Consider the following 57171-nt stretch of genomic DNA (forward strand, 5'->3'; position numbering starts at 1 on the left):
AAAGTAAGCTCTTCGTCTGTTTTTATGTATAAAAGTGAATTTGCAAAATTATCTTGAATATCTTCTACAATACCCAAAATTTCACCATTTTCTATAACTTTTAAGCCAATAATATCAAACTGAAAAAATTCATTTTTTTTTAATTTACAGTTTTTTCTAGTGAGCTCTTTTGTTATATATATAGTTCTATTTACAAGCGCTTTAGCAAGATCTAAGTCATTAAAATTTTCAAACAAAACCAGTTCTTTTTGTCTATTGTAGTCTTTTATGATCAGCTGATAATTGTTTTTGTCAAAAAAGGTTGCACCTTTTTTAAACTGTTCTGGGAAGTCGCTCTTATTGTGAAGCTTTAAGTAGCCCTTTAAACCAACACATCTTCCGATGGTAGCGACTTCAACAATATCACTATTCAATAGCTTTTACCGTTACTCTATAGCTTGTATTATCTTTGGCTTTACAACCAATAATAACGGTCTTTATAGTGTTTATCATTTTGCCATCTTTGCCGATAAGTTTTCCCGTATCAACCTTATCAGCACTTATAATTATCTCAGCAAAATTTTCACCAAGTTCCTGACGATCAACACTTACTTTATCAGGAAAATCAGCAATTAACTTAGCGTATTCGTATAAAAAATTTTTAACCATTATTTTGTAATTTGTGCAACTCTATCGCTAAGTTTAGCACCAACGCTTTTCCAGTAATCTAATCTCTCTTTGTTGAAATTTATAACATTTGGCTCAACCATAGGGTTGTAATAGCCAATACTTTCTATCCAGCCACTATCACGTCTTTTTCTACTATCTGTAACAACTATACGATAAAAAGGTCTTTTCTTACGTCCCATTCTTGTTAGTCTTACTACTGTTGCCATATTATATTTCTCCTCTTGTTTTTAAATAAAGCTTAAATTTGGATAACAAATATCCAAATTTAAACTCTTTTATCAAACAGGTCTTTTAAGATTTGCTTGAGAAAGCATATTTACAAGTCCTTTTGCTCCACCTTTTCCTGAAAATTTCTTAGCAAGTTTTGAGGCATTTTCAAACTGCTTTAAAAATCGATTTACCTCTATCTGAGAAAGTCCAGAACCAGCCGCTAAACGTCTTTTTCTACTATTATTCAAAAGTTCAGGATTTTCACGCTCTTTTTGCGTCATAGAGTTTATCATAGCCTTAATATGTAAAATTTCTTTTGAATTATCAAGATCTATATCTTTTATCTGATTTGCAATATTTGAAAGACCAGGTATCATCCCCATCAAAGACTTCATGCTACCAAGCTTTTTAACGCTTTCCATTTGATCTAAAAAGTCATTAAAGTTAAACTGACCTTTTTTTATCTTTTGATTTAGGCGTTTTGCCTCTTTTTCATCGATAATAGTCGATGTTTTCTCCACCAAAGTAGCTAAGTCACCCTCACCCATTATACGGCTTACAATGCGGTCTGGTATAAAACTCTCGATATCAGCTACTTTCTCGCCGGTACCGACAAATCTAAGTGGAATATTTAGCTGTTTTGCAATACTAATAGCTACGCCACCTTTTGAGTCAGAGTCAAATTTAGAAAGGATAACTCCAGAAATTCCTAAAATTTCATTAAAACTTGTAGCTGTTTTTACTGCGTCTTGACCACTCATAGCGTCAGCCACGTAGAAAATTTCATGTGGATTTATCGCATTTTTTATATCTTTTATCTCTTGCATCAACTTCTCATCAATTGCAAGACGACCAGCAGTATCCACTAAAAGCACATCATAAAGACCACTTCTTGCTTTTTCTAGTGCTTCTTTTGCTACTTTTATAGGATTATTTTCATTTTCTATAAAGAAAAGATCAATCTCATTTGCAACGCAGAGCTGTCTTAGCTGCTCAACTGCCGCTAATCTTTGCAAGTCACAAGCCGCAACTAAAACTTTTTTCTTTCTTAGTTTTAGATAGTTTGCAAGCTTGATAGTTGTCGTTGTTTTACCACTACCTTGCAAACCAGCCATCAAAACAATGGTCGGTGCAACTGGCGCATAGACAAAGCCTTGGTTGCCAGGAGCTGTTAAGATAGTCGTTAAATTTGACTTGATCGCATCCAAGAAATTCTTTTGACCAACGCCAGTTTGCTTTAATTCGCTTTCGATAGACGCGAGTAGATCTTTTGTGACTTTATGATGAACATCAGCTTTTAAAAGAGCCTTTTTGAGCACGTCAAGTGCGTTTTTTAGAGCTTTTTCGTCATCTACAAAACGTATCTTGCTAACGGCTAATCTAAAAGACTCGCTAATTTGTTCGAACACTAATCACCTTTCCAAGTTGTTATTAAAGGGCGTATATTACTAAATAATTTCTTTATTGCTCTTTAAATTTCAAATTTATTAGATAGCTCAAATCCAAGAGTATTAAATTCTTTTGGGATCAGCGCTTTAAATTTATAGTTTAAAAGAGCGATAGAATAGGCATGTAAAAACATTCTATTTGCCCTATTTTTGCCGTATTTTTCATCGCCAACGATAGGTAAATTTAAGCTAGCCAGATGCACTCTTATCTGATGTGTCCTGCCTGTTTTTATAGCCACTTTTACCAGTGTTTTTTTACCCACAACCATGAGCGGTGAAATTTCACTGATCGCCTCTTTACCATCTTTTGAGATCTTTGAAATGGCGCCATTTTTATTTTTTATCGTTAAGATCGGCTCATTTACGACCACTTCCTCGCTCATGATGCCCCTAACTGCGGCCACGTAAATTTTCTCAACCTTCATCTTTTTAAACTCATTTATAGCAAGGCTCGCAAAATCGTCATTTTTGACAAGAAGTAGCACGCCGCTTGTGTCCTTATCGAGTCTATGAAGGAGTGGAAATTTATAAATTTGACTGATTTTTTCGCTAGTCACGGCAGCTGGCTTACTAATGGCTATCAAATTTTCATCTTCAAAGATAACGCTTGGCTTTGGCATCTCTTCGACACCAAATTTAGTATTTTCACTCATTAAAGCACGAGCGATCATCACCTTTTGCCCCTTGGCATAGACTAGTCCACTGTCGATTAGTTCCTTTGCCTCGTTATTTGAGATGTTTTTTTGTTTGGCTAAAATTTTATATGCTTTTTCTTCACTCATAAAGTGCTCCTTATATCTTCTATGATCGCATCAGCGCTTGCTTGCACGGCTATCCTGCTCTTTTTGGCCTCACCATCCATTATGCCGACAATCTCGCTAGCTTTTGCAATATAGATGTTTTCAACTAGGCTAAATAACGCCTTTTGGTTAAATATAAACTCGCCGCTGATTATCACTGGGTTAAATTGTGCACACTCGATTGGATTATGGCCGCCGATATTTGGCACAAAACTGCCTCCAAGCACGACTATATCGCTAATAGCATAAACATTTACAAGTTCACCAAGAGTATCAAGTAAATTTATCTTTGCTTCAAATTTATGTGTTTGGCTAAATTTCGCAAAACAAAAGCCATACTTTTTAGTGTATTCGGCTGCTAACTTTTCCACTTCTGAAAATCTCTCAGGGTGGCGTGGTGCGATAATTAAAAGATCGTTTTCTTTTAAATTTAAATTTTCTAAAATCATCTCTTCTTCGCCAGCATGCGTGCTTGCTAGCACGATCACTCTAGCTTTTGGTTTTTCATAAATTTTACTCACACTTGGCAAAAATGCAGCTTTTATATTGCCAGTGACCTCTATTTTACCTGCTCCAAGTGACTTTAGGCGCTCTTTATCAAGCTTGCTTTGGGCGTAAATTTTATCTATAAATTTAAAAAGATATCTGTAAAAAAAACCAAATTTTAAGTAGCTTTTGTAGCTTCTATCTGAAATTCTAGCGTTTATCAGTATCACGCGGCTGCCTTTTAGCTTTGCCATGAAAACTAGCATAAGCCAAAGCTCAGCCTCAAAAATTACTAAAATTTTGCTCTTTTTTAGCCAAAATGGCAAGAAAATTTCAAACGGTAAAAATCTCGCGTTAGAGCAAATTTTACTTGCCGCTTCAAAGCCTGTATTTGTCACCACGCTTATAGCTTTACTATCAAATTTTTGCATCAAAGGCTTGAGTGCTTGCACCTCGCCAAATGAGCAAGCGTGAAAATGTACATCTGCGTCTTGAAATTTTGGATTATTAAATAGAAAAAAACGTGCCGGAATCGACTTATGATACTTTTTTTTAAAACTTAAAAAAAATAAAAAGATAGCCCCAAATAGATAGAGTATTGAGGCTAGAAAGTAATATATTATTATCACGAAATGTGTTATTGCTCTTGTTTGTATAAAATTCTGCCACAATGCGGACATGTAACGATATCTTCGCCCTTGAGAACAGCAGAGAAAGTTTTATCGTTTATCTGCATAAAGCAACCATAACAAGCTTGTTTTTTTACAGGAACAACAGCTGTATTGTGAGCCCATTTTCTAATTTTTTCATAAAATGCGAGAATTTTTTGATTCATAGTGGCGATAAGCTTGTCTTTTTTGGCATAAACTTCTTCACGTTCTTTCCCGATATTTTCAAGTTCAGATGAAGTTTTGCTTTTTATATTTTTTAAATTCTCTTCAAGTTCAGCTTTTTTTGCACCAAGCTCATCTTTTTGACTATTTTTACTATCTATTAGCTTCTCAAGTCTAGCGATCTCTTCATTTGCAGCCTCAAGTTGCTCTTTTGCAATATCTTCTTCAAGACTTAGAGCTTTTATCTCCTTTTCGCTTTTTGCGCCTGAGCTTTTTTTAGCCACATCTTTTATTTTTGCACTAAACTCGGCAATATGAGCATTCGTACCTGATTTTTGAGATTTTAAGTCATTTACCTCTTCATCTAGTCTTTCTATATTAACCGTTATAGTTTCGCACTCTTCTTCTATATTTTTATAAGCCTTTTCTATATCCTGAATGCGTGGTATAAAGCCATCTATTTGTTTATCAAGGTCAGATAATTCAACTAATTGTTGTAAGTATTTATTCATAATGTTTCCTTTTTTGTTAGCAATATGTAAATGGATTTTTAGAATTGCGTATTATAACTTCAATTTTCAGATTTTGCAAATATTTTGCTAAAAAATCACCAAAATAACGTTCACTTTCATAGTGATTTATATCGATTAAATTTAGCCCGTTTTCCTTTGCATAAAGAGCTTGGTGATACTTTAGATCGCCTGTCAAAAAGGTATCTGCTTTGACTTCTTGTATGAGATCTCCGCCACTTCCAGTGCAGATACAAATTTTAAAAATTTCATCTTTTGCATGAACTACTCTTAAATTTTCTAGCCCAAGTTTTTCTTTTACAAATTCACAAAGCTCGCTAAATTTCATCTTCACATCAGTATAGATCAAAAAGCCCTCTTTGCTTGAAATTTCAAACCCCAAAACCTGCATCACAAATTTTTCATTTAAAAATGCAAGGTCAGCATTTGTGTGAAGCGAGATGAGCGAGATATTTTTTATCATCATCTCTCTTATGAGTGAGCTTGGATAAAGGCTGTAGTCTAGGCTCTTTAGCCCCTTAAAAATGAGTGGATGGTGAGTGATGATGAGCGAATTTGGCAAGACATTTTGCAAAAGTTCGCTATCCAAATCAAGACTTAGATAAATTCGCTCAAATTCGCTATCAAATGAGCCAACTTGAAGGCCACTATTATCCCAAGACTCTTGGCTCGCAAATGGACAAATTTCATCTAAAATTTTATAAATTTCAGCTATTTTCATAAAATTTTACTTTTGTTCTAGGCTCTCTTTATAAGTTAGCGCACACTCCTTGGCCAGCTCGCGGATTTTTAGGATGTAGTCTTGCCTTTGCGTTACGCTGATCGCCCCACGCGCATCAAGGACGTTAAATGTGTGAGCCGCAAGCATGCAGTAGTCGTAAGCTGGCAGTGAAATTTTAGCCTCTAAGCAGCGTTTGCACTCGTTAAATGCGTTTTCAAACTGGTTAAAAAGCATATCTACGTTTGCTACTTCAAAGTTATATTTACTCCACTCATACTCACCTTGTTTGTGAACGTCGGCGTAGGTTACGATATTTCCATCCCTATCATCCCAAACGATGTCGTAGACGCTATTTACATCTTGTAGATACATGGCCAAACGTTCAAGGCCATATGTTATCTCACCAGAGATCAGCTCGCATGCGATGCCACCCACTTGTTGAAAATAGGTAAACTGAGTCACTTCCATGCCATCTAGCCAGACCTCCCAGCCCAGTCCCCAAGCACCCAGCGTCGGGCTCTCCCAGTTATCCTCGACGAAGCGGATGTCGTGATCTTTTAAATTTAACCCAAGCTTTTCAAGGCTTTTTAGATAAAGCTCTTGGATATTTTCTGGACTTGGCTTTATGAGTACTTGAAACTGATAATAAGCGCCTAGGCGGTTTGGGTTTTCGCCGTATCTGCCATCAGTAGGACGGCGGCTTGGAGCTACATATGCAGTCGCCCACGGCTTTGGTCCGAGGCTTCTTAAAAAAGTCGCCTGATGATAGGTGCCCGCACCAGCTGGCATGTCGTATGGTTGAAGTATCACGCAGCCTTGCTCTTGCCAATAGTTTTGAAGGGTTAATATTATTTGTGAAAATGTCATTGCTTTCCTTTTAAAATTTTACTTTACATAGTGTATAACTGCACCAGGTCCTAGCGGTAGATCAAAAATGTACCAAAACGACATTAGTGCTGTCCAAGAAATTAAAAATGCAACCGTATAAGGAAGCATAATAGAAACAACTGATCCGATTTTTAACTCTTTATTGTATTTTTGCATAAAAGCTACTATCAAAACAAAAAATGGCATCAAAGGCGTTATGATATTTGTAGTAGAGTCGCCTATTCTAAAAGCAGCCTGTGTAAGCTCTGGCGAGAGTCCAAGATTCATAAACATTGGTACAAAAATCGGAGCCATCATCGCCCACTTTGCAGAATCAACAGCTATAAATAAATTTATAAAAGCGATCAAAAAAATAAAAACTATAATAAGACTAAGTCCAGTTAATCCGACCTCTTTTAGAAAAATAGAACCTTTTATAGAAAGCACTAGCCCAATATTTGAGGTATTAAAAAGATATGTAAACTGGGCTGCAAAAAATATCAAAACCAAAAATCCTGATAGCTCAGAAATAGATTGTTCCATAAATTTTATGGCGTCATTACTGCTTTTTATACTCCTGGCGCCTACACCGTAAGCTACGCCTACTACTATAAAAAGCAACATCATAAAAACAACAATAGAATGCATAAAAGTAGATTTCATAAAGCTTTCATTGCCTTTTGCTCCAAATAAAGAGCCTGAAGGCAAAATAGCCACAAGCAATAAAATCACAAAAACGATCAATGCTATTAGCGAAAATTTTAAGCCACGTTTTTGCTCTGCACTTATCTCGCTATGCTCTTTTAGGCTAAAATCACCCAAAAAATCAAATTTGCCAAGCCTAGGCTCTACGATTTTATCCGTTACAAACCACCCAACAAATACGATCAAAAATGTCGAAACGATCATAAAATACCAATTTGCAGTTGCTAATACTACATAATCTGGATTTAACACGCTAGCTGCTTGCATAGAAAATGCCGCAAACATAGGGTCATTTGTACCGATTAATAAATTTGCCGACCAGCCACCGCTAACACCAGCAAAAGCAGCAGCTAGTCCAGCAATTGGATGGCGACCAAATCCAGCAAATAAAATAGCTCCGAGCGGGATTAGCACAACATAGCCAACCGAGGAAGCAACATTTGACATTACGCCAAGGAAAATAACGATTGGAGTTACCCATATTTTGGAAGATTTTAAGGCAATCTTTGTCATAAGTGCTGACAAAAGTCCGGACTTGTCTGCGATACCAATACCTAGAATAATCGCAAAGACTACTCCCAAAGGATAAAAATTAGTAAAATTTTTAAGCACAGACGAAACAAAAGATCTAAGACTATCAGCAGAAAGCAAATTTATAACATTTGCATTAAGTTGTGATATTTGTCCATCTTTGATAGCCTGATAGCTTACACCAACGCCCATCTTTTCTAATACAAACGATATTATTATCGTAATAATCGAAAGATAGATAAAAAGCATAGTTGGATTTGGCAATTTGTTACCAAAATTTTCGATAAAACTCAAAATTGAACTATTGTTTTTTTTATTCATTTTTTCTAACCTAAAATAGATATAAAAATTTTTATCTCGTCGCTGCTGTAAAGCTCAAAATCTGTTTCATAGGCTCTTTTTAGCTCGCTACTTTCAAAATATCTCCAAATTTCACCCCAAAATTTTGCAACATTTTGTGGCTCATTTGCAAAACTAAAAAGAGCGTATTTTCCACTTTGTATCTTTAAATTTTTATCACATTTTTGTCCTAATCTTTTGCCGATAAAGTTATCGTAATGTCCATTAAAATCGCTTTCGTAATTACAGTAAACGCTATAAATTTCACTCTTGCCATCATAGTACTCACTCATAAATTTAGACCATAAAGCCGGAATTTTACCCTTGCCGTCTATCTCATCTTCATTTTTAGTGCGAGTTTTTACTCCGTAAATTTTAAAACTATCCTCTAAATTTATAATCTTCATAAACTACTTTTGTCCGTTAAAATTTTCAACCGCTTTGTTCCACATTAGTTTGTATTTTCGTTTTAAAAATTCAACTTCATCTTGTGAAATTTTAAGCTGTTTTGTGAGCGTCTCAACTGTTTTTCTATCTTCGTCATAGAGCTCTTGCATCGAAATGAGCGCCTCTTTTAAAAATTTATTCTCATTTCTTAAGGTCTCAAGCGTCTCATCCTTTGCGTCAAGCACCTTTTCGTGTAAATTTAATATCGTTCCGATCGTCTTTTCAACAAAGCTGATACCATCTTGGCCTTGCGGTTGCATAGATAAATTTTGCGAAACACTAGGCACAACACTCATCGTTCCTTCGCTCGCTTCTATCAAAATTTCTCCATTTTCCTCTTTGGTTTTCAAAACGCCACGATTTATCATATCTTCGATAACTTCACGCTCCAAGTGTACAAGTTTGCAAAATTCATCAACTCCAAGATAGGTCTGCACCGCTTCTCCTTTTTACAGTATCACTTCAACCTTTGAAGAGTCTTCCTCTAAGGCCTTTATCTTCGCCTCTCTGTCAGCTTTTAGAGCACTTGCTAGACTATCATCTTCAAGCGCTAAAATTTGCACCGCCAAATAGGCTGCATTTATCGCTCCAGCTTTTCCGATAGCTAAGGTTGCCACTGGCATACCACTTGGCATTTGCACAGTTGAGTAAAGTGCGTCAACACCGCTAAGAGCCGAGCCAGCCATTGGTATGCCGATCACTGGTTTTGTTGTATTTGCAGCAATCGCACCAGCTAGGTGAGCCGCCATACCAGCAGCTGCGATGAAGACTTTTGCGCCCTTTTTCTCGGCATTTGCGACGTATTCGCTAGTTCTTTTTGGGCTTCTGTGGGCTGAACTGATTATCAGTTCATATTTTACGCCAAATTTCTCCAGAGTCTTTGCCGCCTCACTAACGATCTCATAGTCACTTTTACTTCCCATTATAATAGAAACAAATTTCATATTTTCTCCCTTAAAAAACTAAATTTTGGCAGCTTAACGCCGAGGTTTATCTCATTTTCATTGCCACTATGAATTTCACTCATAACCTTACCTTTTTTGGTGATGAGCTGCTTAAAATTGATAAATTTCTTGCCCTCTTGTGAATAAACCTTTGAGATTTCATTTTCACTATCTTCTATAACCGATCCAGTAGGAGCCACGATCTCATAGCTATTGCCTGGAAAAATTTTATATTTGCACTTAAAAAACTCGCCATCTTCGCTTATTGCATTTACCTGATGTGTGCCTTCTTCTAGACTGCTAACATGATTTTGTGTATCGGTTCGCTCATAAGGTCTATGCACCAAATAACCATCCGTAAAGCCGCGATTTTTCAGCGTATTTATCTCATTTTCATAAATTTGTGCGTTAAATTTATCATTTAACGCATCATCTATCGCCATTTTATAGGCTCTAGCCGTGCAAGCTGCGTAGTATTCGCTTTTTGTGCGGCCCTCTATCTTGAAGCTATCAATGACGCCACTATCAACGATCTCTTTGATGTGTGAGATGAGGCAAAGATCTTTTGAGTTCATAATATGAGTGCCGTTTTCATCCTCTTCTAAGCGGAAAAGCACGCCACTCTCTTCGTTTTTAGCGTAAAGTTCATACTTAAACCTGCAGTCGTTGGCACAGCTGCCGCGATTTGACATACGCCCACTTTGCACTGAGCTTACTAAGCACCTACCAGAATAAGCAAAGCACATTGAGCCATGTACAAAAATTTCGATATCAAGAGTTGGAATTTCTTCTTTTATCTTTATGACATCTTTTAAGTTCATCTCGCGTGCTACGACGATACGTTTTGCGCCCATGTCATGATAAATTTTTGCATCAAGCACATTCATGACATTTGCCTGAGTTGAGAGATGTATCTCGATATCAGGAGCGATGGCTTTTGCTAAACTCATAACGCCTGGAGTTGCGATAATAAAGGCATCTGGCTTCATAGCCGAGATAGTCTGCAAGTGCCTTTTTAATGGCTCGATCTGAGAGTTAAAAGGAAAAGCATTTATGGTCGCATAAAATTTCTTTCCCTTTGCATGTGTGTAGTCTATCGCCTCTTTGAATGTTTCAAGGTTAAACTCCCTAGCCGATCTAGTCCTTAGTGAAAAGCTAGCCACCGAGCCATAAACAGCGTCAGCTCCATACTCAAGGGCGATTTTAAGTTTTGTTAAATTTCCAGCTGGAGATAAAAGCTCAGGCCTTTTTAGCACTATTTTTTACCCAAGCTTTCTATCAAGGCTTCAATGTCATCGTTGCTCACAAGATTTTCAGTCGTTGTATCACCTGCGATATGAACAGCTGAGCCAACACGTTTTTCATCGTCTATTTTACCTTCAAACAAGGTATTCATATATTTACTTAGAGCTCTCATAACGTTGATAACACGCTCGATCTTTTGTCTATGAATGTCTTGATACTGCATCATATCCATAGCCATCATTATCTCATCTTGTCCCATTTGTAAATTTCCGATTATGTTATCGATCGTGTCAAGAAGTGCGTTGTTTTTATCCAAAGCTTCGCTAAATGCGGCAATATTTGGAAATTTCTGGCTTAATGTCGTAAATAGTTCGATGTTTGAGTTTATCGCATCCTTTAAGCTATTTGAGTCACTTTCAGCGTCCATAAAAAAGTTATTTATCGTCTCAAGCTTATCAAACATCTGAGTAGCTTTTTCTTCGCTATCTCTAGTCACATCATCAAGCTGATGAACCATTTTGTGGTCTTCTGTTGGTGGTGGTGGTGGCCAAACACCATCTGCACTCACTCTGTAGTTTTCCGCATTCTTTGAATTACTTTCTGATTTTGACTGTGGCTCATCTTTAGTATCGATTGCTTCTGCAACTTCTGTTACCTCGTCCGTATCCTCTTTGACGTCCGCAACCTCTTGGCCAGTATCTTCTTTAGTCTCATCCAACTCATCATCTAGCCCACCTGCCATAAGTGCGTCAAGTTCCTCTTGGGTCATAAAAGCTCCTAATAAAATTTGGCTTGATTATATAGGATTTAAATAAAAAGTAAGTTTAAAAGCAATGCCTTTATCTTTAAATTTATAAATTTTTAGATAGCATTTTTAAAAATAAATGACCTTAAAAGGCTAAAAATGACCGTCGATCTTCACAACCACACGCCACTTTGCAAGCACGCAGTTGGCGAGCCAAGAGAGTATGTACAAAACGCAATAAAAGCTGGCACAAAATACTTTGGCTTTAGCGATCATGCACCGATGAACTACGATGAAGCTTACAGAATGAGCTTTGATGAAATGCAGGGCTATGAAGATGAAATTTTACGTTTAAGAGATGAATTTAGCGGTGAGATAGAAATTTTACTTGGTTATGAGATGGACTTTTTAGATGGCTTTATGGATAAGAGAGTTTTTGCTAGAAAGGTTGATTATCTGATAGGCTCTGTGCATTTTTTTAATGACTGGGCATTTGACAATCCAGAATTTATCGGTGGCTACGAGGGCAAAGACTTGGATCAGATTTGGCAAGAGTATTTTGATCACGTAGAAAGATCGGCCAAGCTTGGTAAATTTGACATTATGGGGCATATCGATCTTTTAAAACTTTTTAAATTTTTGCCAAAAAAGGATATTAGGATTTTGGCTAAAAATGCAGTAAATGCGATAAAAGAAGCAGATTTAGTTGTTGAGATAAATGCCGCTGGCTTTAGAAAGCCTATCGGCGAGCAATATCCAAGCGTAAATTTACTTGAACTAATAGCCGAAAAAGATATAACCATCACCTTTGGCTCAGACGCTCACACAAAAGAAGATATCGGTAAAAATGGTGAAATTTGCGAGCAAATAGCCAGAGATTTAGGTTATTCAAAATGTGCTATTTTTAAAAATAGAGATAGAGAATTAGTAAAATTTTAGATTGGGTTCAAATAAAATATAAATTTAATCTTAAATATTAGGTTTTATGATAGAATACGAAAAATTTAAAAATTAAAAGGAGAAAAAAGTGGGAAAATTCGTCCAAAATATAGATCATTTTTTTGATTTTTGTAAAGAAAATGAAGTCAAATTTGTTGATTTTAGATTTACTGATTTAGGTGGTGCTTGGCATAGCATTAGCTACAATATAAAGGCTGTTACGAAAGAAAATTTCACAAATGGTATCCCGATGGACGCTAGCTCTATGCATGGCTGGCAACCAATCGATAAGAGCGATATGATAATGAAGCCAGAAGCTACAACTGCATTTTTAGACCCATTTACTTCTGATATTACAGTTGTTGTTTTTTGCGATATTTACGACATTTACAAGGGTCAAATTTATGAAAAATGCCCTCGCTCAATTGCCAAAAGAGCAATGCAGTACGTAAAAGATAGCGGTCTTGGTGATGAGGCGTATTTTGGCCCTGAGAATGAATTTTTTGTCTTTGACAACGTCAAAATCATCGATAGCCCAAACTGCGCGATGTATCAAGTAGACAGCGAGGAAGGCGAGTGGAACGATGCTACTGACTTCAAAGATGGCTACAACACAGGTCATCGCCCACGCAGAAAAGGCGGCTACTTGATGACTCAGCCGATAGATAGCATGGTAGATCTAAGAGCCGAGATGATGCAAGTTCTAGAGCAAGTTGGTCTTGAAGTCTTTTTAGGACACCACGAAGTCGCACAAGGTCAAGGCGAGATCGGCGTGAAATTTGGCAATCTAGTCGAAGCCGCCGATAATGTTCAAATTTATAAATATGTCGTTCGTATGGTCGCTCACCTAAATGGCAAGACAGTTACATTTATGCCAAAACCACTTTATGGCGACAACGGAAGCGGCATGCACGTGCATCAATCAGTCTGGAAAGATGGTAAAAATTTATTCTATAAAGAGGGCAACTACGCAAATTTAAGTGATTTCGCAAGATACTATATTGGTGGAGTTTTAAAACACGCAAGAAGCGTTGCAGCCTTTACTAACCCAAGCACAAATAGCTACAAACGCCTAATCCCTGGCTTTGAAGCACCATCTATCCTAACATACTCTAGTCAAAACCGCTCAGCAAGTATCCGCATACCTTATGGCTCAGGTGAAAAGTCAGTTAGGGCTGAGATGAGATTTCCAGATAGCACAGCAAACCCTTATCTAGCCTTTTCAGCGATGCTAATGGCAGGACTTGACGGCGTTAAGCACAAATATGAGCCAGTTGGTCCTATGGATGAAAATTTATTTAAACTTCACCTAGATGAGATTAGAGAGCGTGGCATAGAGCAGCTTCCACACACACTTCGTGGTAGCCTTGAAGCGCTAATTCGCGATAATGAATACTTAAAACCAATAATGACCGATCTTTTCATAGATACCTATCAACACTTTAAATTTGAAACTCAAGTTTGGCCTTACGAAGCACGTCCAACCGCTTATGAGTTTAAAACTTGCTTCTCTTGCTAATCTAAAATTTTGCCTTGGCACACATGCCAAGGCTTTTTATACCAAACACAATACATACAAAAATACAAAATATTTAACATAAAATTTTATGTATTTTTATTATAAATTTTAAATCTATGCAGCTATGGATCATTATAAAAAGGGATATTTTTTATTTTTTTGCAAATGTACTAGAAATTTTATGCAAATCTATAAAAAATTTATCCGCCCTTATTAAACTAAAATAAAAAATTTTAAAGCCAATTAAATATATAAATAATCATAAATTTATGCCTTTTTTTATAAAATCCTTGAACTTTATAAAAAGGATACCGCATTGCAAGCACTAGCTTTAAAATATCGCCCTAAAAATTTCGATGAACTTATCGGTCAAGAAGCAGTTAGTAAAAGTCTTATACACGCACTTGACGAAGGTCGAATCAGTCATGCATATCTATTTTCAGGGCTTAGAGGAAGTGGTAAAACTTCAAGTGCCAGGATATTTTCAAAAGCTTTAGTATGCGAAAAAGGACCTACTTCAAAACCATGTGAAGTATGCCCACAATGCATAATGGCAAATGAGTCAAGACATATGGACATCATCGAAATGGACGCTGCTAGCCACAGAAAGATAGATGATATAAGAGAGCTAATAGAACAAACAAAATATGCTCCGGCAATGGCAAGATATAAAATTTTTATAATCGATGAAGTGCATATGCTAACCAAAGAGGCATTTAACGCTCTTTTAAAAACGCTTGAAGAGCCACCAAGCTATGTAAAATTTATCCTAGCGACGACTGATCCATTAAAACTCCCAACAACGGTGCTTTCAAGAACGCAGCATTTTAGGTTTAAGCAAATAAGCAGATACAGCATCATTAAACATCTTGAGTTTATTTTAAGCAAAGAAGGCATTAGCTACGAAAAAGAGGCACTTGAAATTTTAGCAAGAAGTGGCGGAGGATCGTTAAGAGATACTTTGACACTTCTTGATCAAGCTATCATTTACGGGGCAAATAATGTCACGGCAAATGGCGTAGCATCGATGTTAGGACTTCTTGATCCAGAAAAGATCGAAGAGATAATAGCTCATGTTTTAAATCACGATAAAAATGCCATTAGAGTGCTCGTAAGCGAACTTGAAAGCTACGATCCAGAGATGATAATAGATGAAATTTTGGCAAATTTAAAGCAAAAATTTATAGAAAACGACTCAAAAATTTCTCTACTTGTTTATGAGAGATTTTTTAGGATTTTGGCACAAGCTAAAGGTATGCTAAATGTAAGTAGCGACAATGGCTTTGTGCTAATGCTAATGCTTTTTATGATGATAGAAGCACTAAATTTACAAGATATCGATGACGCTATAAATGAAGTGATCTCAAAAAATAACGAAAATTCCACTCAAATCACAGAAGTCATTACTCAAAAAAGTCAAGCAGCTCCTGCTAAAATGCAAGGTCCATACGAACTCTTCTTAACAAAAATTTATGATAGAAATTACGATCTTGGCGAGTTTTTTAAAGAATTTGTAGAATTTAGCTTCTTTAATAACAATGAGCTTGGACTGATAGTAAATGCAAAAAATGAAAATCTTGAATATTTTAAGAAAAATTGGAAAATTTTAAATGAGATATTGCGTGCGCTTTTTGGACAAAATGCGAAAATAGTAAATGCAAAGAGTGATGAGCAAAAAGTACAAACTAAGACGCCTAAAGCCTCTTTAGAAAATAATGAAAAAAGCGAACTAGACGAGCTTGATGAGGAAATTTTAAGACTAAATGCAAATAACATTGAAACTAAAAATGAGCCAAAAACCGAGATAAAAAGCGAGCTACAAAACGAAAAAAATAACTTTGCTTTGATGCTAAATAAAGAGCCAAAAACGCCAGAAGAGCTTCAAAGGCAAAGAGAACAAGGAATACTAAAAGAGGCAAATAGGCTCTTTGGCGAGCCAACTATCGAGAGTTAGCCTTATCTTTACTGCTAGCCTCTAGCCTCTTTTTTAGAGCTTCTTTTTTGCGAAGTTCGAGCGCGTAAGCTTCATTTAGCGCATCCTCGTCGTCCAGGTTTGCTCCGTCTAAAAATTTTCGGTAGTCCTCAAATTGATTATTTTTTATCCCCCAAAGCACGCCAAAAAGCAAAAATGCTCCCATCAAAACTGAGATAAAAACTAGCATCGCAAGTGTCACGCTATCCATTATTTTTCCTTAAATTTTCTAACAATATAAAGCGAGTTTAAGATAACACTTAGCGAGCTAAGCGACATAAAAAGCGCAGCAAATAGCGGAATGACGTAGCCACATACGGCAAATGGCAGAGCAAGAACATTATAAAGAAGACAAAAGAGCAAATTTTGCTTTATCGTTTTGTAAGTAAATTTCGAGATTTTTATGGCCTTTGCTAGACTTTTTAAACTATCATCAAGTAGCACTACATCGCTTCTTTCTAAGCTTATTGCCGCCCCGCTTCCCATACAAATGGCAACATGAGCAAGGCTAAGCGCTGCTGCGTCGTTTATGCCATCCCCTACCATTAGCACCTTTTTGCCCTGCTCTTTTAGTTCGCTTATAAATTTAGCTTTCGTTTCAGGCAACATCTCTGCTCTAAACTCACTCACGCCAAGCTCATCTGCCACGTTTTTTACCACTTTTTGCACGTCGCCACTTAAGATACACACTTTCATGCCAGCGCTCTTTAGCTCGTCTATCAAGGTCTTTGCCTCGGGCTTTACACTATCTTTTAGGTAAAATTTCGCCACTAACTCACCATTAAGCCCCACAAAAAAGCTCACATTTTCTTCAGCTTCATCAAAGCTAATACCATTTTCAACTAAAAATCGCTTGCTTCCTGCATAAAATTTCTTACCTGAAATTTCAGCCTCAACACCCTTTGCCACGCTTAAATTTGTATTTTTAAGCTCTATTTTCCTTGCACCTTTTTGCTTTAGAAATTTAGCCACTGCCACGCTTATTTGATGATTTGATATAAGAGCTAGCGAATAAATTTCATCTAAGCTTATGCTCTCTTTTATGAAAAAATCACTAACTTCAAATTCTGCCTTTGTGAGCGTGCCAGTCTTATCAAAGACCGCTACATCGCACTTTGCAAGGCTTTCAAAAAATTTAGCCTCTTTAAAAAGCACTCTATTTTTAAAAGCCACACCAAGAGCGCAAACACTGCTAACTGGCGTGGCAAGGGCAAGCGCACAAGGGCAAGCGATCACGATGACGCTAACAGCCGTGACAATAGCTTCTGAAAAGCCAAATTTAAAGCACCAAAACCAAAATGTAAAAAATGCTAATGTCAGCACGCTAAGAGAAAATTTAGAAGCGATTTTATTGACTACTAGCTCGATATTTGGCTTTTTTAGCTCAGCAGTTTGGAGCAAATTTATAAGCTGATTTAGATAAGAATTTTTAAAAATTTCCTTTGCTTCATAGATGATTTGTCCATTTTGGCAAATGACGCCACTTTTTACCTCTTGCCCCACTCCCAAGGTCACAGGCAGGCTCTCTCCCGTTAGACTTGAGCTATCCACGCTTGCCTCACCACTAAGCACCACTCCATCAAGTAGCGCCCTCTCGCCAGATCTTAGCACAATCTTTTCGCCCAAATTTACATCTCTTGGCTCTTTTAAAACATCCTTACAATCTTCTAAAATACACACTTTTGCAAGCAGCATATCATTTAAGAAATTTGAAGTCTCAAGTGCCTTTTTCTTGCCCAAAATTTCTAAAAATTTACCGATAAAAACAAAGGTGATGATCATTGCAACCGAGTCAAAATAGCTCTCGCCACTCCTCGTAAACATCGCAAAAATGGAATAAATATAGGTAATGCTAGCTCCGGTGATAACGAGCAGATCCATATTTGGCGAAGCGTTTTTTATGGCTATCTTTGCCCCTTTGAAAAACTCGCTACCAGTATAAAAAAGCACAGGCGTCGCTAATACAAACTGCGCAAAGCTTAAAATATCTTTTATATCGCCTCTTATGCCGCTAAAATACCCACTATACTGAGCAATGGCTAGCCACATAATGTTCATCGTAGCAAAGATACCAACTAGCGCTTTTGTGTAAAATTTTCTTCTTTTCTTGGCTAGTTTGTCCTCTTTTTGACTCGTAGCATATGGCTTTGGGACGTAACCAATGGCATAAATTTTTTCAATTATTTGCTCTATTAAAAGCTCCTGCTCATCAAAAACAATGACCGCTTTTTGATTAAGCGAGTTGATATTTACCTCCAAGACGCCAGGTAAGTTAAAAAGTGCCTTTTCAAGTAGCCAGATGCAAGCTGAGCAAGTGATGCCCTCAATTAAAAATGAAATTTGACTAAACTCGCCCTCTTTTGTCACAAGCTCACTAAAATTTGCCGCTAAATTTTTGATATTTAAACCGTTGCTTGCCGGTGTAAGTGTATTTTTACCAAGACGTTCATAAAACTCGCCAAGGCCATTTTCATTTAAAATTTCATAAACACTTTTGCAGCCAGCGCAGCAAAATTTAAGTCCGCTTTCATTTGAGATCATCACGCTTTCATCAAATTTTAATCTACAATGAGCACATCTACTTTGTGGCATTTTTACTTTCTTTTATCTAAAATTTTTACCAATATTATTGCATCACATGCCTATTACACACCATATAAATTTATGGTAGGCAAACTGCAAAAATAGGCACAAATTTCTTCTTTTATTATCTTTATAAAATGGCGAGATTATAGCAAATCAACCATTTTTGAGCAAAAATTTTATTTTATACTATTTCTTGACAACAAAGTTTTATTTTTATAAAATGCCAAAACTTTCAAAAACTTCTTTTTGAAACTTAGAAATTCTGCAAAATTATCCCCGCATTTAAAGAGGAAATATGGAAAATAACCAAACCGAGCAAAGTGCTGCTCAAAACACAAAAACTACAAAAAAGTATCAAGCATCAAGAACACACATACCAGTAGATGGACACAAGATCGAAGAGCTAAGAACGCTTAGCTTAGATGAGCTAGTACAGATCGCAAATAGCGTCGGTGTCGAAAATCCACGCGAATTTCGTAGGCAGGATTTGATATTTGAGATACTAAAAACCCAGACAAAACAAGGCGGCTTTATACTATTTACTGGAATTTTAGAGATCACAAATGAAGGTTATGGCTTTTTAAGGGCTGTCGATGCGAATTTAAGCGACAGCTCAAATGACGCATACGTCTCAAACTCACAGATCCGCAAATTTGCACTTCGCGTGGGCGACATCATCACCGGCCAAGTAAGAGAGCCAAAAGATCAGGAAAAATACTACGCCCTTTTAAAGATCGAAGCGGTAAATTACATGCCTCTAGCAGACGCAAAAGAGAGGCCACTCTTTGACAACCTAACTCCACTTTTTCCAACTGAAAAGCTAAATTTAGAGTATGATCCGATGAAGCTAACTGGCCGTGTGCTTGACCTTTTCACTCCTATTGGCAAGGGTCAGCGCGGCCTCATCGTCGCACCCCCAAGAAGCGGTAAAACCGAGCTTATGAAAGAGCTAGCTCATGGCATCGCCAAAAATCACCCAGAAGCCCAGCTCATGGTACTTCTAGTCGATGAGAGACCAGAAGAAGTTACAGATATGCAGCGCTGCGTAAAAGGCGAGGTATTTAGCTCGACGTTTGACCTACCAGCACTTAATCACGTCCGCGTAGCAGAGCTAGTCATCGAAAAGGCAAAACGTCTAGTTGAGATGGGCAAAGACGTCATCATCTTGCTTGATAGTATAACACGTCTAGCACGTGCCTACAACACAGTGACTCCACCAAGCGGCAAGGTGCTAACAGGTGGCGTGGACGCAAACGCACTTCACAAGCCAAAACGCTTCTTTGGTGCAGCTAGAAACATCGAGCATGGAGGCTCACTAACCATCATCGCAACCGCGCTAATCGACACTGGCTCACGCATGGATGAAGTGATATTTGAAGAGTTTAAAGGCACTGGTAACAGCGAGATCGTACTTGATCGCAACATTTCAGACCGTAGAATTTACCCAGCTATCAACGTGCTAAAATCAGGCACAAGAAAAGAAGAGCTACTTCAAAAACCTGATGAGCTTCAAAAAATTTGGGCTATCCGCTCTGCGATCGCCACAATGGACGACGTCGAAGCGCTTAAATTCTTATATGCAAAAATGCTAAAAACAAAAGACAACAAAGAGCTTCTTTCTATCCTAAACGAGTAAATTTAACTGAGCTTAAAGTAGTTGCTTTAAGCTTAAATTTAATTAATAGCCTTACTTAATTTACACACAGTTAGTATTTCAGCCCAGAAAAACATCTGAGAAATTTAAATGATAATTTTAACAGTAATGTTTAAATTTTACTTCATTAGTCTCGCAACCTAGCAATATAATAAAACAAAATTATATAAAAATTTATGCAGTTTTTAAAAATGATTTTTAGGGCTATAAATTTACTAGCTTTTCTAAATTTTCACCGTCCAAGCGGTAGTTTCTCCATTCAAGAGATTGATTTGTAGCACCCATACTTTCATAAAATTTAATACTTGGCTCATTCCAGTTTAGGCAGCACCACTCAAGCCTTTTTAAATTTTCATCCTTACAAATTTGAGCTAGAAATTTAAAAAATGCCTTGCCTATACCTTGATTTCTAAACTCTTTTTTGACGTAAATATCCTCAAGATAGATCCCACCAAGCCCCAAAAATGTAGAAAATGTGTAAAAATAGATAGCATATCCTATCGCCCTGCCCTCGCTTTCGCAGATAAGGGCTTTTGTGTGATTTTTATTAAAGATAGAGTCTACAAAAATTTCATTAGTAAAAGTGACTTGATCACTCATCTTTTCATAGCTCGCAAGCTCTCTTACAAGCTCACAGATCACGTCTATATCAGCTCTCGTTGCTTTTCTTATTTGAAATTTCATTAGTTATCACCAAAGAGTGCTTTTAGATCTTTAACCATTTCGCCATTTTCGCCGCTGCTGCTAGTTTTTGAGCCAAGCTCATTTAGCTCGATCTCATAGCCAGTTAGCATGCTTGCAAGGCGGATATTTATGCCATTTTTACCGATCGCCTTGCTCTTTTGCTCGCTCGCAAGTGTAACAATCGCTTTGTTTTCCTCAATCTTTACCGATGTGATAATAGCTGGTCCCATCGCACGAGCGACAAATATCGCCGGTTCTGCCGCATACTCGATCGCGTCAATGCTTTCGTTGTGAAGCTCTTTGCTTACGGCATTTATCCTAACGCCCTTTGTGCCGACTGTTGCGCCGACTGGATCGATGTTTGGAGTAGTTGAGATGAGTGCTACTTTTGCCCTTTCACCAGGAATCCTAGCACTTCCTTGAATGATAATACCACCGTCTTTTATCTCAGGCACTTCAGAAGTCAGCAGTGCTTCAAGAAATTTTGGTGAAGTTCTTGACAGCTCGACCTTTATGCCTAAATTTTTATCTGTAAAGACTTTTCTAATAACAGCTTTTACCACGTCACCAACTTTAAATTTCTCGCCTTTTATACGGTTTTTGCGTGGCAAGATGGCACGAAGCTCGTCTATCTCGATAAATGTGTTTTCGTCATTATCGACTCTAACAACTGGTCCAAAGACCATGTGGCCGCTCATCTCATTATATTTTTGTAAAATTTTCTCTTCAACTAGGCGCTGGATGTGATACTCAAGCTCCTTGTGAAGCGTTTGAGCTGCGGTTCTGCCAAGGTTATCAAGGCTTAGCTCGTAAGTGAGCTCATCTCCGATCTCTACGCCACTGTCTATCTTTTTAGCCTCTCTTAAGCTTAAAAAGTGCTCATTATCCTCTTCAAGCCTCTCATCGTCGTTTGCTACGATTGAAATTTTTTGATAAAGCTTTAAATTTTTATTTGCATCGATACTCACGTCATATTCATAATTTTCGCCATAAACTCTTTTTGCAGTGTTTATCAAAGCTCTTATAACGCGCTCTTTTACATCTTCTATCTCTAAATTTTTCTCATTTGCAATTGACTCGATGATATCTGAAATTCTTTCCATTTTTTCTCCATTGTAACGATAAATTTCGGGGATTTTTCGTGAAGTTTTGAAATTATACATAAGCCATACTTTTAATAACTTTAAGCTTATTATTAACTTTTATTTAATCCTTTTTTTATGATGTTTTGGATATATTGACCGATTAAAATTTAAGATTTTGAAAGGATTAAAAATGGAGCTAAAACTTGCAAGAGCCGAATTAGACGCAAAACCAAAAACGATTTCACTAGAAAAAATAGAGGCAGCTGTCGAAAAAGAGGGTCAGAAAATTTTCTATTTTGATAAAGAAAACACACACAAACAACTAATCGCCTTAGTCGAGCATTTTGAAGAAAAAGGGCTAAGCGTCTATCACAGAACCGTAAAATACGGACTTGATGATAGCGACTACATGTATGAAGTGCATATACTTTAATGAGTAAAAAACTCTTTATCCAAACTTTAGGCTGTGCTATGAATGTTCGTGACAGCGAGCATATCATAGCCGAGCTCTCACAAAAAGAAGACTACTCCTTAACACAAAATATAGAAGAAGCTGATTTAATCCTTATAAATACCTGCTCGGTTCGTGAAAAGCCAGTTCATAAGCTCTTTAGCGAGGTCGGAGCCTTTGAAAAAGCTAAAAAAAGAGGGGCAAAGATAGGCGTTTGTGGCTGTACTGCAAGCCATTTGGGTAGTGAAATTTTTAAGCGCGCGCCTTACGTTGACTTTGTCCTTGGCGCAAGAAATGTTAGCAAGATCACAAAAGCTGTAAATACGCCTAAATTTATCTCAACCGACATCAACCACGACGAGAGCGAATATGCATTTGGCGAGTTTAGAGGCTCACCATATAAAAGTCATATCAACATCTCGATCGGATGCGATAAAAAATGCACCTACTGCATCGTCCCGCACACCAGAGGCGATGAAATTTCTATCCCTTCAAGCCTCATCTTAAAAGAGGTAGAAAAGGCCGCAAAAAGCGGTGCAAAAGAGATATTTTTACTAGGGCAAAATGTCAATAACTATGGCAAAAGATTTTCAGGCGTGCAAGAAAATATCGATTTTAGCGACCTTTTAGTAAAGATAAGTGAGATAGATGGCGTTGAGAGGATAAGATTTACAAGCCCACACCCACTTCACATGGATGATAAATTTCTAGAAATTTTCACTAACAACCCTAAAATTTGCAAGTCTATGCATATGCCACTTCAAAGCGGAAATACCAAAGTTTTGCGTGAAATGAAGCGTGGATACACAAAAGAGTGGTTTTTAGACCGCGCACTAAGACTTAGAAAGATGTGCCCAGATGTTAGCATCTCAACTGATATCATCGTCGCATTTCCGGGCGAGAGTGATAGCGAGTTTGAAGATACGATGGACGTGCTTGAGCAAGTTAGATTTGAGCAAATTTTTAGCTTTAAGTATTCACCTCGCCCTCTTACAAAGGCAGCTACTTTCACAAATCAAATAGATGACAAGACCGCTTCAGAAAGGCTAACGCGCCTACAAAATCGCCATAACGAAATTTTAGACGAGATCGTGGCGGCACAAAAAGATAAAATTTTTGATGTATATTTTGAAGAGCTAAGAGCAAACGGCGGCGTTGCTGGACGAAGCTTTAACAACTTTTTAGTTCAAGTTGATGGCAGCGAAGAGCTTCTTGGCACTACACAAAAAATCAAGATCACAAACCCAAAACGAATGGTTTTGTATGGCGAGCTGCAAATTTAAAAACACCCTTGAAAAGCTCGCCCTAAGCGTTAGCGTCTTTTTCATCTACATTTTGATGTGGCTCATTTTTCTAACCTGCAAAAAGAGCTACACTCCAAATTTCTTACCACAAAATGGCTGCGTAGTCATCTTTTGGCACGGTAGACTTAGCTTTATGAGCTTTGCTTATAGGCAGTGGTGGAGCAAGCAAAATAGAAAACAAGGCAAGGTTATAATCAGTGACCACAAAGATGGCGAGCTAATCACCAGAATAATCAATTTTTTTGGCATCGGTACCATTAGAGGTAGCAGCTCAAAAGGCGGTGCAAGGGCACTGATAGAAGCTTTAAGAGAAATAAAGCAAGGCCACGACGTCATCATCACGCCAGATGGCCCGCGCGGACCAAGGCACAGCGTGGCAGACGGAGCTGTGGTGATCGCACAAAAGTCATCTTGTGAAATTTATGCTCTAAATTTTGAAGCAAGCTCGTTTTGGGAGTTTAAAAGCTGGGATAAGATGATACTTCCAAAGCCATTTTCAACTATAAATTTTAGCCTCTCAGCTCCTTTTAGTGTGGAAAATTTGGAGCAAAAAGATGCAAAAGAGAAGATACAAAACGAGCTTTGGCAGGCCTCGCAAAACGACGGTGGTAAGAGCGTGGAGCAAAACCAAGAGGACTTTCGAGCAAATTTAAAAATTTGGTGGAAAAAGTATGCGCATAAAAATCCGCAAATAAGAGACGAGATAAAAGAAATTTTGGATGAAATTTATGAAAAATAAACTATCTATTTTTATAGCCATCTTTCTAATTGTTTTATTCGGACTATTTTTTTATAGCGACAACTCCTACAAACTCGCCCTTGAAGCAAAATTTTTATACAAAAACAAAGAATATGAAAAGGCTTTAAATTTAAGCCAAAAAGCACTTGATATAGATATTTATAACAAAATGGCAAATACTGTGCTAAATCAAAGCAAGGCTGCTATCAAATTTAGCTCATACATAAAAAATGGCAAAGAGTATCTTGAGCGTATCAAAAAAATGAGCCAAAGTAGCATCAGCAAGGCTGATAGTGAACGCATTAAGATGATGTGTGATGTGATGATAGAGGATTTTGACGACCTTAAAAACTCGGCCTTACTTGATAGTGAGCTAAAAAATGAAGCTTTAAATACAAAAGAGATTTTCGTTAAGCTTAAAAACGAGCTGTTTTAAACTTATTTAATCCCTTTTTAGCTACCATAACGAAAATTATGCACTAAATTTAGGAGATTTATGTCTTTTAGCGTCAAAAAGCTTTTTTCTAACCTTTTTTTAAGCGTCGTGTTGGAGGGCAATGAGTGCATATTCTTCGGTCAGGTCTTTAGAAATGGCAAACTTTTAAAAACCATAAACGCTAAATTTACAGATATAAATATCGATAATATCGATGAAAAAATCATAAAATACATAGAAGAGCAAGAAAAAGCATATTTTGGTGTATATGTTTCAGTTTTTTTTAACGACGACTCGCAAGGCGCGCTTCCTAGTGTTAGCTTCGATGAATACAAAAAATTTAATATAAATACTAAAAATCTTACAAGCCTTATCATGCAGGATAGCTGGAGCATTTATGCAAATTTAAATGCTATAAAAAAATATAAAAATTTATTTGGACAAGATAGCGTAGATCTCATCTACTCACCTATCGCCCTACTATTTCACGAGCTTTTAAAACGCGGAATTTCTCCAAAAACTACACTTTATCTTTATATCCATGCACACTCGTTTACACTTGCGATCTTTAAAGATAAACAAATGAAATTATCCACTTTTTTAAATATGTCTGGCATTGAAGAAACCAACCAGGAAGCTGAAAGCCTAAAAGAAGAAGATATAACAGATATTGATAACTTAATAATTAAAGAAGAAAATGACGCAACATCGCTTGATGATTTTAAAAGTTTAGATGATTTTTTAAGTGATGATAAGCCAAAAGAATTTGAAGATCTAAATTATGAACTAAACATGCCGGCTTCTACAAATGTAGAAAAATCGGTTGCTATTTTTGGGTATGACATGAAGATGTTTGATTACATCGTAAAGGCTGTAAAAGAATTTTACGAAAATCCTCTCTACGGCGGCGATTTTATTGAACAAATCATTGTTTTTGAAAATACAAAAACAAGTGCAACCTTTTTACAATATCTACAATCTGAGCTTTTAGTGGAGACTTCGGTGTATCCAGTGAATACAAACCATATTATGAATGAAATCATGCAAGAAGAGATAATATTATGAGATTTAGCTTTATTGCTCCGGAACCAAGACCACTTATATCTATCTTTAGCAAAATTTGGCTAAGCCTTATAAGTTTTGTGTTTGTAGCTCTTTTGGCAACAAATTTCTTTATACTTTACAAAAATTATTCAATTGAAAAAAATATAAATTTTTTATCAAATGAGCAAAAAGAACTTAGTCAAAAAATAGTCACAACAGATGAAATTTCATCTAAACTAGCTGTACAAATAGAATCTGCAAATGATATTTTCACTTCAAATTCTATTCTCAAGCAAAGTTTGCACAATCTTTTTGATCTAGTGCCTGATAGTATAACGCTTGAAGAGGTTTTTATGGATAAAAACTCACTCATCATTCGCGGTATAACGCCGACAAGAGATGTATTTAATCAGCTTCTAGCTTCACCTTTAAGATCTATTTTTACAACTTCAAATACCAGCTTTTATCAAAGCAAAAACGGCTGGTATGGCTTTATAAGCACAAATAAAATTGATAATTCTGAGGGATATAATGAGTAAAAAAGATACGAGCTTAGAAAAAATAGATCCTGTCAAGCTTTTACTTTTTATATTTGCTTTTATTGTAGTTTGTTTCATTATGATATTTGGTTTTATCGTGCCTAATATAAAAGAATTTAAAAGCCTAACTAGGCAAAATTATTCACAGACCTCATCTTATACAAAAGTAAAAAATGAATTTGAAGCCAAATTTAAAAACCTTGAAGCAACTAAACAAAAAGATGGAGCTATCATTTCAGCTTTTGAGGCTAAATTTGATAAAGATAAATTTATAGAATTTGCCTCTAAATTTTTCAGTGAAGTGAGCCTTAGCAAAATAGAAGAAAGTGATAATAATGCTAGTGAGAAATTTTTTAGATTTCGCCTAAATGTAACTAGCTCTCTAAGGACACCGCAAAAATTTTATGACTTTTTAGATGCGCTTAGCAGCTATGACAGTATCGTAAAGACCGAATTTCCTATCGTCATGAAAGGCGAAAAGGATAAAATCCATACTACTTTTAATATAAAAGTTTTTGGGTTGAAGTAAATATTAAAAACAAAGCTCATCCACACAAGCTATAAATTTACATACTTTTTATTTTTATCTTAATATAAAATTTAATAATAAATTACTTTTTAGAAATTATTTTTATTTAATATTCTCTTTAAAATTTATTTTAGGAGGATTAGATGAAAAGTATAAAGCTACTTTCTTTAGCAGCTGTGTTGGCAATTAGTGTAAATGCCCAAACCATTACATTAAATGGTGAAAACATAACACCAAGAGATATCGTGCTCATCTCAAATGGCGCTATGGTAGATATCAGCAAAGATGCTTTAAATAAAGTAAATAAAGCACATGATGTGTTATTAAATGCTGCCAAAGATGGTCAAAAAATTTATGGTCTAACAGTTGGTGTTGGATTAAACAAAGATAAGAAATTTGTCGATGCCAAAGGAAATTTAGACGCAGAAGTGATCAAGGCTTCAACTGAGTTTAACATTGGACTTATTCACGCTCACTGTGGCGGTGTCGGCGAAGATATGGATATAAAAACAGCTAGAGCTGTACTTGCTACTAGACTAAACAACCTCTTACACGCGGGCGCTGGCATACAAAGCGAAGTTGTAAAACTATATAAAGAGTTTCTAAATCAAGATATCATCCCAGTCATGCCAAGCTCTGGCTCAATGGGCGAGGCTGATATCACAATACTTGGCCACGTCGGTCTTGCGATGCTTGGTGAGGGATACGTATACTATAAAAGCTAAAAGATGAGCGCTAGCGAGGCGCTAAATAGAGCTGGACTTAAAAAGCTCTCTCCTTTTGGCAAAGATAGCCTTAGTATTTTAAGCTCAAATGCCTACTCAGCAGCACTTGCTAGCATGACGATAGAAGATGCTAAAAATGCTCTAGAAATTTCAAAGCTAGTCTTTGCTCTAAGCCTTGAGGCACTAAATGGAAACATCGCTCCATTTAGCAAAGAAGCTGCAAATTTACGCCCATTTCCTGACTTTGTCGAAGTAGCAAAAGATCTAAGAGAGACTTTAAAAGATAGCTATCTATTTGATGAAAATAGCGAAAGAGCCTTGCAAGATCCGCTAAGCTACAGAGATGCTAGCTACTTTTTTGCAACCTTTAAAAATTCACTTGACACACTTAGTGGGCTAATGAAAATTCAGCTAAATACATCAGATGATAATCCTGGAATTTCACTAGAAAAATCACCTGAAACAGATAAATTTCAAGAGACAAAGCTATTTACAAAAGGTGGAGCTGTCGTTCCTACATCAAATTTCGAGCCTTTGATCTGGGTAGCTGAGTTTGAAAAAGCATCCATAGTGCTAGCTCACAACTCAAAGGCAAGCGCATTAAGAACGATAAAACTCTCAAATGATAGCTTTACGCACCTAACAAGGTTTTTAGGAACAGACAAAACCGTACATGCATTTGGCGCTATGCAAAAGCCGTTTGTCTCACTTGCAGGCGAAAACGAATTTCTAGCAAATCCAGCCTCACTTGACTACACACCAGTTGCAGGCGAGATAGAAGACGTAGCTACAAACGCACCTTATGTTGTGCAAAAATTTCAAAAACAGCTAGACAACTACTATCAAATTTTAGGAATGGAACTTATGCATGTGGCTCAAGCTATCGATCTTCGCTTGCAAAAAGATAAAAATTTAAAACTATCTAAAAAGACAAAACGTCTTTATGAAAAGTATAGAGAGATTGTTAAATTTGTAGATGTCGATAGTCCTTACACAGATGACTTTAGAAACTCGGCTAAATTCCTAAAAAATTATAAAGGTGAATAATATGAAAAAGAGTCTTATTCTAGCCATGTTTTTGGCTAGCTCTGCTTTTAGTCAGAGCGAAAGTTTGATAGAAGCTCTAAAAAACGGTAAAGCAAGTGGTGATGTTACTATGTTTTTTGAAAGCAGACATGTAAATGAAGGCACAAAAAGCACATATTACAACAACACCTCTTGGATGGTTGGCTCGGTTGGCCTAAACTATGAGAGTGATTTTTATAAAAACTTTAAAGCAGTGGTTGGATTTAGAGGGGCAGCTCCAGTTTATGAAGGTGATAAAGAATTTTACACTGGACACGGCAGGGGCGACTCAACAGAGAGAATTTATGAAAAAGATAGGTTTTTACTATCAAATTTATATCTCCAATATCAAGCCTATGATACAAACGTAAAGATGGGCCGTCAAGAGATGATAACTGACTGGGTTGGCAAAATAAATGACGGCGTAAGAATTACAAACAACTCTATCTCAAATTTGGAGTTAGATGCACTTTATACAAGGTCGAAAGGGCGAGCTTACTATAAAGAGATGTGGGCCTTTAAAAAACTAAACGAAAAAAAAGGTCTTTATAGGGTTGGGGCTACATATAAATTTAATGATAACCTTAGTGCAAGAATTTATGGCCTTTATGCTCCAAGCTTGTTTAAAGCAGTTGGTACAAAGCTAAACTATGATGGGCAGATAAACAAGAGCTTTGGCGCTGGCAGTATGATCCACTATGCACAAAGTAAAGAAGAAAGAGCAAATTTAGATGATGGCAAAGCTTTTGAAGTTTTAGGATACGTAAGCTACAAAGATAATAAGCTTACCCTTGCCCATACAAGATCTGGCAAGAAAAATGGCTGGGGAAGTATGAATCTTGGCGGTGATCAGATTGTGCCTTTTGAAGAAGGTGATGCGATGTATAACCGCGATGCAAGGACATACTACGCCATGTTTTCGACAATGATAGAAAAGCTAAGTCTAACTGCACTTTATGGAACTACAACATATAAAATGCAAAATGATAACAAAGACTACAAACAAAATGAATTTAGTGCATGGTTAAGCTACCCTATAACACAAGATCTAAAAGCTTTTGTGGTCTATGATCAAACATTTAAAGCACAGCCTTATCTCCCAACTATCACACAAATTGGAGTTGGACTAAGCTATAGTTTTTAAGGAATAAGATATGAGAAGAAGAGATTTTTTAAACACTCTTGCCTTACTTGGTTCAGCCAGCTTTGTGCCATTAGATGCATTTGGCGATGAAATCAAGTGGGATGAAGAATGGGATGTTTTGGTAGTTGGCTCTGGCTTTGCTGGATGTGCAGCTACCTGTCAAGCTATAGAAGAAGGCGCAAAAACGCTTATGATAGATAAGATGCCAGTCCTTGGTGGTAACTCAGCTATAAATGGCGGTGCTTTTGCGGTTGTAAATTCAAGCTTTCAAAAGGCACGCGGAGTAAAAGATTCATACGAACTTTATGTAAAAGATATATTAAAAGCTGGCTTAAATTTAAATAGACTTGACCTTGTAGAAGTGATTGCTAAAAATGGCAACGACGCTTACGAATGGACACTTCAAAAGGGCGTTTATTATAGAGATGCGCTTGGTCAGTTTGGTGGCCACTCTGTACCAAGGACTATCTGGCCAGAGATAAACTCAGGCGGCAAGATCACTATACCACTTCAAGAGTATGCAATGAAGTATGGGGCTGTTATTAGAACTAGAGTTATTTTAGATGACTTTATAAAAGATGATAGCGGTAAGATAATAGGCGCAAAAGTAAGAGAAAACTACGACTTCGACTTTGACAAGAGCAAGGACGAAGCAGATAACAAAAGTGGCGATGTCAAATTTTATAAGATAAATGGTGGCATTGTTATGGCAACTGGCGGCTTTGCTTATGATATTAAATTTAGACAAGAGGTCGATAAAACTATCACGCCTGATCTTGGCTGCACAAACCACTACGGTGCTACTGCACAGGCTTTAAAGGTGATGATGAAAAATGGTGCACAAACAGTTGATCTAAAATGGATACAGCTTGGACCATGGGGAAGTCCTGACGAAGAGGGCTTTGGCATAGCTCCGGTTTTTGCGATACCTGCATTTAGCTATGGCGTAATGGTCGATACAAGAACTGGAAAGCGCTTTGTAAACGAGCTAGCTGATAGAAAGATAAGATCAGATGCTATCCTTAAAATTCACAAAAACCCAGATGGTAGTCTAACTCATCCAGTAGTTATCTGTGATAGCATAGGTGCCATGGGTACTACAAAAGCAAACGTGCAAAGAGGTGTGGATAAAGGCGTTATAAAAGTATTTGACAATATTAATGACCTTGCTAAATTTTACGGCATCCCTTATGAAGGTCTAAAAAAGACCATAGATGACTACACAAAATATGCTCATAATGGCAAAGATGAAGAATTTGAAAAACCATTTTTCAAATTTAAAGATATAGTGCCTGATCTTACTAAGCCACCATTTTACGCATGGCGTGCCATACCAAAGGTTCACCACACAATGGGTGGCGTAAAGATTGACGTAGAGGCAAGAGTTTATAACACAGATGACAAACCTATTGCTGGATTATTTGCAGCAGGTGAAGCTGTGGGTGGTCCTCACGGTGCTAGCAGACTTGGTAGCTGTGCGATACCTGATTGTATAGTATTTGGAAGGATAGCTGGCAAAAATGCAGCAAATTTAGCTAAAAAGGAGAAAAAATGTTAAAAATTTATACCTTCTTTTTAACACTTTTATTTGCCTTAAGCCTTAGTGCTGCAAATTTAGAAGTAGAAAAATATAGCAAAGAAAATTATCCTTTTAAGGCACATGAGAGCTTGCATTTTGAGTGCAAAAACTGTCATAAAGAGAGCGATCCAAAGGACTATAAAAAACTAACTACCTCTGAGTGTCTAAGCTGTCACAATAGCTACGAGAAGTTGGCTATTCAAACTGGACATCTAGGCTATGACGATAACGTGCACAAAAGCCCACACTATCCAAACATGGACTGCGACCTTTGTCACTCGACACATAAACAATCAAGAAATTTCTGTGTGATGTGCCATTCGCAAGATAGCATGAAAAAACTTTTGGTGCCATAAGGAGATGATATGAAAAATTTAAGCATAAAAATAATTTTCCTTGCAGTTTTTGCCTTTATCATCTTTTTTGGCGGTTCTGCGCTAGTAAATTCGACAGGAGATGATAAATTTTGCACCCTCTGCCACAAGTGGATGGATCCGATGGTAACAGCCTATCACAACGACGTTCATGGTGGTGCTAGCAAATATGGCTTTAAAGCAAAATGCGTAGACTGTCACTTGCCGCATGATAGTTATATAGGTTATGTGTTTAAAAAAGCTAGCAACGGCATAAGTGAAGTAACTCATATGATGACTCATGATGCCAAAAACCAGCCATGGATAGAAAATAGAAAAAATAGAGCTAATTTTGTCTATGATAGTGGTTGCTTAAGCTGCCATAAAACTATTTTAGATAAAAATTCATCAAATGCCAACATCACTGATATGCACGCTCTTTATAGCAAATTTAAAGATGATGTGAAAAATAAACTTGACTGCGTCAGCTGTCATAAAAATGTCGGTCACAACAATCTTGGCAAAACTCTATATGAGATAAAACATCCACCAGTTGGTAACTGGTAAAAAAGGCAAAGCATGATGGGAAATTTTAATAACAACAAGCTGTTTATTATATTTTCCATCATCTTCTTATCTTTAATGGTAGTTAGCCACATGCTAAACCGCTCTTTTGTCAGAGAAATTTTGATAAACGAGCAGTTAAATATCCTAAAGAGTTCGAGCCATAGGATAGAAAAGTGGATCGAAAATAAAAAACTTAGCCTAAAATCAGTAAATTCGCTTATCTCAAATTTAGACCATAACAAAGATGAGATAATCATAAAAGATATACTAAACAAAAGCACTCAAATAGCAAATTTCTCGAGCGTTTATGCTGGCTACAAAGATAAGCAAACACTCTCAAGCGGTGACTTTAAAGCACCACCAAACTACGATCCAACGCTTCGTCCTTGGTATCAAAACACTATAAAAACAGATGAAATTTACATCACAAAACCGTATAAAGATGTTGGACTAAAGACCTCCGTCATCTCGATCTGTCAAAGCATAAAACAAGGCGGAGGGATCGAAGGCGTGCTATGTGGGATACTATCATTTAATGACATAAAAAATGAGATTTTGGATCTAAGTCTTGATGATGGAGGTTATCTATTTTTGATAGATAGCAATCAAAATATCTTACTTCATCCAAATGAGAGTTTGGAACTTAAAAAAGCTAAATTTGATATAAAAAATTTAGATCTAATTAAAACACAAAACTACGAAACAAAAAATGAAATATTTACTATAAATCCTTTACAAAACTCCAAACTTATCTTGATAGCAAAGACTCCAAAAGATGGGATATATAAAAAGATAAATTTGCAATTCATAAGAAATTTAGCCATCTATATAGTTAGCGCCCTACTCTTTTTATGCCTTGGTTACTTTTATAATAAAAAGATAAAAAATCAAACCGAACTTCTAGAAAAAACAAAAAGAGAGTATGAGGTTTTACTCTTTTCACAAGCTAAAATGATATAGAGCTTGGACAGATGATATCATCTATCTCACACCAATGGATACAGCCACTAAATGCCCTTGGTATATTTTTAGGAAATTTAGTCCAGTTTAAAAGACTTGGTAGGCTGAGTGATGAAATATTCTACGATAACATCGACCGCTCACTAAAAAATATAGACTATATGACAAACACAATGATAATGTTTAAAAATTTCTACAAAATAGAGGAAGATGCGCAGGAATTTAATATAAAAGAGGCGATAGACGAGACTATTTTTATACTATTTTCACAGCACTCAAAGGTACAGATAAAGGTACTTTGCAAAAATAGTAAAAACTTAAAATGCAAAAATCATCTAAACGAATTTAAACAGATCATCACCTGTCTCATACAAAACTCAAAGCAAGCCCTAAATGAGCGCAAAGAGCTAAAATATCCAAAGATAGTCATATCAATAAAAGAGAGTGGAAATTTCTATGAGATTAGAGTGATAGACAATGCAAATGGTATAGATGAAAATTTAAGAGAAGAAATTTTTAAGCCATTTAAAAGTACCAAAAAAAGCAGTGGTCTTGGGTTATATATCTCACGGCTGATCGCTATTAAAAAGTGTGGTGGAGAGCTAAATTTAAGCAGAATAAGAAAGCCAACCATCTTTACCTTAAAAATAGCAAAGGAGATAAGTTGCTAGACATAAATATACTACAAAAACTAAAAGATGTCTCGGTTTTGCTGGTAGAGGATGACGAGAGTACAAGCCTTGCTATAAAGCAGTCTTTGGAATTTTACTGCAAAAATATAGTTTGCGCCAAGGATGGACTTGAGGGCTTTGAGAGATATTTTGAAGATGAGTTTGATATCGTTGTAACTGATATAAATTTGCCAAATTTAAATGGTCTTGAGATGCTTGATGAGATAAGAAAACGAGCACCACACGTAAGATCTATCATCATCACCTCCTTTGATACGAGTGAGCATATGCTAGCTTCCATAGAACTTGGAGCTTATAACTATCTTAGAAAGCCATTTAAGATTGAGGAACTTCAAACTACGATCATAATGGCGACAAAAGATCTTTTTGAAAGTAGAATCAAATTTAAAGAAATTTACGAATACGATATGAAAAGCAAACAGCTTTTCAAAAATGGCGAAGAGGTGCAAATGCCAAAAAATGAGGCAAAGCTCTTCTTTTTACTTGTAAGTAATATAGAAAAAGTAGTAAGCTACGAAGTGATTGAAAACTACGTCTGGAGTGAAAAATCGATGAGTAACGAAGCACTTAGAATGACTATCAAAAAGATAAGAACAAAAACTGATGCCGATCTCATCAAAAACATTTCAGGCGTTGGATATAGACTTAGCGGATCAAACTAAATTTTACTTTGTGCAGCTAAGTTTATATCACTTTTTATCCACACATTTGCCAAGTTGACAGGCTCTTTTGTAAAGTGCATTTCCCTTTGCTTCATCGCCGCTTAGCTTTGCAAGCAAAAAGCACGACTGAGCGTACTCAAGCTCGCAGCTCTTAGCCAAAAGCCTTAGCACTCTAGCCTCAGCCTTAGTTCTATCTATCTTATAAGTCTTTAAATTTTCGCTTTCGATGTAGGATTTTAGCCCCATTGCTTCGTTATAGCAGCCAACGCCATCACCGCTATCACAAGCTAGTTTATAAAGTTTTAGAGCTTTTTCCATATCTTTTTGCTCATCAATCAGCCCTTGCTCATAAATTTGACCCAAATTTGAACAAGCCGTCGCAAGCCCAGCATTGCAAGCTTTTTCGTAGTAGCCTTTTGCCTTTACAAAGTCTTTTTCGTTACTAAAATTTACGGCTAAATTGTTGCAGTTGATGCTATTTCCACCCTCGCAGTTTTGCATCATCTTCTCTTTTTCAAGTTCAAGACGCTCTGCCCTAGCCTCTTCATCACTTTGCCAAAAGCCAAAGCTTACCATCTTTTGCCACGACCAGCAACCACCAAGCATAAAGCCCATAGCCAAAATAAGACCAAAATTTAAGACCTTTTTCACTTACATTCCTAGCTTTGTACCTAGTCTTTTCATCTGCGGGCATGCCTTGCTTAGCCCACGAAAGCAAGCAACTTTATAAATTCCATAAGCCCTTTTTTCGTCTTTATTGACACCAAGACCAAGCTCGTACATCGCTCCGATATTGGCACAACTTGGCAAATCGCCAGCATTGCATGCATTTGTATAAGCTTGCATTGCTAAGTAATAATCTCGCTTAACGATTTCGCCCTTTCTATAAGCATTGCCTAAATGATAGCAAGCTTGCATGCCTCCGCCATTGCAACTTTCTTTATAAATTGAAATTGCCTTTTTTGGATTTTTTTTAACTCCAAGTCCAAGCTCATAAAGAGTGCCCAAATTTGCACAACCGACTTGCACCTTAGCATCGCAAGCTTTTTTATAATTTGTTAAAGCATTTTCATATTCTTTTAAAAGCTCGTAATTTACACCCAAATCGTTGCAAGCTTCAGCATCGCCTTCTTCGCATTTTGGTATTAAAATCTCGATCGCATTTCTTGAAATTTGCTCTTTATTTTGCACTATTTTTTCATCCTTTGGTTGCTGCCACGAATCATCTTGTTTTTGTCCTACACCAATCACATTTAAGCAGCCAGTGAAAAATAAAGCCGATAAAAGCAATAAATATTTTTTCATTCTTTTCCTTTTAAAATTGTCCAAATAAGTCATTTAGTGCTTCACTGATACTTGGATGAGTGAAAATTTGATTTTTAAAGAAATTTGCGTTCGCTTTTAAATTCATTGCAATTGCGATTTCATTTATCAGCTCATTTGCATAGATGCAGTGAAAGCTAGCACCTAAAATTTCGCCACTTTGCGCATCAACAATAGCTTTTAGCATACCTACATCGTGATTTAGTACTTTTGCGCCTGGTACTGTTGCCATACTAAGCTTTAGCTCTTTGAAATTTAACCCAAGCTTGCTAGCTTCTTTTGCATTTACTCCAACTCTTGCTAGCGGAGTGTCAGTAAATAGCACATTTGCGTGAATGCTTCTATTTTTAGTATTTCTCTTTTTATCACCAAAAATTTGTGAATAAACTATCCTAAAATCATCCAAGCTCGTATAAGTAAAAAGCTCTCCGCCGCGCACGTCGCCTACCGCATAGATGTTTGGCACATTTGTTTGAAGGTTTTCATTTGTCTTTATAAAGCCTTTTTCATTTAGCTCAACTCTAGCGGCTTTTAAATTTAAATCATCCACATTTGCCACTCTGCCAAGCGCGATCAAAAATGCATCAGCCCTAAAGCATCTTTGCTCGCCATTTTGCTTGAAATTTAATATATTTTCTTTAATGCACTCTATCTCGCAACCCTCTAAAATTTCAACGCCTTGGACTCTAAGAGCTTCTTTTACGCTATTAGCTATATCATCATCTTCGTTTTTAAGTAGTTTTGAGCGCCCTATAATAGTCACTTTTGAGCTAAAATTTGCAAACATTGATGCAAACTCTATACCGATAAAACCACTACCGATAATGACAAAATGCTTTGGTAAATTTTTTAGATCAAGCAGCGTTTGGCTTGAAAATACATTTGAGCTTACAACCTCAAAAGGAGTATCTGCCTCTTTTGAGCCACTATTTATGATAATAAAATCGCCCTCTATTAGCTTTTTCTCACCACTTGGCGTTGTTACAAGTACGCTATTTTCACTAGCAAATGAGCCAACACCGTCTATCACATCGATATTTTCTTTATCATTTAGCATCGCATAGTTTTTAGCATTCAAAGCTGAAATTAGCTTATTTTTATTTTCCACGCTAAGCGTGTAATATTCGCTTTCAACGCTATTATTTACAAATTTTGCCTCTTTAGCGGCTGTTATTAGACGTTTGGTTGGTATGCAGCCAACATTTATGCAAGTGCCTCCATACATCTTTGGCGATCTCTCTACAAGAGCCACTTTTTTGCCAAGTGCGGCAGCTTTAACCGCTAGCGTTTTGCCAGCTTTTCCAAAACCAATAATTACAATATCATATTTCATTTTCAGTCCCTTATCTTTCCCATTATATAGTAAGTTGTTTCATTTATCTTTTTTAGCTCCATTTTATATTTATTAGCCCAGTTTTTTATGATTTCATCAACTCGCTCTTTTATTTCATTAACGGTAGCTATATTTTTTATCTTTAGTCTATCTTCACTTCCACTCATCGCCACAAAACAAAGGTGCGGCTTTAAATGATCGTTTAGTTCAATTATGCTCTTTGGCAAAAGACCATCAGTATTGTTTAAAATTCTACACATTTGAGCAGTGGTCGTTTCATTGACGTTATAGCCAAGCTGGATTAAAAGTGCATTATGATCCATATCGTTCCTTTTGCTTAAAATTTGCGGGCATTATAAGATAAAATTGGATAAAATCGCCTAAATTTTCAAGGACAAATATGAAAAAATTTATCATTTTTGTGTTTAGTGTTTTGCTATTTTGGGGATGTTCGTTAGATCAAATTTCACAAAATTTTGGCCTTAGTGAGCCACCACTTGATCCAGAGGTCGAGCAAATAGCAGACGCCATCTATCTATACAATGAAGGCAACTATCCAAAGGCTTGCAAAAGATTTTACGACTACGCAAAAGATGGCAATGTCCTAGCCATGCAGCAAACTGGCATTTGTTTTCGTGACGGCAAAGGATTTAGCAAGGATATCTTAAGGGCGCTTTTTTGGTTTGAGACAGCTGGCAGATACGGCAACATAGACGGACTAAGAAGCGCTGGATATATCTACGAGTACGGCCTTGGGGTCAATAAAAATTTAGAAAAAGCGATATATTTTTATGAAAAAGCCACTAGTCTTGGCTCAAGCGAGGCTAGCTACGATCTAGGGCTTATATATCTTGGTAAAAATGACTATAAAAAAGCTAGAATTTATCTTGACGAGGCTTGCTACCATGGCAAAGAAGAAGCTTGTGCAAAGCTAAAAGAGATGAAATTTTAGTTCTCATCTCCTTTTATAAATTTATTACGCCTCAGCCTTTTGAGCGATCAAGACTCCCTCTATCATCTTTTTGATATCTCCATCAAGTATCGCGTCAGTTTGCGAGTATGCCTCGCCGCTGCGGTTGTCTTTTACTTGCTGATACGGGAAAAGCACGTATGATCTTATCTGATGTCCCCAGCCGATCTCGCTCTTTTCGACGCTGTTGCTCGCCTCTTGTTGCTTCATCAGCTCAAGCTCGTAAAGGCGCGACTTTAGCATTTTCATCGCCGTGGCTCTGTTTTTGTGCTGACTGCGGTCGTTTTGACACTGCACGACAATGCCAGTTGGTATATGCGTGATGCGGATGGCTGACTCGGTCTTATTTACGTGCTGACCGCCTGCGCCACTGGCTCTATAAGTGTCTATCTTTAGATCTTTCTCTTCGATCTCGATCTCTATATCATCATCTACTTCAGGGCTTACCATGACGCTAGAAAAGCTTGTGTGACGGCGTCCTGCGCTATCAAATGGACTTGTGCGAACGAGCCTGTGGATGCCATTTTCTGCTTTGAAGTAACCATAAGCGTTTTCACCTTTTACGATAAAGCTCACATCCTTTAGCCCTGCCTCATCGCCTTCTTGAAAGTCAAGAGTCTCGACCTTAAAGCCCTCACGCTCACAAAATCTAAGATACATCCTATAAAGCATGCTCGCCCAGTCATTACTCTCAGTGCCGCCAGCTCCAGGGTGGATCGATACGATCGCGTTTTTGCCGTCATCTTCGCCGCTTAAAAGCATAGAAATTTCAAGATTTACTATCTTTTCATCTAAATTTTTAGCGTCATTAAAAAGAGAATTTATAGTCTCTTCGTCATTTTCAGAATTTGCTAGCTCAAAGAGCTCCTTTGCATCGCTTACTGCCTGATTAGCGTCGTTAAATTTTGCAAGCATGTTTGAAATTTTAGTTTTTTCTTTATTTAGCGCCCCAGCTCTTGCGATATCTTGCCAAAAATCAGGATCTTGCTCGGTGGCCTCGATCTCTTTTAGTCTAGCCTTGATCTCTTCAGGCTTTACGATAGAGCCTATGTTTTCAACTTTTGTTTGTAGCTTCTTTAAAAGCTCGTTGTATTCGTAGTTATCCAAGTTTTTCTCCAAAAATTTTTGGCGATTTTAGCCAAAAGTTGCTTACATTTTTAAATTTACGCCCTTTTAATCCTTTTTTGTTACAATGCCAAGTTAAAATTTCAAACAAAAAGAGTCAAAAATGCAAATCATAAGAACTATAAAAGAACTTGAAAATTTCGTCTCTAGCACAAGCGCAAAGATCGGTTTTGTGCCAACCATGGGCGCACTTCATGACGGACATGTTAGCCTTATTAAAAAATGCGTGAGCGAAAACGAGATAAGCATCGTCTCAACATTCGTTAATCCAACTCAATTTTTACCAGGCGAAGATCTGGACAAATACCCAAGAAATGAGCAAAACGACATTAAAATTTGCGAGCAAAATGGCGTTAGTGCTATTTTTATCCCAGATGCTAATGAGCTTTACTTTGAAGATGAGCCTCTAATCGTCGCTCCAAAGAAATTTTCAGCCATCTTAGAGGGCAAAACTAGGCCAGGCCACTTTGATGGCGTGCTAAGAGTGTTAAACAAGCTATTTCGCCTAACTCGTGCAAATAGCGTCTATATGGGCAAAAAAGATACACAACAATTAATCATCGTGCAAAATATGATAAAGACATTTTTTCTTAATACCAGCCTAGTGGCTTGCGATATCGTTAGAGAGCCAGACGGCTTAGCGCTTTCAAGTAGAAACGTCTATATCTGTGACGAAGATAAATGTAATGCTCTAAGGCTTTCAAGATCACTAAATAAAGCACAAAATTTGATCCAAAATGGCGAGGAAGACACAAGCGAGATCAAAACAAAGATGCTTGAAGTGCTAGAGCCACTAAAGGTTGATTATGTCGCTATTACGGATAGAAATTTAAATGAAGTTTCCAAAATAGAAAAAAATAACACCATCATTTTAGTAGCAGCTTACGTTGGTAAAACTAGGCTAATAGACAACATCTGGATATAAAAATGCCAAAACTTCACTTAATTTCACTTGGCTGTAACAAAAATTTAGTTGATTCTGAGATCATGCTTGGCAGATTGCAAAACTACGATATCACAGACGATATCAGTGACGCTGACGTTATCATCGTAAATACCTGTGGCTTTATCAAATCCGCCAAAGAAGAGAGCATCCAAACCATACTTGAGATGCACGAAGCACGTAAAAATGGCTCTTTACTAGTAGTGACTGGCTGTCTTATGCAGCGCTACAAAGATGAGCTTATGAAAGAGCTACCAGAGGTAGATCTCTTTACCGGTGTGGCTGACTATGACAAGATCGATGAGATCATCTTAAAAAAGCAAAATTTATTTAGCCCGCAAACTTATCTGCAAGCAAATGAAGAGCGTGTGATAACTGGCTCAAACTACCACGCCTACATCAAAATTTCAGAGGGCTGTAACCAAAAATGTAGTTTTTGTGCCATTCCAACTTTTAAAGGAAAACTAAAATCACGCTCGCTCGAAAATATCGTAAATGAGGTTAAAAATTTGGTCAAAAAAGGCTACTACGACTTTAGCTTTTTATCTCAGGACTCAAGCTCATATATGCGCGATCAAGGCGTTAGTGACGGGCTTATAAATTTAATAGACGAGATAGAAAAGATAAAGGGCGTAAGGAGTGCCAGGATACTTTACCTCTACCCAAGCACGACCAGCAAGGAGCTCATTTCGCGTATCATCGCTTCGCCCATCTTTCACAACTACTTTGACATGCCTATCCAACACATCAGCGAAAACATGCTAAAGATAATGAAGCGTGGAAGTGGTGCTAAAAAGATAAAAGAGCTTTTAAATTTAATGAGAAATGCTGAGAATTCATTCTTACGAACCGGTGTCATCGTGGGTCATCCAGGAGAGAGCGAGGAGGATTTTGAGGAGCTTTGCGAATTTTTAGAAGAGTTTAAATTTGATAGAATTTCAGCCTTTGCCTACTCGAAAGAAGAAGACACAGCATCTTTTGAAATGGAGCAAATCCCAGCCAAAATCATTTCAAAAAGACTAAACAAGATAGAAAAAATCACTAAAAAATCGATAAATGAGAGCTTGCAAAAAGAGAAAGGTAAGCAAATTTATGCTTCTCTTGAGGGCGAAAGCAGCGAGGGCGAGATGTTTTACGCAGCTAAAAAAGATATCTGGGATAAAGATATAGACGGCGAAATTTTAATAAATGAAAGCGACTTAAAAGAGCTTGAAATAGGCTCGCTTTATCTTTGCGAAGCAAGTGACGTGGTTGATCAAAAACTGATCGCTAAAATCATCAAAAAAGCAAAATGATAAGCCAAAATGTGCGAGAAAAGCTAAGCTCAGGTGCAAACCTGCTTGCATTCTCGCACGGCATCGACAGCACTGCACTTTTTTACATTTTAGAAGAGGCTGGGATCAAATTTGATCTAGCGATGGTTGATTACAATGTTCGAGAGCAAAGCAAAAGCGAGATAAAAAGTGCAAAAGAACTCGCAGATAAATTTGGTAAAAAAATTTATACCAAAAGCGTTTTTTTAGATAATTCAAATTTTGAAAAACTCGCACGTGATGCAAGATATGAGTTTTTTAGAGAAATTTGCCAAAAATTTGGCTATAAAAATTTGATCCTAGCGCATCAGTTTGATGATAAATTTGAGTGGTTTTTGATGCAGCTTAGTAAGGGCGCTGGACTAAAAGAGCTCTTTGGCATGAGCGAGCTTGAAAAGAGAAAGCACTTTTGGCTAGTTAGACCGCTTTTAAATTTACGCAAAAAAGAGCTTCAAAACTATCTTGATGAGAGAAATTTACGCTATTTTATCGATGAGACAAATTTAAAAGGTGAGTTTAAAAGAAGCTTCATGAGACTAAATTTTAGTGAGCCATTTTTAGATAATTATTTGAATGGCGTAAAAAAAAGCTTTGAGTTTTTAGAAGCCGATAGACAAATTTTAATACCAAATATCACAAAAATAAGTGATGAAATTTTTATCATAAAAAATGATAGTAATGCGATACGAGGCGTTGATATGGCGGCAAAAGAGCTAAATGTACTTCCAAGCAAAGCGCAAAAAGATGAGCTAAGTGCAAATTTAGCAAAGCAAACAAGCGTGGTGCTAAGTGGCAAGATCGCTGTCGGATACGCAGACACTTACCTTTTAGTAACTCCATTTTACAAAGCCATAATGCCAAAAATTTTTAAAGAGAAGGCTAGAATTTTAAAAATTCCAGCTATAAATAGAGGCTATCTTTTTGCTATAAATTTTGATTTATCAAAAATTAAATTCTAATAAATATTGAAAGATTTGGCTTTTGCCTGAAACACTCAAAACAAAAGCCAAGATTAATTAAAATAAGCTATTTACGCTTTCATTGTGATATACACGGCGTATCACTTCTCCAAACAAAGAAGCCGCACTTAGCACTTTTATACAAGGAAGCTCCTCGGCTAGAGGGATCGTATCTGTTACCACTAACTCATCCAAAAAGCCCAGTCTTAGCCTATCGTAAGCTGGTCCACTAAGAACTGGGTGAGTACAAAATGCCATAACACTAGTTGCACCACGCTCTTTAAAAATTTCAGCTGCTTTTACGATAGTGCCAGCTGTATCGATCATATCATCGACCAAGATCACGTCTTTGCCATTTACGTCGCCGATTATATTCATAACTTCGCTCTCATTTGCTTTTTCGCGGCGCTTATCAACAATAACCATGTCAAGATTTAGATTTTTAGCCAAGGCTCTAGCACGAGCCACGCCGCCTACATCAGGACTTGCAACGATTGGATTTGGTAAATTTTTAGCTCTTACGTAGTCATTAAAAATGATACTTCCATAAAGGTTATCAACCGGAATATCAAAGAATCCTTGAATTTGTCCTGCGTGAAGATCCATAGTGACGACTCTATCGATACCTGCTGTTTGCATCATGTTTGCCACTAGTTTTGCAGTGATTGGTACTCTAGGAGCTGCTTTTCTATCTTGTCTAGCGTAGCCAAAATACGGCACGATCGCTGTTATAGAGCTTGCACTACTACGTCTTAAAGCGTCAGTTAAGATAAGTAGCTCCATTAAATTTGTATTTGTTGGTGCACATGTTGGCTGAATGACAAAAACATCTTTTCCGCGCACGCTCTCGCCGATTTGCACACTAATCTCTCCATCGCTAAATCTTTTTATACTTGCCTCGCTAAGAGGAAGTGAAAGATATTGCGAAATTTTCTTTGAAAGCTCAATATTAGCCGTTCCTGAGAAAATTTTATAGCCTCTCATAATGATAACCCTTTTAGTGATTTTTATGTTGGGATTTTATCGAAACGAGCTTTAATTTAAATTTATTCTTTTTAGGACTATTTTCTAGCCCTAGTTTAATTCTTGTCGCCACAATCAAAATTTTAAGCTTTGATTTTACAAACCTTAAAATTTAAACAAGTATAAAAAATATAAGATAACTAAGAATATTTTTTTATTTATAAACATTATAGGACTACAATCACAACATGTTTAAAGCTTATAGAATTTATGATTTTATCAAAGATGATAGTTTGGATATGAAGGCGGTTTTTGTTGATAGACTCTATCCAAGAGGCATAAGAAAAGAGATATTTTCAAATTTCCTTTGGTTAAAAGATATCACACCAAGCACTGCTTTAAGAGAGTGGTTTCATGAAGATAGAGAAGCTAGATTTGGTGAGTTTTGTGAGAAATTTGAGCTCGGGCTTGATAATGAAAAAGCGCAATCTTGCTTTAAAATGCTAAAAAAACTAGAAAAAGAGCATGGCGATATAGCACTTCTAACAGCTAGCAAAGATATAAATCTTTGCCATATCGTTGTGTTATTAAAAATTTTAAATAAGTAGTTTGCCAGCCTATTTTGCAAGAGTGCCAAGCATCTTTTCAAACTGCACACCATACCATGTGCGGCTCTTATCTTTTAGCGTGATTTTAATGCTACTAAGCACAAAATTTGCTGCCTTTTTGATAGAATTTTGCATGCTTTCGCCATTTATGAGTGAACCAAAAAGCACAGAAGCAAATATATCTCCAGTCCCACTCGTGTGAAATGGTAAAAATTCGTGAAAATATTCTACCTTCTCTTTTGTCTTTGCGTCGTAAGCTATGATGCCACATTCATTTTGCTTGTATCTAATGCCCTTTAGCACGATCTTTCTAGCTCCAAAGCTAGCCAAACCTTCAAGCAACTCTAAAATATAATCTTGCGTATAGTCACTGCCAAAAAACGGCATCCCACACATAAAGCTTGCTTCAGTTATGTTTGGCGTGATGACGTGAGCCTTTGTGCAAAGTTCACGCATTTTCATAACAAATTTTTCATCAAATCCGTGATAGAGCTTGCCATTATCGCCCATGCAAGGATCTACAAGTATTAGTGGAGCAGAGGCATTAAATTCATTAAAAATTTTCTCTATCAGCTCAAGCTGGCTAAAGCTGCCTAAAAATCCAGTATAAATTCCATCAAATGCGATATTTTCTTTGTGCCAAACCTGCGTTATCTCGTCAAATTCATCAGTCAGATCACGAAATGTGAAATTTTTAAAGCCAGTATGAGTCGAAAGTAGCGCAGTAGGCAATATACATGCTTCGATGCCTTGAGCGCTAATTATCGGAAGTGCGACGGTAAGGGAACATTTGCCAACGCATGAGATATCTTGTATCGTAAGGATTCTTTTCATTTATGCTCTTAGTTTGTAAAATTTTACTCCAGCAACATCGGCTAGATAAACCATATCTTGTTGCAAGAGTTTGTTTAAAATTTGCTTTGAGTGCTCTGAGAAATTTTCTTCAACATTTGCGATAGTTTGCGGACGACGCCTTAGCATTTCTAAAATTTCATCCTCACTAAAGTTATACTTTTGCTCTATTTTGTGAGCTTTAGCTATATTAACCGGTACGCCACTTATCTGCTTGGCTAGCTCCTCTAGTTTTTTGGCGTCTACACCCTTTACATTATAGGCTGGCGGACGATCTATCGTGCCAATATCCACTCGGTGCGGAGCTATCTCATTTATCGCTGCATTGAGTGCTATAAATTCCTCTTCTTTGTCGTTAAATCTAGCCACAACCAAAATTTCAAGCACAAGCTCGCCCTTAAATTCCTTGCGAAATTTAGCCATTGCTTTTATAAGTTCATTTACTTCTATACCACTTTTATTACGGTCTATCTTTTTAAAAGTACTTTGCACTGCGCTATCCAGGCTAAATTTAACTATATCAAGCCCATGTAGCGCTTCACAAATTTTTGGGTCACACACGCCTGAGCCATTACTCAAAATAAGTGTTTTTGAACTGCCTTTTAGGTTATTTATCTCGTTAATTAGCTCTTGTAAGTATGGGTAAAGAGTCGGCTCTCCATTTGCCGTAAGTGTTATAACATCGATGTTTTGATGAGTACGCAAAGCATCTTTTAAAGCTATTAAAATTTCTTTAACACTTGGCGGATCTTGTATCGCGCTGACTGTTTTTGCACCACTTAGCTCACAATAGACACAGTCAAAATTACATGATTTTTGCTTAGGGCTTAGATCTATGCCAAGACTCATGCCAAAACGGCGTGAATTTATCGGACCAAAGATGATGCAAGGCTTATTACCTTGCACTTTTTGTCTGAACCTGTTTTATGAAATATTTTGCATTTTCAACTGGCACATCTGGTAAGATTCCGTGACCTAGGTTAAAGATATGAGGAGCATCTTTCATAGTGCTTAAAATTTTATCCACACCTTCATCTATCGCTTTTTTACTATAAAGTCTAGTTGGCTCCATATTGCCTTGAAGGACGTATTTTGGACTTAGTTTTGCTTTGGCTAGCTCTATTGGAGTGCTCCAGTCAACGCCAAAAACATCAAAATTTCCTGAAATTTTATCCAAATAGCCACTTATCCCCTTTGGAAAAACGATGACCGGAATTTCTGGAAACTCAGCTTTTACGCTATCAACTATTTTATTTATATAGCTAAATCCAAACTCAAAATAAGCCTGCTCCTCAAGTGCAGCCGCCCAGCTATCAAAAATTTGCACCGCATTTACGCCAGCTTTGATTTGCTCTTTTATATATAAAATGAGAGCTTGTGTCACTTTTTCTAAAATTTGGTGTAAAAATTCTGGATTTTGATATAGCATTTTTTTGCAGATCGCATAGTTCTTACTGCCACCACCCTCGATCATATATGTAGCTATCGTCCATGGGGCACCGCAAAATCCAATTAGTGCCTTATCTTTAGCTAAATTTTCTCTTGTGAGCTTGATCGTATCATAGACGTATGCTAAATTTTTTACCGATTTTTTAATACTAAGTGCATCAAGAGATGCTTGGTCACGCAACGGCTCTGTAAAAACCGGGCCCTCGCCTTTTTCAAAACGTAGATCCATACCCATTTCAAGCGGCACTACAAGGATGTCGCTAAATAAAATAGCCGCATCAACACCAAGGATATCGACTGGCTGAAGCGTGACTTCACTAGCTTTTTTATAATCTTTACAAAGTGATAAAAAATCCCCTGCCTTGGCTCTTACAGCCATATATTCTGGCAGATATCTACCGGCTTGACGCATCATCCAAACGGGCGTGTATGGCGTCGGTTTTTTTAAACAAGCATCTATAAAAATCATAAATTTTCCTTTAAATTTTTAAAGGGATATTATCTAAATATATATAAATTTAACGCTAAATAAAAGATTTGAGAGAAATTTTAAGCGTAAAAACGCTTAAAATTTTAATGGCCTTCTTTATGAAGAAAGTAAAGTCCAACACAAAGCGCAAGGATAGAAGCCGCCAAATAAGCCATTTCAAGCGGTGTTGTAAAGTTTGCATGAAGCACTCTTTGGAAGAAATTTACGATTAGGACCATGACGATTACTTTGCCAAGTTTGTCTTTTAGCTCATCAAGAGAGTGAACCTCTAAGACTTTGCTCTGCTTTGACTGCTTTAGCTGCGTGATCTCTGAAATGAAAAGCTCATAAATTCCAAAACTAAAGATATAAAGAACTAGTGCCATCAAGTATAGATCGATCGCACCAACTATTTCACCGACAACTTCTGAATGAAAATTTTCAGCGTGTGCACTCTCAACAAAGAAATATTTATAAACCTCCAAAAGCACCTTGCCAACATCGTAACTAGCGATAACAAAAAGCATGATCGCACCCAAAAGACCAAAAATAACTGGAAACAGCGTAAAACTATTGCTTGCAAGCAAAATTTTTTCAAATATCTTACGCAATAAAAATCCTTTTTATTTACTCTTGCATCGCGATCCACTTTTGTGCGATCCTGACGGCATTTGTAGCAGCCCCTACGCGGATCTGATCGGCACTACACCAAAGGTGAAGCACATTAGGTCTGTAATTATCAACTCTGATCCTGCCGACATAAGTCTCATTTGTATCGCTTGAAATGATAGGCATCGGGTACTCTTTATTTGCTGGATTATCGACTACAACGACGCTTGGAGCTTTGCTTAAAATTTCTCTTGCTGCATCTGCACTTACATCTTTGTCAAAGTGGATAGTGATCGCCTCAGAGTGGCTTCTAAGCACTGGCACACGCACACAGGTAGCGCTAACTTCGATATCTTTGTGAAGAATTTTTTGCGTTTCATTGACCATTTTCATCTCTTCTTTTGTGTAGTCATTGTCCAAAAAGACATCGATGTGAGGGATCACATTTAGTGCTAGGCGGTGCGCAAATACCTTTGGCTCACACTCATCAAGCTTAAACTCAAAGAATTTTTGCATCTGAACGACAAGCTCTTCCATGCCCTCTTTGCCAGCACCGCTTGCTGCTTGGTAAGTAGAGACATCAACTCTATTGATGCCAAAAGCATCGTTTAGTGGTTTTAAAATTTGCACCATTTGTATAGTCGAGCAGTTTGGATTTGCGATGATACCGCGGTTTTTCCACATAGCAATATCACTTGGATTACACTCTGGCACAACAAGAGGGATGTCTTTATCCATCCTAAAATGGCTGGTGTTATCGATAACTACTGCGCCACTATCAGCTGCAAACTTGGCAAATTTCTCTGAGACTGAGCCACCAGCACTAAAAAATGCGATATCGATCTCGTGCTCGCTAAAAACCTTTTCGGTTAGCTCTTTTACCTTGTAATATTTGCCATTAAATTCGATCTCGCTGCCAGCACTTTTTGCGCTAGCAAGTGGCAAAAGCTCACCAACTGGGAAATCAACCTCCTCCATAACTCTAAAAAGCTCTTCGCCGACCGCTCCAGTAGCACCAACGACCGCTACGTTAAATTTTCTCATCTGCTCTCCTTGGTTTCTTTTAATTTTTCTTAATTTGCATAATTTTACTAGCCAAAAACTTAAATTTTTACCTATTTTTTACTTCTCGCTTGCAAAAATAGATCTTTTGGCAAAATTTCATCGCCCTCGCTTAGTATCGCCGCACGCTGCACGACCGAGATGAGCTCTCTTATGTTGCCTGGATAGTCGTAGCTCAAAAGCTCCTCTTTGGCTGCTTTTGAGAAATTTTTAGCCTCAAAGCCATACTCTTTGCAGCATTTGTCCAAAGCATCCTGCGCGATAGGCAAAATTTCATCCTTTCGCTCGCGAAGTGGCGGGATGAAAAGTGGGATCGTATTTAGGCGGTAGAAAAGATCCTCTCTAAACTTGCCCTCTTTCATCGCAAGCTCTAAATTTGCATTTGTAGCGCAGATGATGCGAACGTCTATCTTTTCACTCTTTGTAGCGCCAAGCCTTGTTATCTCGCGCTCCTGTAAGGCACGAAGCAATTTTGGCTGTAAATTTATAGGCATCTCGCCGATCTCGTCTAAAAATAGCGTTCCGCCATTTGCCAGCTCAAACTGCCCTTTTTTGGTAGTAGCTGCGTCAGTAAAAGCGCCCTTTTCAAAACCAAAAAGCTCGCTTTCTATCAAATTTTCAGGGATCGCAGCCATATTTAAAGCGATAAATGCAGCATCTTTTCTTGGTGAGTTTGCGTGGATAAATTTAGCAAAGACCTCCTTGCCAACGCCGCTTTCGCCACTAAGCATTATTGAGGCGTCTGTTCTTGCAGCTTTTAGTGCGATATTTAGCGTCGCTTCAAGTGCCTTTGAAGTGGCTAAAAAGCCGTTATTTTCGCTTTTAGTTTCAACTTTTTTTATGCTTTTTGGAGTCTTTTGCTTTAGCGTCTCTACCCTTTTTATCGCCTCATAAAGCGTTGAGACGTCAAATGGCTTTGTTAAAAAGTCCTTCACGCCGAGCCTAACGCTCTCGATCGCCTTGTTAAGTGTGGCGTTTCCAGTCATTATGATGACGTCAAATTTGCCGTTTAACTCTTTAATGAACTCAAGTCCGTCCATCTTTGGCATGTTTATGTCGGTAATGATTAGATCAGTGTCGTCGCTTAGCTTTTTTAGGGCCTCAACTGCGCTCTTATAACTTTTTATGTTTAGCTCTTCATACTCGCCAAGTGCGATCTCAAGCGACTTTCGCATATTGATGTCATCTTCTACTATGACGATATTCATTTGATCTCTTTTTATTGAAGTGTGCCGATGATAGCGGATTTTGGCTTAAATTCCACCATAAACCTAACTGGCAAAATTTTCAAATTTGAAGCGTTTGAGATCTGTGTATTCTTGACATTAAGCTCATTTTTTATCATCACTTTTTTTAAGGCAAAGCAGTCAAAAATTTCATCTTTATGTAAATTTAAAAAGCCAAGAGTTGTGGTGTTTTCATCTTTAAAAGCATCAATCTGGCAAAGAAAGTTTGGTTTTGGATTTGGCGAGAGAGTCATCGCCTTTGAAAATGAAATTTCTTCAAAGGCAACTATTTGATTTTTTGTATCAACCTTTGCCCAAAAAATAAACTCCTCCAGGCAAAAGGCGAAATTTAAAAGTATCGTTAGTAGGAAAAGACTTCTTGCCACTTATCTTCGTCTATCTTAAGCTCCATATTTACCTTATAAAGCCCATCTTTGAAATTTTCATTCACGATCCTTGCGTTTTTGACAAGACCTTGAACCTTTGAAGTGATAGATGAGTCGTTTAGCATCGCGTCTCTTACGGTGTCTTCAGCGTTGATCTTTACGCCATAAAGCTTGCCTGCAAGCTGCGAATAAGCATCAGCCATCGCCGCTCTTTTTGCAAGAGTGACTGACTGAGCGTATGAGAGCGAATTTAGCGGAGCTATGCCCTCGCCTGTGGCTCTAAAAGTGGTCTCTTTTGGAGCACTATCATATATCATCTTCTCTTTTTTCATCACCTCTCTAAGGTCGTCTTTATCGACCTTTTGGATGACTACGTTGCGGTTTGATGTACTAGTTGGCTCTCCCATAAAGCCGTTAAATGAGCAACCACCAAAAATAGCGATCATCAAAGCAAAAGATAAAATTTTAACCTTCATAAACAACCTTTTTTATGCTTTTATTTAAAATTTAATAGCAAAATTTATTCCAAAAGCCCCATATCTTCGCTTGGTGCTTCATCCTCATCTTCGACATCATCTGCCTTAGGGCATCTTGCGATACTTACGACATCATCGCCATCTACATTTACGACGATAACGCCGCTTGTGTTACGTCCTGCTTTGCGGATGCTTTGCATATCTACTCTTATCATCTTACCGCTTGATGTTAGAGCCATTAGATCTTGCTCTTCATCAACCATCACAACGCCCACTAGATCGCCTGTTCTGCTTGTTAGCTTCATGCAGATGACGCCTTTGCCGCCGCGGTTTGTCAAGCGGTACTCATCAGCGGTTGTGCGCTTGCCGATACCTTTTTGAGATATGCTTAAAATTTCTTGGTCATTGCTTTCGATGACTGCTGCGCCTACGACCTCATCGCCTGGCTCTTTAAATTTAATGCCAGTTACGCCGCGTGCAGTTCTTCCCATTTGGCGAACCTTGCTGATCTTAAATTTAAGACACATACCCTTTTTAGTAACGACAAACAGCATCGTCTCATCGCCTGAGTTTGCGTCTTCTTCGGCATTTACATTATCTTCGTCGATCTCGTTTTGAAGCTCTTCAACTTCAAGCACCTCGGTCTCAACGCTTAGCTCATTTTCTGGGTCAGTCACTGGCATATCATCATATGTTTGAGCGATGAGCGCAGTTACTAGCTCGTCGTTCTCATCAAGGCTTATAGCTCTTACACCAACTGAGCGGATGTTTTTAAATTCGCTTAAATTTGTGCGTTTTACGATGCCGTTTTTAGTGAAGAACGCTAGCGATTTGCTCTCATCAAAGTCAGTCGTTGGTATGATCGCTTTGATCTTCTCGTCAGGCTGCAACTGGATCAAATTTACAACTGCTTTGCCCTTTGCTGTGCGGCTTCCCTCTGGGATCTTATAGACTTTTAGCCAGTAGAGCTGTCCGCGGTCTGTCACAAACATAAGCGTATCGTGGGTATTTGAAGTAAAGAAGCTCTCTATAAAATCATCATCGTATGTCGTAACCGCTACTTTGCCCTTGCCACCGCGTTTTTGCTTCTCGTACTGCTTGCTTGGCACACGCTTGATGTAGCCGCGGTGAGTTATGGTTACGACCATATTTTCATTTGGTATAAGATCTTCAATGTCGATATCATCGTAGTCATCGACGATCTCAGTAACTCTTGGTACTTTAAATTTATTTTTGATCTCTAAAAGCTCTTCTTTGATCAAATTTTCAAGCAATGTCTCGCTCTTTAAAATTTCATCAAGTCTTGCGATCTCAGCCATAAGCTCAGCCAGCTCAGCCTCTAGTTTTTCTCTCTCTAGGCCTGTAAGCTTGCTTAGACGCATATCAAGGATAGCATTTGCTTGAAGCTCTGAGAGGTTAAATTTACTCATCAGCCCTTCTCTAGCAACGGCTGTATCGGCACTATTTCTAATAAGTTCGATCACCTCGTCGATATTATCAAGTGCGATCTTTAGACCTTCTAAGATATGAGCCCTTGCGCGCGCTTTTTCAAGCTCAAATATCGTCCTTCTAATAATGACCGTTTTTCTGTGATTTAAAAATAGCTTAAGTAGTTCGATAAGATTAAATACCTTTGGCTCTTTGTTATTAATGGCAAGCATAATAACGCCAAAAGTGCTCTCCATCGTGGTTGATTTAAAGAGATTATTTAGCACGATGTCGCTCATAGCGTCACGTTTTAGCTCGATGACGACGCGAATGCCGTCCTTATCAGACTCATCTCTAACCTCGCTGATGCCATCTATCTGCTTATCTTTTACAAGCTCGGCGATCTGCTCGATGAGCCTTGCTTTGTTTGTTTGATATGGCAGCTCGTCGATTACTATGACGTCTTTGTTTGGCTTTTTCTCTATGTGAGTTTTGGCTCTTAGCTTGACTCTGCCGCGACCTGTGCGGTAGGCTTCTATGATGCCTTTTTTACCAAAGATGATACCGCCAGTTGGGAAGTCTGGGCCTTTTATAAATTCCATCACCTCTTCAAGCGTCGCCTCTTTGTTTTCAAGAAGTAGCAAAAGACCATCTATTAGCTCATCAAGGCTGTGCGGTGGGATATTTGTCGCCATACCAACAGCGATACCGCTTGAGCCGTTTAGCAATAAATTTGGCACACGGCTTGGAAGTACATCTGGCTCGACCTCTCTATCGTCGTAGTTTGGTACAAAATCAACCGTGTCTTTATCGATATCTTTTAAAAGCTCTTCAGTAAGCATGGTCATTCTAGCTTCGGTATAACGCATCGCAGCTGCGCTGTCGCCATCTATTGAACCAAAGTTTCCTTGCCCGTCAACGACTGGATAACGCATAGAAAATTTCTGGGCCATACGAACAAGTGCGTCATAAACTGCTGTGTCGCCGTGTGGGTGGTACTTACCAATAACTTCACCGACGATACGAGCTGACTTCATATAGGCACTTCTGCTACCAACGCCAAGATTGTCCATAGCGTATAAAATTCTTCTATGAACTGGCTTTAATCCGTCTCTAGCGTCAGGCAAAGCACGTCCGACGATGACGCTCATGGAGTAGTCAAGATAGCTAGTTTTTATAGACTCTTCGATATCAACAGATGCGATATCTTGGGTTAATTCAAGTAGATTGTCTTTCATTTTTTTCCTTAAATTTAGCTTGGCTGATTTTAGCTTAAAATTAATAAAAACTTGCTAAATAGCAAATCAGCGACTTTGGCAATAGTGCGATGAAAATTTTAGTCTAAAATTTTTTCTATCTGCTCTTTTTTAAGAATAAAATCATAGCTAAATGCATCAACCACGACTCCAGCATAGCTGCTCTCTTTTAGCATCGCAAGATACTCTTTTAGTCCTATCTCAATGCTTTCTTGCTCGCTGTCATTTCGCCAAAGTTTCATCGCCTCTTTGCTTGTAAATGCCGGAAAATAGCTAAGTTTTTCGCCCTCATCTTCAAGCAGGATAATTTTGATATTTGAGCCCTCTTCTTCATAAACCACACCACCATCAGGCTTTGCAAGCGCTTGGTTTAAAAGCACCGGAGCAAAAAAGCTAGCCTTTTTTAAAGCTGCTATCAAATTTATCTCATTTTGCTGGCTGGGATCATTTAAAAATTTATCCATCGCTTCTTGCATCTTAGCTCCTAAAAGCCTCATCTACAGCTTGGCAGATCGTGTGAATAAAAAAGATGTGCGACTCTTGAATTCTTGCTGTATCACTTGAGCTAACGACTAAATTTAGATCACATCCTTCATTCATCGCGCCACCTCCTTTTCCGCTAAGCCCAAGTATCGATACGCCCATTTTCTTGGCACTTTTTATAGCTTCAAGGACATTTTTACTGTTGCCACTTGTTGAGATCGCCACGAGTAAGTCGCCAGACTGCGCTAAAGCCTCAAACTGGCGTGAGAAAACGTAGTCAAAGCCGTAGTCGTTGCCAATGGCCGTAAGTGCCGAAGTGTCGGTAGTCAGCGCGATACCTGGGAGCGCTTGACGCTCGCTTTTATATCTGCCAGTTAGCTCGGCTGCAAAGTGCTGAGCGTCCGCCGCAGAGCCACCATTGCCGCATATTAGCACCTTTTTGCCATTTTTTAGCGTATCAGCTACCATCTGGCAAGCGCGCTCCAAGCTACCTAGCAAATTTACATGCTCGCTAAAAGTCTTTTGGTGAGCCTCGAGCTCATTTTTTATCATCGTTTTTAGCATCTTTTATCCTTTTTATTATCCCTGTTGTGCTTTTGCCCTCGACAAAATCAATCAGCCTGACCTCTTTTACGATCTCACTGCCAACGACCTCTTTGCCCTTGTAATCAGCCCCTTTTACAAGCACGTCAGGCTTTATCTTTGTTATCAAATTTAATGGCGTATCCTCATCAAAGATCACGACATAATCAACAAAGCCAAGCCCGCTTAGCACGCAGGCTCTATCATCTTGCGAGTTTATAGGACGCTCATCGCCTTTTAGCCTCTTGACTGAAGCGTCTGAATTTAGCCCGACAACCAAAAGATCGCCAAGCTCCCTTGCGCGCGCTAGGTATTTTACGTGTCCAGCGTGCAAGATATCAAAGCAGCCATTTGTGAAAACGACCTTTTTCTTGCCCTTTTGGCTCAAAATTTCTTCTAGCTCCTCAACGCTTTTAAGCTTGTGCTCGAAATTTGCCCCAAATGAGCTATTTAGCAGCTGCTCGATCTCGCTAAAGCTAGCCGTTGCGCTACCAATCTTGGCCACTACGACGGCTGCTGCGAGGTTTGCTATCTTTATCGCCTCTTTTATGTCAGCCCCAGTTGCTAGCATGTAGCCAAGTGTGGCAAGCACCGTATCTCCAGCGCCAGTGACGTCAAAGACCTCTTTTGCCTTAGCGGCAAAGATGTGTAGCCTGTCGTCATATAGCGCGATGCCCTCTTCTGAGATCGTGATGATCGAATAGGTCAAATTTAGCTCGTCTTTTAGCTGTTTTATCGCCTTTTCAAGCTCGGCCTTATCTTTTATCTTTAAATTTGTAGCCTCGCTCGCCTCTTTTTTATTTGGCGTTAGAAGGGTCGCGTTTTTATATTTTGAGTAGTCGCTGCCTTTTGGGTCGATAAGCACTGGAATCTTTAGCCTCACGCATTCGTTTATGATCTCTTGGCAGACCTTTTCGCTAAGCACGCCTTTGCCGTAGTCACTTAGCAAGACGGCCTTGAAATTTACAAGGTTTTCTTTTACTTTTGAGACGAGCTCATCTTCTAAATTTATCTTGATAACGCTCTCTTTATCAATCCTGACAACTTGCTGGTGCGATGCCATAATGCGGCTTTTTATCGAGCTTTCACGTCCTTTTTCGGTGAGTATGAGCTCATCTTTTACATTTAGCTCAGCAAGTCTCTCTTTTATCTTTTTGCCAGCCTCATCATCTCCTAAGACGCTAGCCACGCTCACATTTGCGCCAAGAGAGAGTAAATTTCTCACCACGTTGCCAGCGCCACCAAGCGTGTAGGTTTCATTGTTTATCTTTACCACCTGCACTGGCGCTTCAGGCGAGATGCGATCACAACTGCCCCAGATGTAGTGATCTAACATGAGATCACCGACAACTAAAATTTTAATTATTTTATCCATTTATCTCTTCCTTGTAAATTCTCTTTATCTCTGGCAAGTAGTCTTTTATCCCCTCTTCCAAGCTCCAAGTCGCGCTAAAGCCAAATGCTTCTCGAGCTGGGGCAACGTCGGCCTCTGTGTGAAACTGATATGAGCCGATAAATGGGTTTTTGATGTATTCATTGCCTAAATTTACGCCGATCTCGCGCTGTAAGATGTCAGCGATATCTTGAAAGCTTCTAGCCTTGCCAGTAGCTGCGTTATAGACGCCACTTGGTGCATCAAGCGCTTTTATATTTGCGTCGATGATATCTTTTATGTAAACAAAGTCGCGTTTTATCTGGTCGCTGCCCTCAAAGAGTCTTGGGGTCTTGCCAGCTAAAATTTGCAGACCAAACTGAAGCACCATCGAGGCGGTTTTGTTTTTGAAAAACTCACCCTTACCAAAGACGTTAAAATACCTCAGCCCAACCACGCTCACACCACGCTTTGCATAAATTTTATTGATATTATCCATGCTTAGTTTGCTAAAGCCGTAAACGTTATTTGGTGCTTCGCACTCGCCAACGGTTTGTGGGCTCTTTGCGTTGCCATAAGTCGCCCCAGAGCTTGCATAGATCATCTTTGCGCCTAAACTCTCGCAAATATCAAGCAAATTTACAAAAGCGTTTACATTTGTTTTTATTAGCTCGTCTTGCTCTTTTACAGTCGTATCTGAGATCGCTGCCTCGTGGTAGATAACGTCTGGACGAAAGCTCCTTATCTTTTCAAGTGTGCTCTCATCGTTGATGTCGCCGGCGTAAATTTCACCCTTAAAGCCAAGTAAATTTTTAAAATGGCCAAAGCTTTTTAGGTTGCCATTGCTAAATGTCTCGTCGTTTCTAAATTTATCCACAACAAGCACGTGAGCATCTTTAAAATTTTCGTCAAAATAGTGCGCTAAGGCTGAGCCGATAAAGCCAGCGCCGCCAGTTATAACTATCTTTTTTCCATTTAAATTCATAGTGATTTTTCCTTTTTTAGCTTATTTAAAACATCTCTTACATCTTTAAAATTTATCCCATCAAGCAAGAAATTTCTACCAACGCCTGCCCTTTTGCCAGCCTCGACGTCACTTGGCTTATCGCCTATCATGAGCGAGTTTTCAAGGTCTATATTAAACTCATCGCAAGCATCAAGTATCATTTTTGGATTTGGTTTTCTGCAAGCACAATCTGACTCTGGGGCATGTGGGCAAAAGTAGACTTTAGTGAT

The 57171-nt window shown here is 37.9% G+C and carries 62 protein-coding genes and 1 pseudogene (1 of these 63 only partly in view); 24 read left to right on the plus strand and 39 right to left on the minus strand.

The annotated features are described in order from the left end of the window. The 15 genes from rimM to CYP64_RS07675 all read right to left on the minus strand — a co-directional run. The coding region (rimM, locus tag CYP64_RS07605; protein WP_103649286.1) for a ribosome maturation factor RimM at nucleotides 1-413 on the minus strand (413 nt) is incomplete at its 3' end. Next, complete coding sequence (locus tag CYP64_RS07610) at nucleotides 406-648, minus strand: KH domain-containing protein (RefSeq protein ID WP_103649287.1); 243 nt, start codon at nucleotides 646-648, stop codon at nucleotides 406-408. The genes CYP64_RS07610 and rimM, both read right to left, overlap by 8 nt. Beyond that, nucleotides 648-875 (minus strand): 30S ribosomal protein S16, encoded by a 228-nt coding sequence (rpsP, locus tag CYP64_RS07615; protein ID WP_009293992.1) that lies wholly within the window; start codon nucleotides 873-875, stop codon nucleotides 648-650. The genes CYP64_RS07610 and rpsP overlap by 1 nt, the downstream gene beginning before the upstream one ends. 72 nt (nucleotides 876-947) lie before the next feature. Then, nucleotides 948-2288 carry a signal recognition particle protein gene (gene ffh, locus CYP64_RS07620; RefSeq protein WP_103649288.1) on the minus strand — a complete coding sequence of 447 codons (1341 nt, stop codon included), beginning with the start codon at nucleotides 2286-2288 and terminating at the stop codon, nucleotides 948-950. A 62-nt stretch (nucleotides 2289-2350) separates the two neighbouring features. After that, nucleotides 2351-3109 (minus strand): RluA family pseudouridine synthase, encoded by a 759-nt coding sequence (locus CYP64_RS07625; protein ID WP_103649289.1) that lies wholly within the window; start codon nucleotides 3107-3109, stop codon nucleotides 2351-2353. Further along, the gene (gene waaA / locus CYP64_RS07630; protein WP_103649444.1) at nucleotides 3106-4242 is read right to left on the minus strand and encodes a lipid IV(A) 3-deoxy-D-manno-octulosonic acid transferase; all 1137 of its coding nucleotides are present in this window, start codon (nucleotides 4240-4242) and stop codon (nucleotides 3106-3108) included. The genes CYP64_RS07625 and waaA overlap by 4 nt, the downstream gene beginning before the upstream one ends. Before the next feature lie 8 nt (nucleotides 4243-4250). Continuing rightward, entirely contained in the window at nucleotides 4251-4958 is a 708-nt protein-coding gene (locus CYP64_RS07635; RefSeq protein WP_103649290.1) for a zinc ribbon domain-containing protein, read from the minus strand. A 16-nt stretch (nucleotides 4959-4974) separates the two neighbouring features. Then, nucleotides 4975-5697 (minus strand): Nif3-like dinuclear metal center hexameric protein, encoded by a 723-nt coding sequence (locus tag CYP64_RS07640; RefSeq protein ID WP_103649291.1) that lies wholly within the window; start codon nucleotides 5695-5697, stop codon nucleotides 4975-4977. Nucleotides 5698-5703: 6 nt separating this feature from the next. After that, complete coding sequence (gene glyQ, locus CYP64_RS07645; RefSeq protein WP_021090594.1) at nucleotides 5704-6564, minus strand: glycine--tRNA ligase subunit alpha; 861 nt, start codon at nucleotides 6562-6564, stop codon at nucleotides 5704-5706. An 18-nt stretch (nucleotides 6565-6582) separates the two neighbouring features. Beyond that, nucleotides 6583-8121 (minus strand): AbgT family transporter, encoded by a 1539-nt coding sequence (locus CYP64_RS07650; protein WP_021091050.1) that lies wholly within the window; start codon nucleotides 8119-8121, stop codon nucleotides 6583-6585. A gap of 5 nt (nucleotides 8122-8126) precedes the next feature. Continuing rightward, nucleotides 8127-8546: a GyrI-like domain-containing protein gene (locus tag CYP64_RS07655; RefSeq protein WP_103649292.1), complete on the minus strand. Its 420-nt coding sequence runs from the start codon at nucleotides 8544-8546 to the stop codon at nucleotides 8127-8129. 3 nt (nucleotides 8547-8549) lie between these two features. Next, complete coding sequence (locus tag CYP64_RS07660; RefSeq protein WP_103649293.1) at nucleotides 8550-9023, minus strand: DUF3972 domain-containing protein; 474 nt, start codon at nucleotides 9021-9023, stop codon at nucleotides 8550-8552. Between the two features lie 12 nt (nucleotides 9024-9035). Next, complete coding sequence (gene purE, locus CYP64_RS07665) at nucleotides 9036-9530, minus strand: 5-(carboxyamino)imidazole ribonucleotide mutase (protein ID WP_103560332.1); 495 nt, start codon at nucleotides 9528-9530, stop codon at nucleotides 9036-9038. After that, nucleotides 9527-10786: a peptidase U32 family protein gene (locus CYP64_RS07670; RefSeq protein ID WP_103649294.1), complete on the minus strand. Its 1260-nt coding sequence runs from the start codon at nucleotides 10784-10786 to the stop codon at nucleotides 9527-9529. The genes purE and CYP64_RS07670 overlap by 4 nt, the downstream gene beginning before the upstream one ends. Further along, on the minus strand, nucleotides 10786-11544 hold the full coding sequence (locus tag CYP64_RS07675) for a chemotaxis protein (protein ID WP_103649295.1): 759 nt from the start codon (nucleotides 11542-11544) through the stop codon (nucleotides 10786-10788). Before CYP64_RS07675 ends, CYP64_RS07670 begins: the two co-directional genes overlap by 1 nt. Before the next feature lie 135 nt (nucleotides 11545-11679). Here CYP64_RS07675 and CYP64_RS07680 point away from each other — a divergent pair, with 135 nt between their 5' ends. The 3 genes from CYP64_RS07680 to CYP64_RS07690 all read left to right on the plus strand — a co-directional run bounded on the left by CYP64_RS07680 (nucleotide 11680) and on the right by CYP64_RS07690 (nucleotide 15932). After that, nucleotides 11680-12459, plus strand: a complete 780-nt coding sequence (locus CYP64_RS07680; protein WP_103649296.1) for a histidinol-phosphatase — start codon at nucleotides 11680-11682, stop codon at nucleotides 12457-12459. A gap of 88 nt (nucleotides 12460-12547) precedes the next feature. Further along, entirely contained in the window at nucleotides 12548-13978 is a 1431-nt protein-coding gene (gene glnA / locus CYP64_RS07685; protein ID WP_103649297.1) for a type I glutamate--ammonia ligase, read from the plus strand. Nucleotides 13979-14294: 316 nt separating this feature from the next. Beyond that, nucleotides 14295-15932: a DNA polymerase III subunit gamma/tau gene (locus CYP64_RS07690; protein ID WP_103649298.1), complete on the plus strand. Its 1638-nt coding sequence runs from the start codon at nucleotides 14295-14297 to the stop codon at nucleotides 15930-15932. On the opposite strand, the gene ccoS is transcribed toward CYP64_RS07690, so the two are convergent. Together ccoS and CYP64_RS07700 are read right to left on the minus strand one after the other, a co-directional pair. Continuing rightward, nucleotides 15919-16161, minus strand: a complete 243-nt coding sequence (gene ccoS, locus CYP64_RS07695) for a cbb3-type cytochrome oxidase assembly protein CcoS (protein WP_103649299.1) — start codon at nucleotides 16159-16161, stop codon at nucleotides 15919-15921. The genes CYP64_RS07690 and ccoS overlap by 14 nt on opposite strands. After that, on the minus strand, nucleotides 16161-18542 hold the full coding sequence (locus CYP64_RS07700) for a heavy metal translocating P-type ATPase (protein ID WP_103649300.1): 2382 nt from the start codon (nucleotides 18540-18542) through the stop codon (nucleotides 16161-16163). The genes ccoS and CYP64_RS07700 overlap by 1 nt, the downstream gene beginning before the upstream one ends. A gap of 289 nt (nucleotides 18543-18831) precedes the next feature. On the opposite strand from CYP64_RS07700, the gene rho reads away from it, so the two are divergent. Continuing rightward, nucleotides 18832-20172 carry a transcription termination factor Rho gene (gene rho, locus CYP64_RS07705; RefSeq protein ID WP_103649301.1) on the plus strand — a complete coding sequence of 447 codons (1341 nt, stop codon included), beginning with the start codon at nucleotides 18832-18834 and terminating at the stop codon, nucleotides 20170-20172. 222 nt (nucleotides 20173-20394) lie between these two features. Here the strand turns inward: rho and CYP64_RS07710 are convergent, their stop codons facing one another. Continuing rightward, nucleotides 20395-20874: a GNAT family N-acetyltransferase gene (locus tag CYP64_RS07710; protein WP_103649302.1), complete on the minus strand. Its 480-nt coding sequence runs from the start codon at nucleotides 20872-20874 to the stop codon at nucleotides 20395-20397. After that, the gene (gene nusA / locus CYP64_RS07715) at nucleotides 20874-21977 is read right to left on the minus strand and encodes a transcription termination factor NusA (protein WP_103649303.1); all 1104 of its coding nucleotides are present in this window, start codon (nucleotides 21975-21977) and stop codon (nucleotides 20874-20876) included. The genes CYP64_RS07710 and nusA overlap by 1 nt, the downstream gene beginning before the upstream one ends. A gap of 172 nt (nucleotides 21978-22149) precedes the next feature. Here nusA and CYP64_RS07720 point away from each other — a divergent pair, with 172 nt between their 5' ends. The 15 genes and pseudogenes from CYP64_RS07720 to CYP64_RS07785 all read left to right on the plus strand — a co-directional run bounded on the left by CYP64_RS07720 (nucleotide 22150) and on the right by CYP64_RS07785 (nucleotide 34748). Next, complete coding sequence (locus CYP64_RS07720; protein WP_002941786.1) at nucleotides 22150-22392, plus strand: HP0268 family nuclease; 243 nt, start codon at nucleotides 22150-22152, stop codon at nucleotides 22390-22392. Beyond that, nucleotides 22392-23693 carry a tRNA (N6-isopentenyl adenosine(37)-C2)-methylthiotransferase MiaB gene (gene miaB / locus CYP64_RS07725; RefSeq protein WP_103649304.1) on the plus strand — a complete coding sequence of 434 codons (1302 nt, stop codon included), beginning with the start codon at nucleotides 22392-22394 and terminating at the stop codon, nucleotides 23691-23693. The genes CYP64_RS07720 and miaB overlap by 1 nt, the downstream gene beginning before the upstream one ends. Then, nucleotides 23674-24453, plus strand: a complete 780-nt coding sequence (locus CYP64_RS07730) for a lysophospholipid acyltransferase family protein (RefSeq protein ID WP_103649305.1) — start codon at nucleotides 23674-23676, stop codon at nucleotides 24451-24453. Before miaB ends, CYP64_RS07730 begins: the two co-directional genes overlap by 20 nt. Next, entirely contained in the window at nucleotides 24443-24889 is a 447-nt protein-coding gene (locus CYP64_RS07735) for a hypothetical protein (RefSeq protein WP_103649445.1), read from the plus strand. Before CYP64_RS07730 ends, CYP64_RS07735 begins: the two co-directional genes overlap by 11 nt. A gap of 60 nt (nucleotides 24890-24949) precedes the next feature. Further along, the gene (locus tag CYP64_RS07740) at nucleotides 24950-25954 is read left to right on the plus strand and encodes a hypothetical protein (protein WP_103649306.1); all 1005 of its coding nucleotides are present in this window, start codon (nucleotides 24950-24952) and stop codon (nucleotides 25952-25954) included. Beyond that, nucleotides 25951-26472, plus strand: a complete 522-nt coding sequence (locus CYP64_RS07745) for a hypothetical protein (protein WP_103649307.1) — start codon at nucleotides 25951-25953, stop codon at nucleotides 26470-26472. Before CYP64_RS07740 ends, CYP64_RS07745 begins: the two co-directional genes overlap by 4 nt. Beyond that, nucleotides 26465-27001: a hypothetical protein gene (locus tag CYP64_RS07750; protein ID WP_054196556.1), complete on the plus strand. Its 537-nt coding sequence runs from the start codon at nucleotides 26465-26467 to the stop codon at nucleotides 26999-27001. Before CYP64_RS07745 ends, CYP64_RS07750 begins: the two co-directional genes overlap by 8 nt. Nucleotides 27002-27144: 143 nt before the next feature. Further along, nucleotides 27145-28773: pseudogene (locus tag CYP64_RS07755) on the plus strand (HAL/PAL/TAL family ammonia-lyase). Nucleotide 28774: 1 nt separating this feature from the next. After that, nucleotides 28775-29935 (plus strand): Opr family porin, encoded by a 1161-nt coding sequence (locus CYP64_RS07760; RefSeq protein ID WP_103649308.1) that lies wholly within the window; start codon nucleotides 28775-28777, stop codon nucleotides 29933-29935. Nucleotides 29936-29945: 10 nt separating this feature from the next. After that, a complete protein-coding gene (locus CYP64_RS07765; RefSeq protein WP_103649309.1) occupies nucleotides 29946-31493 on the plus strand; it encodes a flavocytochrome c in 1548 nt (515 codons plus the stop codon). Beyond that, nucleotides 31487-31870, plus strand: a complete 384-nt coding sequence (locus tag CYP64_RS07770; protein WP_103649310.1) for a cytochrome c3 family protein — start codon at nucleotides 31487-31489, stop codon at nucleotides 31868-31870. The genes CYP64_RS07765 and CYP64_RS07770 overlap by 7 nt, the downstream gene beginning before the upstream one ends. A 9-nt stretch (nucleotides 31871-31879) precedes the next feature. Next, nucleotides 31880-32434 (plus strand): cytochrome c3 family protein, encoded by a 555-nt coding sequence (locus tag CYP64_RS07775; protein WP_103649311.1) that lies wholly within the window; start codon nucleotides 31880-31882, stop codon nucleotides 32432-32434. A gap of 12 nt (nucleotides 32435-32446) precedes the next feature. Continuing rightward, a complete protein-coding gene (locus CYP64_RS10360; protein WP_258032987.1) occupies nucleotides 32447-33394 on the plus strand; it encodes a cache domain-containing protein in 948 nt (315 codons plus the stop codon). 11 nt (nucleotides 33395-33405) lie between these two features. Next, on the plus strand, nucleotides 33406-34065 hold the full coding sequence (locus CYP64_RS10365) for a sensor histidine kinase (protein WP_258032988.1): 660 nt from the start codon (nucleotides 33406-33408) through the stop codon (nucleotides 34063-34065). Continuing rightward, nucleotides 34059-34748, plus strand: a complete 690-nt coding sequence (locus CYP64_RS07785) for a response regulator transcription factor (protein WP_103649312.1) — start codon at nucleotides 34059-34061, stop codon at nucleotides 34746-34748. The genes CYP64_RS10365 and CYP64_RS07785 overlap by 7 nt, the downstream gene beginning before the upstream one ends. Nucleotides 34749-34775: 27 nt before the next feature. Here the strand turns inward: CYP64_RS07785 and CYP64_RS07790 are convergent, their stop codons facing one another. The 4 genes from CYP64_RS07790 to CYP64_RS07805 are packed head-to-tail and all read right to left on the minus strand — an operon-like array spanning nucleotide 34776 to nucleotide 37727. Next, nucleotides 34776-35399, minus strand: a complete 624-nt coding sequence (locus CYP64_RS07790; RefSeq protein ID WP_103649313.1) for a tetratricopeptide repeat protein — start codon at nucleotides 35397-35399, stop codon at nucleotides 34776-34778. Continuing rightward, complete coding sequence (locus CYP64_RS07795; RefSeq protein ID WP_021090816.1) at nucleotides 35400-36053, minus strand: tetratricopeptide repeat protein; 654 nt, start codon at nucleotides 36051-36053, stop codon at nucleotides 35400-35402. 10 nt (nucleotides 36054-36063) lie between these two features. Then, complete coding sequence (locus tag CYP64_RS07800) at nucleotides 36064-37404, minus strand: dihydrolipoyl dehydrogenase family protein (RefSeq protein ID WP_103649314.1); 1341 nt, start codon at nucleotides 37402-37404, stop codon at nucleotides 36064-36066. A 2-nt stretch (nucleotides 37405-37406) separates the two neighbouring features. Next, a complete protein-coding gene (locus CYP64_RS07805; protein ID WP_103649315.1) occupies nucleotides 37407-37727 on the minus strand; it encodes a type II secretion system protein in 321 nt (106 codons plus the stop codon). 77 nt (nucleotides 37728-37804) lie between these two features. Here CYP64_RS07805 and CYP64_RS07815 point away from each other — a divergent pair, with 77 nt between their 5' ends. Further along, on the plus strand, nucleotides 37805-38356 hold the full coding sequence (locus CYP64_RS07815; protein ID WP_103649316.1) for a tetratricopeptide repeat protein: 552 nt from the start codon (nucleotides 37805-37807) through the stop codon (nucleotides 38354-38356). A 24-nt stretch (nucleotides 38357-38380) separates the two neighbouring features. Here the strand turns inward: CYP64_RS07815 and prfB are convergent, their stop codons facing one another. Next, a complete protein-coding gene (gene prfB, locus CYP64_RS07820; RefSeq protein ID WP_103649317.1) occupies nucleotides 38381-39481 on the minus strand; it encodes a peptide chain release factor 2 in 1101 nt (366 codons plus the stop codon). Nucleotides 39482-39602: 121 nt separating this feature from the next. Between prfB and panC the strand changes: the two genes are divergently transcribed. The 3 genes from panC to tilS are packed head-to-tail and all read left to right on the plus strand — an operon-like array spanning nucleotide 39603 to nucleotide 42714. Then, nucleotides 39603-40424: a pantoate--beta-alanine ligase gene (gene panC, locus CYP64_RS07825; protein WP_103649318.1), complete on the plus strand. Its 822-nt coding sequence runs from the start codon at nucleotides 39603-39605 to the stop codon at nucleotides 40422-40424. Nucleotides 40425-40426: 2 nt separating this feature from the next. After that, the gene (gene rimO, locus CYP64_RS07830; RefSeq protein ID WP_103649319.1) at nucleotides 40427-41737 is read left to right on the plus strand and encodes a 30S ribosomal protein S12 methylthiotransferase RimO; all 1311 of its coding nucleotides are present in this window, start codon (nucleotides 40427-40429) and stop codon (nucleotides 41735-41737) included. Next, a complete protein-coding gene (tilS, locus tag CYP64_RS07835; protein WP_103649320.1) occupies nucleotides 41734-42714 on the plus strand; it encodes a tRNA lysidine(34) synthetase TilS in 981 nt (326 codons plus the stop codon). The genes rimO and tilS overlap by 4 nt, the downstream gene beginning before the upstream one ends. A 57-nt stretch (nucleotides 42715-42771) precedes the next feature. Here tilS and CYP64_RS07840 read toward each other — a convergent pair whose 3' ends face one another. Continuing rightward, nucleotides 42772-43698, minus strand: coding sequence for a ribose-phosphate pyrophosphokinase (locus tag CYP64_RS07840; RefSeq protein WP_072594149.1), 927 nt, complete (start codon nucleotides 43696-43698; stop codon nucleotides 42772-42774). Between the two features lie 227 nt (nucleotides 43699-43925). On the opposite strand from CYP64_RS07840, the gene CYP64_RS07845 reads away from it, so the two are divergent. Beyond that, entirely contained in the window at nucleotides 43926-44285 is a 360-nt protein-coding gene (locus tag CYP64_RS07845; protein WP_103649321.1) for a DUF488 domain-containing protein, read from the plus strand. Between the two features lie 9 nt (nucleotides 44286-44294). Here CYP64_RS07845 and CYP64_RS07850 read toward each other — a convergent pair whose 3' ends face one another. The 14 genes from CYP64_RS07850 to gmhB all read right to left on the minus strand — a co-directional run. Then, a complete protein-coding gene (locus CYP64_RS07850) occupies nucleotides 44295-45119 on the minus strand; it encodes a pyridoxamine kinase (RefSeq protein WP_103560306.1) in 825 nt (274 codons plus the stop codon). Further along, nucleotides 45120-45986 (minus strand): radical SAM protein, encoded by an 867-nt coding sequence (locus CYP64_RS07855; RefSeq protein WP_103649446.1) that lies wholly within the window; start codon nucleotides 45984-45986, stop codon nucleotides 45120-45122. Nucleotides 45987-46032: 46 nt separating this feature from the next. Beyond that, nucleotides 46033-47055 carry a uroporphyrinogen decarboxylase gene (gene hemE / locus CYP64_RS07860; RefSeq protein WP_054196542.1) on the minus strand — a complete coding sequence of 341 codons (1023 nt, stop codon included), beginning with the start codon at nucleotides 47053-47055 and terminating at the stop codon, nucleotides 46033-46035. 104 nt (nucleotides 47056-47159) lie between these two features. After that, nucleotides 47160-47666 (minus strand): YqhA family protein, encoded by a 507-nt coding sequence (locus CYP64_RS07865; protein WP_103649322.1) that lies wholly within the window; start codon nucleotides 47664-47666, stop codon nucleotides 47160-47162. 16 nt (nucleotides 47667-47682) lie between these two features. Then, nucleotides 47683-48708, minus strand: a complete 1026-nt coding sequence (locus tag CYP64_RS07870) for an aspartate-semialdehyde dehydrogenase (RefSeq protein ID WP_103649323.1) — start codon at nucleotides 48706-48708, stop codon at nucleotides 47683-47685. Nucleotides 48709-48779: 71 nt separating this feature from the next. Continuing rightward, nucleotides 48780-49934 carry a sigma-54-dependent transcriptional regulator gene (locus tag CYP64_RS07875; protein WP_103649324.1) on the minus strand — a complete coding sequence of 385 codons (1155 nt, stop codon included), beginning with the start codon at nucleotides 49932-49934 and terminating at the stop codon, nucleotides 48780-48782. A gap of 11 nt (nucleotides 49935-49945) precedes the next feature. After that, nucleotides 49946-50338 (minus strand): hypothetical protein, encoded by a 393-nt coding sequence (locus tag CYP64_RS07880; protein WP_103649325.1) that lies wholly within the window; start codon nucleotides 50336-50338, stop codon nucleotides 49946-49948. Beyond that, nucleotides 50314-50814 carry an LPP20 family lipoprotein gene (locus CYP64_RS07885; protein WP_103649326.1) on the minus strand — a complete coding sequence of 167 codons (501 nt, stop codon included), beginning with the start codon at nucleotides 50812-50814 and terminating at the stop codon, nucleotides 50314-50316. The genes CYP64_RS07880 and CYP64_RS07885 overlap by 25 nt, the downstream gene beginning before the upstream one ends. Before the next feature lie 44 nt (nucleotides 50815-50858). Next, nucleotides 50859-53480, minus strand: a complete 2622-nt coding sequence (gyrA, locus tag CYP64_RS07890) for a DNA gyrase subunit A (RefSeq protein WP_103649327.1) — start codon at nucleotides 53478-53480, stop codon at nucleotides 50859-50861. Nucleotides 53481-53578: 98 nt separating this feature from the next. Beyond that, the gene (locus CYP64_RS07895; protein ID WP_103649328.1) at nucleotides 53579-53974 is read right to left on the minus strand and encodes an SseB family protein; all 396 of its coding nucleotides are present in this window, start codon (nucleotides 53972-53974) and stop codon (nucleotides 53579-53581) included. A 1-nt stretch (nucleotide 53975) separates the two neighbouring features. Further along, nucleotides 53976-54545: a D-sedoheptulose 7-phosphate isomerase gene (gene gmhA / locus CYP64_RS07900; RefSeq protein WP_103649329.1), complete on the minus strand. Its 570-nt coding sequence runs from the start codon at nucleotides 54543-54545 to the stop codon at nucleotides 53976-53978. Continuing rightward, the gene (gene rfaE1 / locus CYP64_RS07905) at nucleotides 54520-55938 is read right to left on the minus strand and encodes a D-glycero-beta-D-manno-heptose-7-phosphate kinase (protein ID WP_103649330.1); all 1419 of its coding nucleotides are present in this window, start codon (nucleotides 55936-55938) and stop codon (nucleotides 54520-54522) included. The genes gmhA and rfaE1 overlap by 26 nt, the downstream gene beginning before the upstream one ends. Further along, nucleotides 55931-56920 carry an ADP-glyceromanno-heptose 6-epimerase gene (rfaD, locus tag CYP64_RS07910; protein WP_103649331.1) on the minus strand — a complete coding sequence of 330 codons (990 nt, stop codon included), beginning with the start codon at nucleotides 56918-56920 and terminating at the stop codon, nucleotides 55931-55933. The genes rfaE1 and rfaD overlap by 8 nt, the downstream gene beginning before the upstream one ends. After that, nucleotides 56917-57171: the final stretch of a D-glycero-beta-D-manno-heptose 1,7-bisphosphate 7-phosphatase gene (gene gmhB, locus CYP64_RS07915; RefSeq protein WP_087585797.1), read on the minus strand. It continues 261 nt past the right edge of the window; the window shows 255 of its 516 coding nt (coding positions 262-516); its start codon lies off the right edge, out of view; its stop codon occupies nucleotides 56917-56919. Before gmhB ends, rfaD begins: the two co-directional genes overlap by 4 nt.

The organism is Campylobacter concisus, from assembly GCF_002913945.1.
Lineage (GTDB): Bacteria > Campylobacterota > Campylobacteria > Campylobacterales > Campylobacteraceae > Campylobacter_A > Campylobacter_A concisus_P.

Bases quoted from the DNA above. Each gene is read 5' to 3' on its own strand.
- CYP64_RS07680 (WP_103649296.1), top strand. From the start codon at position 11,680: ATGACCGTCGATCTTCACAACCACACGCCACTTTGCAAGCACGCAGTT.
- ccoS (WP_103649299.1), bottom strand. From the start codon at position 16,161: ATGGATAGCGTGACACTTGCGATGCTAGTTTTTATCTCAGTTTTGATG.
- rfaD (WP_103649331.1), bottom strand. From the start codon at position 56,920: ATGAATTTAAATGGAAAAAAGATAGTTATAACTGGCGGCGCTGGCTTT.
- CYP64_RS07805 (WP_103649315.1), bottom strand. From the start codon at position 37,727: ATGGATCATAATGCACTTTTAATCCAGCTTGGCTATAACGTCAATGAA.
- CYP64_RS07800 (WP_103649314.1), bottom strand. From the start codon at position 37,404: ATGAAATATGATATTGTAATTATTGGTTTTGGAAAAGCTGGCAAAACG.
- CYP64_RS10360 (WP_258032987.1), top strand. From the start codon at position 32,447: ATGATGGGAAATTTTAATAACAACAAGCTGTTTATTATATTTTCCATC.
- CYP64_RS07765 (WP_103649309.1), top strand. From the start codon at position 29,946: ATGAGAAGAAGAGATTTTTTAAACACTCTTGCCTTACTTGGTTCAGCC.
- panC (WP_103649318.1), top strand. From the start codon at position 39,603: ATGCAAATCATAAGAACTATAAAAGAACTTGAAAATTTCGTCTCTAGC.
- CYP64_RS07640 (WP_103649291.1), bottom strand. From the start codon at position 5,697: ATGAAAATAGCTGAAATTTATAAAATTTTAGATGAAATTTGTCCATTT.
- CYP64_RS07675 (WP_103649295.1), bottom strand. From the start codon at position 11,544: ATGACCCAAGAGGAACTTGACGCACTTATGGCAGGTGGGCTAGATGAT.
- CYP64_RS07710 (WP_103649302.1), bottom strand. From the start codon at position 20,874: ATGAAATTTCAAATAAGAAAAGCAACGAGAGCTGATATAGACGTGATC.
- CYP64_RS07895 (WP_103649328.1), bottom strand. From the start codon at position 53,974: ATGCAAGAAGCGATGGATAAATTTTTAAATGATCCCAGCCAGCAAAAT.
- CYP64_RS07750 (WP_054196556.1), top strand. From the start codon at position 26,465: ATGAGTAAAAAAGATACGAGCTTAGAAAAAATAGATCCTGTCAAGCTT.
- rimO (WP_103649319.1), top strand. From the start codon at position 40,427: ATGCCAAAACTTCACTTAATTTCACTTGGCTGTAACAAAAATTTAGTT.
- purE (WP_103560332.1), bottom strand. From the start codon at position 9,530: ATGAAATTTGTTTCTATTATAATGGGAAGTAAAAGTGACTATGAGATC.
- CYP64_RS07870 (WP_103649323.1), bottom strand. From the start codon at position 48,708: ATGAGAAAATTTAACGTAGCGGTCGTTGGTGCTACTGGAGCGGTCGGC.
- glyQ (WP_021090594.1), bottom strand. From the start codon at position 6,564: ATGACATTTTCACAAATAATATTAACCCTTCAAAACTATTGGCAAGAG.
- rho (WP_103649301.1), top strand. From the start codon at position 18,832: ATGGAAAATAACCAAACCGAGCAAAGTGCTGCTCAAAACACAAAAACT.
- CYP64_RS07840 (WP_072594149.1), bottom strand. From the start codon at position 43,698: ATGAGAGGCTATAAAATTTTCTCAGGAACGGCTAATATTGAGCTTTCA.
- CYP64_RS07730 (WP_103649305.1), top strand. From the start codon at position 23,674: ATGGCGAGCTGCAAATTTAAAAACACCCTTGAAAAGCTCGCCCTAAGC.
- CYP64_RS07610 (WP_103649287.1), bottom strand. From the start codon at position 648: ATGGTTAAAAATTTTTTATACGAATACGCTAAGTTAATTGCTGATTTT.
- CYP64_RS07720 (WP_002941786.1), top strand. From the start codon at position 22,150: ATGGAGCTAAAACTTGCAAGAGCCGAATTAGACGCAAAACCAAAAACG.
- CYP64_RS07845 (WP_103649321.1), top strand. From the start codon at position 43,926: ATGTTTAAAGCTTATAGAATTTATGATTTTATCAAAGATGATAGTTTG.
- CYP64_RS07875 (WP_103649324.1), bottom strand. From the start codon at position 49,934: ATGAATATCGTCATAGTAGAAGATGACATCAATATGCGAAAGTCGCTT.
- CYP64_RS07650 (WP_021091050.1), bottom strand. From the start codon at position 8,121: ATGAATAAAAAAAACAATAGTTCAATTTTGAGTTTTATCGAAAATTTT.
- CYP64_RS07700 (WP_103649300.1), bottom strand. From the start codon at position 18,542: ATGCCACAAAGTAGATGTGCTCATTGTAGATTAAAATTTGATGAAAGC.
- CYP64_RS10365 (WP_258032988.1), top strand. From the start codon at position 33,406: ATGATATCATCTATCTCACACCAATGGATACAGCCACTAAATGCCCTT.
- CYP64_RS07625 (WP_103649289.1), bottom strand. From the start codon at position 3,109: ATGAGTGAAGAAAAAGCATATAAAATTTTAGCCAAACAAAAAAACATC.
- CYP64_RS07795 (WP_021090816.1), bottom strand. From the start codon at position 36,053: ATGAAAAAATATTTATTGCTTTTATCGGCTTTATTTTTCACTGGCTGC.
- rfaE1 (WP_103649330.1), bottom strand. From the start codon at position 55,938: ATGGATAAAATAATTAAAATTTTAGTTGTCGGTGATCTCATGTTAGAT.
- CYP64_RS07760 (WP_103649308.1), top strand. From the start codon at position 28,775: ATGAAAAAGAGTCTTATTCTAGCCATGTTTTTGGCTAGCTCTGCTTTT.
- tilS (WP_103649320.1), top strand. From the start codon at position 41,734: ATGATAAGCCAAAATGTGCGAGAAAAGCTAAGCTCAGGTGCAAACCTG.
- CYP64_RS07740 (WP_103649306.1), top strand. From the start codon at position 24,950: ATGTCTTTTAGCGTCAAAAAGCTTTTTTCTAACCTTTTTTTAAGCGTC.
- gyrA (WP_103649327.1), bottom strand. From the start codon at position 53,480: ATGAAAGACAATCTACTTGAATTAACCCAAGATATCGCATCTGTTGAT.
- CYP64_RS07775 (WP_103649311.1), top strand. From the start codon at position 31,880: ATGAAAAATTTAAGCATAAAAATAATTTTCCTTGCAGTTTTTGCCTTT.
- CYP64_RS07855 (WP_103649446.1), bottom strand. From the start codon at position 45,986: ATGAGTCTTGGCATAGATCTAAGCCCTAAGCAAAAATCATGTAATTTT.
- CYP64_RS07745 (WP_103649307.1), top strand. From the start codon at position 25,951: ATGAGATTTAGCTTTATTGCTCCGGAACCAAGACCACTTATATCTATC.
- hemE (WP_054196542.1), bottom strand. From the start codon at position 47,055: ATGATTTTTATAGATGCTTGTTTAAAAAAACCGACGCCATACACGCCC.
- nusA (WP_103649303.1), bottom strand. From the start codon at position 21,977: ATGGAAAGAATTTCAGATATCATCGAGTCAATTGCAAATGAGAAAAAT.
- CYP64_RS07655 (WP_103649292.1), bottom strand. From the start codon at position 8,546: ATGAAGATTATAAATTTAGAGGATAGTTTTAAAATTTACGGAGTAAAA.
- CYP64_RS07735 (WP_103649445.1), top strand. From the start codon at position 24,443: ATGAAAAATAAACTATCTATTTTTATAGCCATCTTTCTAATTGTTTTA.
- miaB (WP_103649304.1), top strand. From the start codon at position 22,392: ATGAGTAAAAAACTCTTTATCCAAACTTTAGGCTGTGCTATGAATGTT.
- CYP64_RS07850 (WP_103560306.1), bottom strand. From the start codon at position 45,119: ATGAAAAGAATCCTTACGATACAAGATATCTCATGCGTTGGCAAATGT.
- CYP64_RS07815 (WP_103649316.1), top strand. From the start codon at position 37,805: ATGAAAAAATTTATCATTTTTGTGTTTAGTGTTTTGCTATTTTGGGGA.
- CYP64_RS07885 (WP_103649326.1), bottom strand. From the start codon at position 50,814: ATGAAGGTTAAAATTTTATCTTTTGCTTTGATGATCGCTATTTTTGGT.
- gmhA (WP_103649329.1), bottom strand. From the start codon at position 54,545: ATGCTAAAAACGATGATAAAAAATGAGCTCGAGGCTCACCAAAAGACT.
- rpsP (WP_009293992.1), bottom strand. From the start codon at position 875: ATGGCAACAGTAGTAAGACTAACAAGAATGGGACGTAAGAAAAGACCT.
- CYP64_RS07770 (WP_103649310.1), top strand. From the start codon at position 31,487: ATGTTAAAAATTTATACCTTCTTTTTAACACTTTTATTTGCCTTAAGC.
- CYP64_RS07635 (WP_103649290.1), bottom strand. From the start codon at position 4,958: ATGAATAAATACTTACAACAATTAGTTGAATTATCTGACCTTGATAAA.